Source organism: Paenibacillus sp. Z3-2, assembly GCF_054161325.1.
In genome coordinates this window covers 4324308-4381978 of record NZ_CP096397.1, presented here as the reverse complement: position 1 = coordinate 4381978, position 57671 = coordinate 4324308, and the positions used below count along the sequence as shown (strand labels likewise).

General features: G+C 47.6%; 52 protein-coding genes (2 of these 52 cut by a window edge). 39 read left to right on the top strand and 13 right to left on the bottom strand.

The features are described from left to right. On the top strand, positions 1-735 hold the 3' portion of the coding sequence (locus M1D71_RS19540) for an MFS transporter (protein WP_458123294.1). The gene continues 558 nt to the left of window position 1, outside the view; 735 of the gene's 1293 nt are visible here — the last part of the coding sequence; the start codon falls outside the window, past its left edge; its stop codon occupies positions 733-735. Positions 736-857: 122 nt separating this feature from the next. On the opposite strand, the gene M1D71_RS19535 is transcribed toward M1D71_RS19540, so the two are convergent. Then, positions 858-1013, bottom strand: coding sequence for a DUF1054 family protein (locus M1D71_RS19535; RefSeq protein WP_458123293.1), 156 nt, complete (start codon positions 1011-1013; stop codon positions 858-860). A 278-nt stretch (positions 1014-1291) separates the two neighbouring features. Between M1D71_RS19535 and M1D71_RS19530 the strand changes: the two genes are divergently transcribed. From M1D71_RS19530 to M1D71_RS19520, 3 genes are all read left to right on the top strand, one after another. Next, positions 1292-1891, top strand: a complete 600-nt coding sequence (locus tag M1D71_RS19530; RefSeq protein WP_145322902.1) for a hypothetical protein — start codon at positions 1292-1294, stop codon at positions 1889-1891. A gap of 173 nt (positions 1892-2064) precedes the next feature. Continuing rightward, complete coding sequence (gene gndA / locus M1D71_RS19525) at positions 2065-3495, top strand: NADP-dependent phosphogluconate dehydrogenase (RefSeq protein ID WP_458123292.1); 1431 nt, start codon at positions 2065-2067, stop codon at positions 3493-3495. Between the two features lie 301 nt (positions 3496-3796). Then, positions 3797-4306, top strand: coding sequence for a shikimate kinase (locus tag M1D71_RS19520; protein WP_260871033.1), 510 nt, complete (start codon positions 3797-3799; stop codon positions 4304-4306). Positions 4307-4429: 123 nt separating this feature from the next. Here the strand turns inward: M1D71_RS19520 and M1D71_RS19515 are convergent, their stop codons facing one another. Further along, positions 4430-4735, bottom strand: coding sequence for a rhodanese-like domain-containing protein (locus tag M1D71_RS19515; RefSeq protein WP_145322898.1), 306 nt, complete (start codon positions 4733-4735; stop codon positions 4430-4432). A gap of 106 nt (positions 4736-4841) precedes the next feature. Here M1D71_RS19515 and aroA point away from each other — a divergent pair, with 106 nt between their 5' ends. From aroA to ptsP, 4 genes are all read left to right on the top strand, one after another. Then, positions 4842-6137, top strand: coding sequence for a 3-phosphoshikimate 1-carboxyvinyltransferase (aroA, locus tag M1D71_RS19510; RefSeq protein ID WP_366348987.1), 1296 nt, complete (start codon positions 4842-4844; stop codon positions 6135-6137). A 61-nt stretch (positions 6138-6198) separates the two neighbouring features. Further along, positions 6199-6633 carry a CoA-binding protein gene (locus M1D71_RS19505; protein WP_017687409.1) on the top strand — a complete coding sequence of 145 codons (435 nt, stop codon included), beginning with the start codon at positions 6199-6201 and terminating at the stop codon, positions 6631-6633. A gap of 196 nt (positions 6634-6829) precedes the next feature. Continuing rightward, positions 6830-8710 (top strand): glucose PTS transporter subunit IIA, encoded by a 1881-nt coding sequence (locus M1D71_RS19500; protein ID WP_458123291.1) that lies wholly within the window; start codon positions 6830-6832, stop codon positions 8708-8710. Continuing rightward, entirely contained in the window at positions 8707-10467 is a 1761-nt protein-coding gene (gene ptsP / locus M1D71_RS19495) for a phosphoenolpyruvate--protein phosphotransferase (RefSeq protein WP_458123290.1), read from the top strand. Before M1D71_RS19500 ends, ptsP begins: the two co-directional genes overlap by 4 nt. 123 nt (positions 10468-10590) lie before the next feature. On the opposite strand, the gene M1D71_RS19490 is transcribed toward ptsP, so the two are convergent. Then, positions 10591-11115: a type 1 glutamine amidotransferase domain-containing protein gene (locus tag M1D71_RS19490; protein ID WP_336763528.1), complete on the bottom strand. Its 525-nt coding sequence runs from the start codon at positions 11113-11115 to the stop codon at positions 10591-10593. Between the two features lie 277 nt (positions 11116-11392). Between M1D71_RS19490 and M1D71_RS19485 the strand changes: the two genes are divergently transcribed. The 4 genes from M1D71_RS19485 to M1D71_RS19470 all read left to right on the top strand — a co-directional run bounded on the left by M1D71_RS19485 (position 11393) and on the right by M1D71_RS19470 (position 14196). After that, positions 11393-11806, top strand: a complete 414-nt coding sequence (locus M1D71_RS19485; protein ID WP_458123289.1) for a hypothetical protein — start codon at positions 11393-11395, stop codon at positions 11804-11806. Positions 11807-11928: 122 nt separating this feature from the next. Next, complete coding sequence (gene ytxJ / locus M1D71_RS19480; protein WP_458123288.1) at positions 11929-12276, top strand: bacillithiol system redox-active protein YtxJ; 348 nt, start codon at positions 11929-11931, stop codon at positions 12274-12276. Between the two features lie 92 nt (positions 12277-12368). Next, complete coding sequence (ccpA, locus tag M1D71_RS19475; protein WP_062835383.1) at positions 12369-13382, top strand: catabolite control protein A; 1014 nt, start codon at positions 12369-12371, stop codon at positions 13380-13382. A gap of 118 nt (positions 13383-13500) precedes the next feature. Then, the gene (locus M1D71_RS19470) at positions 13501-14196 is read left to right on the top strand and encodes a 5'-methylthioadenosine/adenosylhomocysteine nucleosidase (protein ID WP_458123287.1); all 696 of its coding nucleotides are present in this window, start codon (positions 13501-13503) and stop codon (positions 14194-14196) included. A 136-nt stretch (positions 14197-14332) separates the two neighbouring features. Here the strand turns inward: M1D71_RS19470 and M1D71_RS19465 are convergent, their stop codons facing one another. Continuing rightward, entirely contained in the window at positions 14333-14965 is a 633-nt protein-coding gene (locus M1D71_RS19465) for a GNAT family N-acetyltransferase (RefSeq protein WP_458123286.1), read from the bottom strand. A 455-nt stretch (positions 14966-15420) separates the two neighbouring features. On the opposite strand from M1D71_RS19465, the gene acsA reads away from it, so the two are divergent. Beyond that, positions 15421-17145 (top strand): acetate--CoA ligase, encoded by a 1725-nt coding sequence (acsA, locus tag M1D71_RS19460; RefSeq protein ID WP_458123285.1) that lies wholly within the window; start codon positions 15421-15423, stop codon positions 17143-17145. A 245-nt stretch (positions 17146-17390) separates the two neighbouring features. Here the strand turns inward: acsA and M1D71_RS19455 are convergent, their stop codons facing one another. The 3 genes from M1D71_RS19455 to rpsD form a co-directional block, all read right to left on the bottom strand. Further along, positions 17391-20489, bottom strand: a complete 3099-nt coding sequence (locus tag M1D71_RS19455) for a transglycosylase domain-containing protein (protein ID WP_458123284.1) — start codon at positions 20487-20489, stop codon at positions 17391-17393. A gap of 230 nt (positions 20490-20719) precedes the next feature. Beyond that, on the bottom strand, positions 20720-20884 hold the full coding sequence (locus M1D71_RS19450) for a hypothetical protein (protein ID WP_458123283.1): 165 nt from the start codon (positions 20882-20884) through the stop codon (positions 20720-20722). Positions 20885-21097: 213 nt separating this feature from the next. After that, positions 21098-21697 (bottom strand): 30S ribosomal protein S4, encoded by a 600-nt coding sequence (gene rpsD, locus M1D71_RS19445; RefSeq protein WP_307416792.1) that lies wholly within the window; start codon positions 21695-21697, stop codon positions 21098-21100. A 465-nt stretch (positions 21698-22162) separates the two neighbouring features. On the opposite strand from rpsD, the gene M1D71_RS19440 reads away from it, so the two are divergent. From M1D71_RS19440 to M1D71_RS19420, 5 genes are all read left to right on the top strand, one after another. Further along, complete coding sequence (locus tag M1D71_RS19440; protein ID WP_458123282.1) at positions 22163-24154, top strand: diguanylate cyclase; 1992 nt, start codon at positions 22163-22165, stop codon at positions 24152-24154. A 101-nt stretch (positions 24155-24255) separates the two neighbouring features. Further along, the gene (locus M1D71_RS19435) at positions 24256-25152 is read left to right on the top strand and encodes a hypothetical protein (protein WP_458123281.1); all 897 of its coding nucleotides are present in this window, start codon (positions 24256-24258) and stop codon (positions 25150-25152) included. Positions 25153-25262: 110 nt separating this feature from the next. Next, a complete protein-coding gene (locus M1D71_RS19430; RefSeq protein WP_458123280.1) occupies positions 25263-26378 on the top strand; it encodes an aminopeptidase in 1116 nt (371 codons plus the stop codon). 95 nt (positions 26379-26473) lie between these two features. Beyond that, positions 26474-26719 (top strand): HPr family phosphocarrier protein, encoded by a 246-nt coding sequence (locus tag M1D71_RS19425; protein ID WP_145322869.1) that lies wholly within the window; start codon positions 26474-26476, stop codon positions 26717-26719. Positions 26720-26943: 224 nt separating this feature from the next. Next, a complete protein-coding gene (locus M1D71_RS19420) occupies positions 26944-27237 on the top strand; it encodes a YlaN family protein (RefSeq protein WP_017687426.1) in 294 nt (97 codons plus the stop codon). A gap of 194 nt (positions 27238-27431) precedes the next feature. On the opposite strand, the gene cax is transcribed toward M1D71_RS19420, so the two are convergent. Then, complete coding sequence (gene cax, locus M1D71_RS19415) at positions 27432-28502, bottom strand: calcium/proton exchanger (protein WP_074095776.1); 1071 nt, start codon at positions 28500-28502, stop codon at positions 27432-27434. A 183-nt stretch (positions 28503-28685) separates the two neighbouring features. Between cax and M1D71_RS19410 the strand changes: the two genes are divergently transcribed. Then, complete coding sequence (locus tag M1D71_RS19410; RefSeq protein WP_017687428.1) at positions 28686-29048, top strand: Asp23/Gls24 family envelope stress response protein; 363 nt, start codon at positions 28686-28688, stop codon at positions 29046-29048. Between the two features lie 174 nt (positions 29049-29222). Here M1D71_RS19410 and ftsW read toward each other — a convergent pair whose 3' ends face one another. Together ftsW and M1D71_RS19400 are read right to left on the bottom strand one after the other, a co-directional pair. Beyond that, positions 29223-30512, bottom strand: a complete 1290-nt coding sequence (gene ftsW, locus M1D71_RS19405; protein ID WP_458123279.1) for a putative lipid II flippase FtsW — start codon at positions 30510-30512, stop codon at positions 29223-29225. A gap of 13 nt (positions 30513-30525) precedes the next feature. Beyond that, positions 30526-30873: a YugN family protein gene (locus M1D71_RS19400; RefSeq protein WP_145322865.1), complete on the bottom strand. Its 348-nt coding sequence runs from the start codon at positions 30871-30873 to the stop codon at positions 30526-30528. A gap of 210 nt (positions 30874-31083) precedes the next feature. On the opposite strand from M1D71_RS19400, the gene M1D71_RS19395 reads away from it, so the two are divergent. The 8 genes from M1D71_RS19395 (at position 31084) to M1D71_RS19360 (ending at position 39440) form a co-directional block, all read left to right on the top strand. After that, complete coding sequence (locus M1D71_RS19395; RefSeq protein WP_458123278.1) at positions 31084-32253, top strand: M20 family metallopeptidase; 1170 nt, start codon at positions 31084-31086, stop codon at positions 32251-32253. Positions 32254-32382: 129 nt separating this feature from the next. Further along, positions 32383-34077 carry a DNA repair helicase XPB gene (locus tag M1D71_RS19390; protein ID WP_458123277.1) on the top strand — a complete coding sequence of 565 codons (1695 nt, stop codon included), beginning with the start codon at positions 32383-32385 and terminating at the stop codon, positions 34075-34077. Between the two features lie 36 nt (positions 34078-34113). Then, positions 34114-35820 carry a helicase-associated domain-containing protein gene (locus tag M1D71_RS19385; protein ID WP_458123276.1) on the top strand — a complete coding sequence of 569 codons (1707 nt, stop codon included), beginning with the start codon at positions 34114-34116 and terminating at the stop codon, positions 35818-35820. A gap of 151 nt (positions 35821-35971) precedes the next feature. Beyond that, a complete protein-coding gene (locus M1D71_RS19380) occupies positions 35972-36409 on the top strand; it encodes a YlbF family regulator (protein WP_458123275.1) in 438 nt (145 codons plus the stop codon). A 178-nt stretch (positions 36410-36587) separates the two neighbouring features. After that, positions 36588-36851, top strand: a complete 264-nt coding sequence (locus M1D71_RS19375; protein ID WP_095290540.1) for a YlbG family protein — start codon at positions 36588-36590, stop codon at positions 36849-36851. 165 nt (positions 36852-37016) lie between these two features. Beyond that, positions 37017-37454 (top strand): hypothetical protein, encoded by a 438-nt coding sequence (locus M1D71_RS19370; protein ID WP_017687436.1) that lies wholly within the window; start codon positions 37017-37019, stop codon positions 37452-37454. A 131-nt stretch (positions 37455-37585) separates the two neighbouring features. Continuing rightward, positions 37586-38509 (top strand): selenium metabolism-associated LysR family transcriptional regulator, encoded by a 924-nt coding sequence (locus M1D71_RS19365; protein WP_458123274.1) that lies wholly within the window; start codon positions 37586-37588, stop codon positions 38507-38509. 67 nt (positions 38510-38576) lie between these two features. Beyond that, positions 38577-39440: a PHP domain-containing protein gene (locus M1D71_RS19360; RefSeq protein ID WP_458123273.1), complete on the top strand. Its 864-nt coding sequence runs from the start codon at positions 38577-38579 to the stop codon at positions 39438-39440. Between the two features lie 162 nt (positions 39441-39602). On the opposite strand, the gene M1D71_RS19355 is transcribed toward M1D71_RS19360, so the two are convergent. From M1D71_RS19355 to M1D71_RS19345, 3 genes are all read right to left on the bottom strand, one after another. Next, on the bottom strand, positions 39603-40445 hold the full coding sequence (locus M1D71_RS19355) for an IS3 family transposase (protein WP_458123272.1): 843 nt from the start codon (positions 40443-40445) through the stop codon (positions 39603-39605). Between the two features lie 74 nt (positions 40446-40519). Then, positions 40520-40756 (bottom strand): helix-turn-helix domain-containing protein, encoded by a 237-nt coding sequence (locus M1D71_RS19350; protein ID WP_458123271.1) that lies wholly within the window; start codon positions 40754-40756, stop codon positions 40520-40522. Positions 40757-40893: 137 nt separating this feature from the next. Beyond that, positions 40894-42666 carry an Rqc2 family fibronectin-binding protein gene (locus tag M1D71_RS19345; protein WP_458123270.1) on the bottom strand — a complete coding sequence of 591 codons (1773 nt, stop codon included), beginning with the start codon at positions 42664-42666 and terminating at the stop codon, positions 40894-40896. Positions 42667-43023: 357 nt separating this feature from the next. Here M1D71_RS19345 and M1D71_RS19340 point away from each other — a divergent pair, with 357 nt between their 5' ends. From M1D71_RS19340 to rsmB, 12 genes are all read left to right on the top strand, one after another. Then, a complete protein-coding gene (locus M1D71_RS19340; protein WP_458123269.1) occupies positions 43024-45882 on the top strand; it encodes a calcium-translocating P-type ATPase, SERCA-type in 2859 nt (952 codons plus the stop codon). 184 nt (positions 45883-46066) lie between these two features. Then, positions 46067-46900: a diaminopimelate epimerase gene (gene dapF / locus M1D71_RS19335; protein WP_458123268.1), complete on the top strand. Its 834-nt coding sequence runs from the start codon at positions 46067-46069 to the stop codon at positions 46898-46900. 139 nt (positions 46901-47039) lie between these two features. After that, positions 47040-48929 (top strand): bifunctional homocysteine S-methyltransferase/methylenetetrahydrofolate reductase, encoded by a 1890-nt coding sequence (locus tag M1D71_RS19330; RefSeq protein WP_458123267.1) that lies wholly within the window; start codon positions 47040-47042, stop codon positions 48927-48929. 19 nt (positions 48930-48948) lie between these two features. Next, positions 48949-49848 (top strand): YicC/YloC family endoribonuclease, encoded by a 900-nt coding sequence (locus tag M1D71_RS19325; protein ID WP_336763573.1) that lies wholly within the window; start codon positions 48949-48951, stop codon positions 49846-49848. A 51-nt stretch (positions 49849-49899) separates the two neighbouring features. After that, positions 49900-50160 (top strand): extracellular matrix/biofilm regulator RemA, encoded by a 261-nt coding sequence (gene remA, locus M1D71_RS19320; RefSeq protein WP_006209218.1) that lies wholly within the window; start codon positions 49900-49902, stop codon positions 50158-50160. Between the two features lie 13 nt (positions 50161-50173). Further along, positions 50174-50746: a guanylate kinase gene (gmk, locus tag M1D71_RS19315; protein ID WP_017687445.1), complete on the top strand. Its 573-nt coding sequence runs from the start codon at positions 50174-50176 to the stop codon at positions 50744-50746. A 157-nt stretch (positions 50747-50903) separates the two neighbouring features. Then, positions 50904-51116: a DNA-directed RNA polymerase subunit omega gene (gene rpoZ / locus M1D71_RS19310; RefSeq protein ID WP_458123266.1), complete on the top strand. Its 213-nt coding sequence runs from the start codon at positions 50904-50906 to the stop codon at positions 51114-51116. Positions 51117-51254: 138 nt separating this feature from the next. Beyond that, positions 51255-52490, top strand: a complete 1236-nt coding sequence (coaBC, locus tag M1D71_RS19305) for a bifunctional phosphopantothenoylcysteine decarboxylase/phosphopantothenate--cysteine ligase CoaBC (protein WP_458123265.1) — start codon at positions 51255-51257, stop codon at positions 52488-52490. Positions 52491-52493: 3 nt separating this feature from the next. Beyond that, entirely contained in the window at positions 52494-55043 is a 2550-nt protein-coding gene (gene priA / locus M1D71_RS19300) for a primosomal protein N' (protein WP_458123264.1), read from the top strand. A 117-nt stretch (positions 55044-55160) separates the two neighbouring features. After that, entirely contained in the window at positions 55161-55649 is a 489-nt protein-coding gene (gene def / locus M1D71_RS19295) for a peptide deformylase (protein ID WP_145322836.1), read from the top strand. Positions 55650-55661: 12 nt separating this feature from the next. Then, positions 55662-56615, top strand: a complete 954-nt coding sequence (fmt, locus tag M1D71_RS19290) for a methionyl-tRNA formyltransferase (RefSeq protein WP_458123263.1) — start codon at positions 55662-55664, stop codon at positions 56613-56615. Beyond that, positions 56612-57671, top strand: partial view of a 16S rRNA (cytosine(967)-C(5))-methyltransferase RsmB gene (rsmB, locus tag M1D71_RS19285; protein ID WP_458123262.1) — the 5' portion only. 443 nt of this gene lie beyond the right edge of the window; 1060 of the gene's 1503 nt are visible here — the first part of the coding sequence; its start codon is at positions 56612-56614; its stop codon lies off the right edge, out of view. The genes fmt and rsmB overlap by 4 nt, the downstream gene beginning before the upstream one ends.

Here is a 57671-nt window from a genome sequence, read left to right as displayed (position 1 = left end):
ATCCTGGTAGCGATGATTCTGCCCGGACGTGTCATTGTCGAAGGAGAGCATGCCGAGCAAGCGGCGAAGAATGGAAATGTGAAATATCCAGCCAAACCGAATCTGCTCACGCCGTTCATCCGGCTGCAAAAGAGTGTAAAGGGCACATTGCAACGAGTGCGCAGTACGCTTAATGTCAATCCGCTCGTGTATCCTGCCTTATTTATGCAGTCGTTTGTCATCGGGCTGCTCAGTCCTGTAATTACGCTATATACACGCACAGACCTGCAGATTTCACCGAACCTATACAGTTTGTTGCTGATTGCGGGTGGTGGAATAACGGTTATTGCCTTGCTGCCTGTAGGTAAAATGGTAGACAGGTTCGGCACGAAACCGTTCCTGAACGTTGGTTTTTTGATGGCGGCCGCGAGTCTGTTCGCGTTTTCCTCCATAACGTCTATTCCGGTGGTGTTTGGCGTTGTCATGCTGGTGGGGATCAGTTATGCCATGATTTTGCCAGCCTGGAATGCTTTTGTAGCTACGCTGATTCCCAAAGGGGAGCGGGGAGCGATCTGGGGATTCTTCCTTACATTGCAGGGATCAGGCATGGTTGTAGGCCCCATCGTATCCGGGCTGCTGTGGGACCATGTTAGCCATCCGGCTCCATTCATCGGGAGTGCCATTGTCATGGCAGGACTTGCCGTAGTGCACTTTGTATTATCCCGAAATCCGTTTCGTACCGCTCCAGCCAAATAAGAAAAAGAAAAGGGAGCTCCGTCAACCGTCGTGGTTACTGGAACTCCCTTTTGACTTGGCGGTTGTTGTTCCCGCCACGTCATTCAGTGCAAATATCCTTTGCACATATATAGCTGCTTAGCTTAAGACAAAGACATTTTATAAAGCGGCAGCAAGGTTTGGAACGTTGAACGGGCCGTTTCCAGGAACTTGTCCCCATCCGCGGCAAGCGGATCATCCCGATCAATACGCAGTCCGCACATCACCTCGGCTTTTTTCACTGTCTTCAGCTTGGTCATGATTGTTTCATAATCCTCATCCTTCATGTCCTTATGTAGTGTGCCAATCCGAGAAAGTCATCTGCATACCTCCATTTCGCGTCCATTATATCATGAAAATCGGGGGCTCGCCCCTGTGCGCCTGCGGAAAGCTGCAATCCAAAGGTCCTTTCGGTGAAAAATAGTCAAATAACCAAGTACCCTTACATAAAATGAAGTATAAAATAGGGTAAGCCGATTGAGTAGAAGCGATTGAAGACGAGGGCCGGAGCAAATCCGGTACAGATGGAGGGAGTGCCGTGAATAAGAGTTATGAAGTTGAATATTGCAATCTGGAGCTGCGGTTCAACCGTCGGCATATCCAAAATTTGATCAAAGACCTTATTCGTGAGGGGTATTCACTATATTGGAGCGAGGACGAATCCTTTTTTATCCTGTCTGTCCGTACCGGCCGCAAGCTGGTAAAGCTCCGTTTTCAACAGACACGCAGTGGGAACTATAAGATGACAGGCGATTATATTATCAAGGACGCCAAGCTTGCAGAGTGGTTGGAGAAGCTGATTGGAGATACACGTGGGCATGCGGTTGTGAAGAGGTTCAAGGATCAGCAGATGACTGTGGAGAACATTTTGTTCGGTGAAGTCATTCGTCTCGTTGAAGTGTCCGGGTTCAAACAGCGTGTCATTTTTCAAAAGGAACCTGCGCCAACGGCGGAAGAGATGGAAGAAATGTTCCTCTCCCGCGAAGGCGAGGAGCGACTGATGTTGTTGCGCATGGAAGTGGACGATGAGCTGGAGCGCCTGTACACGGCCATGCAGATGGATAATATCGAAAAAGCAAATGCTTGTCGTGAAGTCTTAAAACAGCTGTCTGGACATTTGTTAATGCTGGAAGGCTGATCAAGACAAGGCCGTATTTATGAAAATACGATGAACACCTCAGCAGATTGGGGTGTTTTCTCGTTGCGTAACTGTGCCACGGGGTTCACTTCTATACATAAAACCGTTAAAATGGGAGTATTGTTGAGAATTTATTTCAATAAAATTAATTGGAGCAAAGGATGGAGGACCAGATGACAAAACAACAAATCGGCGTAATTGGCCTGGCTGTCATGGGCAAAAATTTGGCCCTTAACATTGAAAGCAGAGGTTTCTCGGTATCGGTATATAACCGTTCCCCGGAGAAAACCAATGATCTTCTGAAAGAAGCTGAAGGTAAAAACCTGACAGGCTCATTCTCCATTGAAGAGTTCGTAGCATCCCTGGAATCCCCGCGCAAAATTTTGATCATGGTACAAGCCGGCAAAGCGACCGACGCAACCATTGAACAACTGCTTCCTCACCTGGATGAGGGCGACATCATCATTGATGGAGGGAACGCATACTTCCCTGACACGCAACGTCGCAGCAAAGAGTTGGAAGACAAAGGCATTCGATTCATCGGTACAGGTGTATCCGGTGGTGAAGAAGGCGCATTGAAAGGCCCTTCCATTATGCCGGGTGGACAGGAAAGTGCTTATAAACTGGTTGAACCGATCCTGACGGCGATCTCGGCCAAAGTCGGTGACGATCCGTGTTGTACATATATTGGACCTGACGGTGCCGGACACTATGTGAAAATGGTGCATAACGGTATCGAGTACGGAGACATGCAATTGATTGGTGAAGCGTACCACTTGCTCAAATCCGTATTGAATGTTTCCGTTGAAGAGCTTCATGCAATCTTTACGGAATGGAACCAAGGGGAGCTGGATAGTTACCTGATCGAAATCACAGCAGATATCTTCTCCAAATACGATCCTGAAACTGGAAAACCAATGGTTGACGTTATTCTGGACGCTGCTGGACAAAAAGGAACAGGTAAATGGACAAGCCAAAGCGCGCTGGATCTCGGCGTACCATTGTCCATGATTACAGAATCCGTATTCTCCCGGTTCTTGTCTGCGATGAAGGACGAGCGTGTAGCAGCTAGCAAAATCCTGAGTGGACCAGCGACGGAAGCATTCTCTGGCGACAAAAAGGCATTCATCGAGAACGTGCGTAAAGCGCTGTTTGCAAGTAAAATCGTATCCTACGCACAAGGATTTGCACAAATGCGTGCAGCTTCCGATGAGTACGGCTGGGATCTGAAATACGGCAACATTGCCATGATCTTCCGTGGTGGTTGCATCATCCGTTCGCAGTTCTTGCAAAACATCAAAGAAGCATATGACCAAGATGCAGAACTCAAAAACCTGCTGCTTGATCCTTACTTCCAAAACATCGTTGAATCTTATCAAGGCGCATGGCGTGAAGTTATAGCGGCTGCTGTAAAACAAGGTATTCCAGTACCTGGATTCTCCAGCGCATTGTCTTACTACGACAGCTATCGTACAGAGCGTCTGCCAGCAAACTTGCTGCAAGCGCAACGTGACTACTTCGGTGCTCACACGTTCAAACGTGTGGACAAAGAAGGCAGCTTCCACCACAATTGGATGAGTAGTACCACATATATGAGTCGATGAGATTGGTAAAGCGCCCTTACGCAGGAGCTTTGGCCCGTTGAGAGACTCGAAAGAGGCTTGGCGTTCCGGTTATTGCCGGTTAATGCCAGGTCTCTTTTCGTTTTATACAGCCGTGTTATTTGTGAAAGTACTTCAGTATGATCTGCGTCCTTAAGATGCGGAAGCTACTTGATCTGCCTTGGAAGTTATTCATGGATGTTCGAAATGAAGTCGTAAGGCGATGGTCTTTCCCAGTCCGCAGGGCTGTGTTATGATAGGACAAAAGTGCTCACGAATTGCTTGGATTAAAGGAGTGTACACCTTGAGCAAGTCTAACAATATTATTCTCATCGGCATGATGGGAACCGGCAAATCAACCGTCGCTGACATGCTTGCACGCGAGCTTGGTTACCGATTGATTGATGTGGACGCCGCGGTGGAGAAAGAGGAAGGCTGTACGATTCCAGAACTGTTCACTGGCAAGGGCGAGACGTATTTCCGTGATGCTGAGAGTCGCATGTTGTGCTCGGTACTGGAGAAAAAGTCACAGGTGATAGCGACCGGCGGTGGTGTAGTGCTGCGTTCGGATAATTGTGACGTAATGTCGAAGAATGGTTGGGTTGTTGCCCTGACTGCTGATCCGGCAGTGATTGTAGAGCGTGTTAGCGGTTGTGACAATCGCCCGCTTCTCGCAGGCAATGCAGAGGAACGCATTCAGACGATTATGGAAGAACGAAAAGATGCATATCGGTTCGCGCATTATACGGTGGATACAACCGAGTTATCCGCTGGTGAAGTGACTCGTTTAATTTTAGCACATTACCGCGTCTAAGCTTGTGATCGTCGAAGTTTGTTGCTTGATAGAGGGCGGCGGATATAAGAAAACGGGCCATATTGGCCCGTTTGCAGGAGTGGGCTAGATCACGAATTTATAGTGTCTTAGCTCCGATTCTTTCTAGTCTTCCTGTTGCCATTGAAGCATGCCGCCGACCATGTTCGTACAGCCTTCATATCCGAGTTGTTGCAGATATTCACAGGCACGTTCACTGCGGTAACCGCTACGACAGATGATGATAATCTCGCCTGACTTATCAATCTCAGACAGTCGGTCCGGAATTTGTCCAAGCGGGATATGCTTGGCTCCTTCGATCATGCCTTGCGCGACTTCATCGTCCTCGCGGACGTCTATCATCTGCAGCTTCTCTCCCGCCTGTAAACGGCGACGCAGCTCAGACGTTTCAATTTCAGCTATTTGTGTCATATTCAGGTCCTCTTTTCTGTATGGACTTAACGCCTATAATGATACCCAAGCGATGTACGGAATGTCAATTTGGCGACAATATAATCAATGAAGGAGAATTTCATCCATGGACGTTATTGTTAAACCAACCCCTACTCTGAACGGGGAAATTGGAGCTCTGTCCTCCAAAAACTATACTACCCGCTATTTGCTGGCTGCTGCGTTGGCAGAAGGCACAAGTACCATTCATTTCCCCGCACACAGTGAAGACAGTGACGCTATGCGCAGATGTATTCGCGATCTTGGGGCAGTGCTTGAAGAAGACGACAGCAAGATTGTGATTCAGGGCTTCGGCAGTCATCCCCGTGATGTGCGTGAATTGAATGTAGGGAATGCGGGTGCTGTACTTCGTTTCCTGATGGGCGTTACGGCGCTCTGTCCTGAAGTTACCTTTGTGAATACGTATCCGGATTCGCTCGGTAAACGCCCGCATGATGACCTGATTGATGCACTGGGTCAACTGGGTGTAGAAGTACAGCACGAACAAGGGCGCTTGCCGATTACGATCAAAGGCGGCAATGCCAAGGGTGGGCACATTCGAGTATCCGGCTCCGTTAGTTCCCAATATCTGAGCGCATTGTTGTTTGTTACGCCTTTGCTTGCAGAAGACAGCACCATTGAAGTGCTGAATGACCTGAAGTCCAAGGTCGTGATTGGACAGACCCTGGAAGTGTTGGAGCAGGCAGGCATCGTTATCCATGCAAGTGATGATTACATGTCTTTCCGTGTACCAGGTGGACAGGCTTACCAGCCAACGACCTACACGGTTCAAGGAGACTACCCGGGCTCAGCAGCGGTTCTTGCTGCAGCAGCGGTTACACAGTCTGATGTGAAGATTTTGCGCTTGATGGAGCAGAGCAAACAAGGTGAACGTGCTATCGTTGACGTGCTGCGCATGATGGAAGTACCACTCACACATGAGAACAATGTGGTTCATGTTCAGGGCAATGGCAGACTGAAAGCAATCGAATTCGACGGGGATGCCGCGACGGACGCCGTTTTGGCTATGGTAGCCGCAGCTGTGTTTGCGGAAGGCACCTCACGGTTCTATAATGTAGAGAACCTGCGCTACAAGGAATGTGACCGAATCACCGATTATTTGAACGAACTGCGGAAAGCAGGAGCGAACGTGGAAGAGCGTCAGGCTGAGATTATTGTACACGGACGTCCGGAAGGCGTTGAAGGCGGCGTTGAGATTAACGCTCACTACGATCATCGCGTAATTATGGCGCTCACTGTCGTTGGACTGCGTTCCAAAGAACCGCTTCGTATTCGGGATGCACACCATGTAGCCAAGTCTTATCCGCAATATTTCGATCATTTGCAGGCGCTTGGCGCTTCGGTTCAATGGGTAAAAGAGTAAAATAACTGAAAACCTGTCTTTTGAACACGCACTTTTAATCAGAAAAGGATGGTGCTTGAACATGGAATTTAACAACCCTACTCGTGAAGAAATTGGACAACTTTTGCGCAAGGCAGGCAACATCGCAGTCGTCGGCTTATCAGACAAATCGGATCGCACATCCTATATGGTAGCAGAAGCCATGCAGAGCAGAGGCTATCGCATCATCCCGGTTAACCCACAGGTACAGGGGGAAATTCTCGGAGAGACGGTATATGCCACGCTTGCGGATATTCCAGAGCCGGTAGACATTGTTAACGTGTTTCGCCGCGAGGAGTTTTGTGCGGATGTGGCTCGTGACGCTGCTGCCATCAAAGCGAATGTACTGTGGCTGCAGCTTGGCATCCATAGCGATGAAGCGGTCCAGATTGCTGCGGAGAACGGCATGACAGCGGTAACGAATCGTTGTATCAAGGTAGAGGATTCCATCGTTCTGCGCGGCGCTGGACGCGGCTAAGAAGCCCATTCACCTGTGATCTGATGATCTCCTGATCGCACCCAATTGAATGTATATAGGATGAATCCCGTTAACTTGAAGTTGACGGGATTTTTTCTGTGCTATTTTTGCCGTATTAATTACCAATTGGTTACTGTTTTGCTTTGACAAAACGTTGCGTAAAGCTTACCATCTAGGATAGAAAGGAGAGGTCGCCATGAATTGGCTCGGATCCTTGCAGCAGCTCGGACGAGCGGTAATGCTGCCTACAATGGTCCTTCCCGCCGCCGCAATTTTGCTCAGTGTGGGCAGTCTGCCCTGGAACGCCTGGGGATTGGAAGTTGTCGGTGAAGTGTCTACCGTGGCCGGACACGGTATTTTTTATTTTTTACCGTATCTGTTCGCTGTCGGTGTAGCCCTGGGACTCTCCAACCAGGCCGGGCAAGCGGGACTCGCTGCGCTGGCTGGTATCGTGATATATGATCAGGTGACTCGCAACTTCGGCGACGGCACCGTTCAGCCCGCTTCCTTAATTGGAATCATACTCGGCGCGCTTGCCGGGGGAATGCATAATCGGTTCAAAAGTATTAAACTACCCGAGATCTTACAATTTTTCGGGGGTTCAAGGTTTGTTTTGCTTATCGTTGGACTCTGTTCGGCTCTGTTCTCTTGTTTTATGCTATGGCTCGCTCCGATTTTACAACATGGATTGAATGCCGTTGCCACTTGGGAATACAGTCTCGGTGGGTTTGGACTGTTCATCTATGGAGTGTTATACAGGGTGCTGGTCGCTTTCGGACTTCATCACCTGCTTAACAATGTGTTTTGGTTCCAGTTGGGAACCTTTGAGACGCCTGATGGTAACATTGTGCAAGGGGATTTGCCCCGATTTTTTGCAGGTGATCCAACTGCAGGATTCTTTATGGCGGGTTTGTTTCCCATCATGATGTTTGCTATTCCGGCGATAGCCTTCGCTATTATTCAGGAAGCCAGAGAAGATCTGAAACCGAAGATCAAGAAAACTTTTCTGACATCAGCACTCGTTTGTTTTCTGACGGGGGTATCCGAGCAGATTGAGTTTGCTTTTTTGTTCGCTGCACCTTATCTGTTCATCGTGCATGCAGTCATGTCCGGTGTTGCCATGTGGATCAGCTACTGGCTCGATATCCGGCACGGCTTTTCGTACTCCGCAGGTATTATTGATTACATACTCAATTTCCATCTATCGGAGAATGCTTGGAAACTCATTCCGGTTGGCATACTATATGGGCTGGTTTACTACTTCCTGTTCCGATGGGCGATTCGTACATTCAAGATTCCAACACCGGGACGTGAAGAGGGATCGATGCTGGAAGATTGGGTAGGGAACATTCCTTATCAGGCCCCTTTGATCCTCGAAGCATTGGGTGGAAAAGGAAATATTGTACAGGTTGAGGCCTGTATTACACGCCTTCGCCTGACTGTGCATGATGACCGACTGATCGACACGGGGGCCATGAAGAGTATGGGGTCCGCCGGACTGATCAAGCTGGGCGGCGGTAACGTACAGGTGGTATTCGGTACCTACTCGGAATTGATCCGGGAAGAAATCGCGAAGCTGCTCGAAAGAGATCTGCAACAGGTTCTGTTCTGTGCTCCCGTTCAGGGTAAGATGCTACCGATTGAAGAGGTTCCAGATCAGATCTTTGCAGCCAAGCTTGTCGGGGATGGGGTAGCCTTTGTCCCGGAACGCGGAGAGCTGGTATCACCTGTGTATGGAACGATTATGCATCTGTACCCGACCATGCATGCCCTGGGGATTTCCACCCGTGAAGGGCTTGAGGTGTTACTGCATATCGGCATCGATACATCTCAGTTGAAAGGTCATTTTGAAGCTTTTGTTCAGGAGGGCGATACGGTGGAGCCAGGGCAGTTGTTGATCAAGTTTGATCTGGCGGTACTTCGCGAGCAAGCGGCGTCACTGACAACACCCATGGTAATTACGAATCCGGATCGTGTAAAATCATGGAGTTTTGCTCCATTTAAGCAAGTTAAGAAAGGTCAGGCATCCGTTATGTCCGTGGTGCTCTATGACAGGAACGTTGGAGGGGTAGAATGAAGATACAAGGCATCAACGGAGCTGCAGGCATAGCCATCGGCAAAGCATTTGTCCTGCCCAGTTGGGAATGGGATCTGCCGGATCAGAAGATGGATTCGGTAGATCTCGCCCAGGAGTTCGAACGGCTGTATGAGGGCATACGGACATCAAAGGATGAGATCGAATATATCAAGAATGAGTTCAAGGAAGTCGTTGGTCCCGAGGAGTCCAGTATTTTTGATGCACATCTGGCCATCCTCGAAGATCCGGTATTCATGAACGAAATCCGAGGCATTATCGAGCGTCAGTACAAGGCGGCAGAAGTGGCGGTGAAAGAAGCCATTGACCACTTTGTTACGATGTTTGACCTGCTGGAAGACGAATATATGAAGGAGCGGGCTATTGACATCAAGGATGTGGGTAACCGTCTGCTCAAGCATCTGCTCGGCGCACCGGAGATTACACTTCCTTCGGATACCCAACCTTATGTACTTGTTGCGAAAGAGCTGTCGCCGTCTCAACTGGCACACCTTAATCCCACTCATGTGCTTGGCATTGTAACCTTAATTGGCGGGAAAACATCACATTCAGCAATTATGGCTCGTGCACTTGGCATTCCTCTCGTTTCCGGTCTGGAAGCGAGTCTTGGCATGCCGGTAGAGACAGGTGATATGCTTGTGGTAGATGGTGACAATGGCTTGGTATTTACCGATCCGGACCGCAAGACGATAGAACGCTATACGATGCTTCGCAGCAAACAGTTGAAGAAAAAGGAACAGCTACAGGTGCTTGCAACGGTGGATGCTGTAACCAAAGACGGGGCTGTATTACATCTTGCTTCCAATATCAGTTCCGTGAAGGAACTGGACATGGCTTTGAAACATGGAGCGAAGGGTGTAGGCTTGTTCCGGACAGAGTTCCTGTATATGGACCGGGCTACATTCCCGGGAGAGCAAGAACAATATGAGGTATACCGCCTTGTGGCAGAGAAAACAGCAGGCCAATCCGTTGTCATTCGTACACTGGATATTGGTGGTGACAAGCAGCTTGATTATTTTGAGCTTCCAGAGGAAGACAATCCGTTTCTGGGATACCGTGCCATTCGGATTAGTCTGGACCGCAAGGATCTGTTCAAAACACAGCTTACAGCCATTCTGCGTGCCAGTGCCGCCGGTAATGTCAAAATCATGTATCCGATGATCTCTTCGGTGGAAGAGCTTCAGCAGGCCAATGAGATTCTTCGTGAGGCGATGTCCGATCTGGACGAGCGGGGACTGTCTTACGACCCTAATATTCAGGTGGGGATCATGATTGAAGTTCCAGCAGCAGTGATGATTGCAGATCTGCTCGCTGAGGAAGCGGACTTCTTCAGCATCGGTACGAATGATCTGGTTCAATATGTACTGGCAGTAGATCGAATGAACGAACAGATTGCCCATATGTATCATCCCTATCATCCGGCTGTTCTGCGGATGCTTCGTGCCACAGCAGATGCGGCTCACACAGCCGGCATTGATGTGAGTGTGTGCGGGGAGATGGCGGGGGACGAACGTGCCATTCCGCTATGGCTGGAGCTTGGCATTCGCCATTTGAGTATGTCTCCACAATCCCTGTTGCGTGTGAAGCACAGAGTGCTGAACACAACGGCATCAGCAGCCAAGGAAGAAGCTCGTAAGTGCTTCGCCCTACGGACCAGCGGGGATATTGAGGAACGTCTACAAGTTTTTAATGACTCTACGGGGAATTCGGACGAACAGAGTGGATCAAATGCATCGTGAAATGGATTATTGGATATAAATACCTTTAAGTTAATATATTTACATTTGTGATAATTATTTATCGGTAAACTTAGTTAACAAAATAACCCCACTGTGCATGAAATCAGCACAGTGGGGTTATTTTTATTTGTCAGCGAGTGCATCGCAAAATGCCTTACCGTAAGGCGGAAGATCGGGTGGACGACGTGCTGAGATGATATGTCCATCGACAACAACCGCTTCATCTTTCCAGATGGCACCTGCATTTTCCATGTCATCCCGAATACCTGGTGTAGAAGTTACCGTAACCCCGTCCAGAATTTTGGCGGAGATCAGGACCCAACCAGCATGACAGATCTGTCCGATCGGTTTCCGGTCTGCATTCATTTCCTTTACAAGCTCGAGTACTTTGGGATAACGACGCAGCTTGTCCGGTGCCCAGCCGCCTGGTACGAGAATTCCATCATAGTGTGAACTGTCGAGTTCATCAAAACTGTATTCAGCTTCAGCCGGGACGCCATATTTGCCAATATAGGTTTTCCCTTTTTTCTCTCCAGCCAGATGTACCTCTGCACCTTCTTCGCGTACACGATGCACAGGGTACCACAATTCCAGATCCTCGAATTCTTCATCGACCAGAGCGATGACTTTCTTACCCGTTAATCTCATATTCATCTCTCCTTTTGCGGTGATTAGGGATGTCGCGTCTTTAATTGTAACAGATTCTCCGCGGGACTTCATGGAAGTGCATATTCACTTTTGAGGAAGCGATTACAAGTCAGTGACTGCCTATATTTCGACAACCTTGATCTGGTGGGAGTGGTAATTTGTGCAACCTCTCGATTACAGCAGGATTTGAGCCGAAATAGGTCGAATGGTACTTATATAAGAGTATAGAACGAATGAGGTGATGGTTGTGCGCAAGTCGTGCAGATGTGGACATGTTATGGAATTGGAATTAAGAACAGTGGTATACGCCAAAAAGGTGGAGATTCGAAACGTACCTGTATTTGCGTGTACAGACTGTGTATCATACGAAGTGCTTCAGCCGGTCAAGCCGGATTTGACAGAATGCATAAGCACGCTGGGCGAACAACCCGTGAAGCAGGACGTATCTTTTGGTGAACGCAATGAACTGGCAGACTTGTTTCACGAGCAACTGCTGGCCTGGCCAGATGCGACCGATCGGGAGATGGAATATCGCATGCAGCAAGCGGTGGAGGGGCGTATTAATCTGCTGTTGGATATTATGGGTTACGCAACCAAGTCTGGAGATGCATCGTGGATTGAGAGCACGGAGCGCAGATTAAGTCAATTATCCGGATTTGTGTGGCAGGAGTACTTCTCGAATGTTGTCTAATTTTGACGTGTAAAATGCTTGTTTTCATGAAAATTGGCTTTTTCTCGCACTTTTTGTTAAGATATCGAAGAGTGAAAACGCTCAACATAGCGGTATTCCTGGTAAAGGGGGATGTATATCTAATGGCTGACATGACTAAAATGACAAGTATTGAACAGCTAAACTCCGCGGTGGAGGCTACCAAGGATCAACCCTTGCTTCTGTTTAAGCACAGCACACGCTGCCCGATCAGCTCGAACGCTTATCAGGAGATGAACGATTATTTGCATAACAATCCCAATGAACAAGTGAAATATGGCATTATTTATGTCGTGGAAGATCGCCCGGTATCCAATGAAGCAGCAGACAAGCTGGGTGTTAAGCACGAATCTCCACAGGCGATCCTGATCAAAAAGGGAATTCCTGTATGGCATACTTCCCATTCAGATATTACTAGCACTACACTTACAAATGTTTTGAGTGAGTCCTAAAGCCTATTTTAATTGATTAATGCAAAAAATTGTCGTAATATAAATCTTAATGAAAATGGTATGAAAATTTACTGGTAATGGAGAGAAGTACTGTGACGGTAACCATTTATGATGTGGCACGTGAAGCTGGAGTGTCTATGGCAACGGTATCACGGGTAGTTAATAATAACCCTAATGTCAAACCGCAAACGCGGAAAAAAGTATATGAAGCCATCGAACGGTTGGGATATCGTCCTAATGCGGTAGCCAGAGGTCTGGCGAGCAAGAAGACAACCACGGTCGGGGTCGTTATTCCGGATATTTCGAACTCAACCTTCGCGGAGATTGCCCGCGGAATTGAAGATATTGCGAATATGTATCACTACAATATTATTTTGTGTAATGCGGATAAGAAGAAAGAAAAAGAAATTCGTGTTATTAACACTTTGCTCGAAAAACAAGTAGATGGACTGCTCTTCATGGGCGGAACAGTAACGGACGAACACATTCAGGCGTTCCAGTCTGCGGCTGTGCCGATCGTACTTTGTGCAACGAGTGATGAGAAGGGAACATTCCCTTCTGTGGATATTGACCATGAGGCGGCTGCGTTTGACGCAGTAAATACCCTGATTCGTCATGGACACAAGGAAATCGCGATGATCAGTGGTACACTGCAAGATCCTGCGAATGGTTATGCGCGTTTCCAAGGTTACAAGAAAGCACTGGAAGCAGCAGGCATGGAATATCAGGAGGATCTGGTTCGTATCGGTAACTATCGTTATGAATCCGGTGTGGAAGCAATGAAATATTTCCTCGGACTGAAGAAAAAGCCTTCGGCAATCTTTGCTGCAACAGATGAAATGGCGATTGGTGCCATTCACAGTATTCAGGATGAAGGCCTGAAAGTACCGGATGATTTCTCCATTATTAGTGTGGATAACATTCGTATGGCTTCCATGGTGCGTCCTCAGTTGACGACAGTGGCTCAGCCGATGTACGATCTTGGCGCAGTAGCGATGCGTTTGCTGACGAAGCTGATGAAGAAGGAAAATGTAGAGAACCCACGGGTTATTTTGCCGCATGAAACGATTCTTCGTTTGTCAGTAAGTCACGCAGATGTAGTTTAATCGGGATGTTATATAGAAAGGGAGAAGCTATTCTCTCTACATAATGGATATGCGAAAGCTCCGGAGACGGAGCTTTTGTGCTGAATGAGATTAAAATGTAAACAGGGGGTATCCGAAGATGCGTGAAACGATCGGTATTATCGGAGCAATGGACGAGGAAGTAGAACTTTTGCTGGCAGGTATGAAGCAGCTTGAGACGGTCAAACAAACCGGTATTACTTACGTTGCAGGCGAGTGGCTTGGCAAGCAAATTGTCGTGTGTAAATCCGGTGTAGGTAAAGTAAACGCAGCAGTTACAACGCAGATCTTGATTGATCGGTTTCAGGTTGACCGTATTATCTTCACAGGTGTTGCGGGGGCGGTTAACCCGGAGCTGAACATTGGAGATATGGTTATTTCGTCCGTATGTGTACAGCACGACATGGATGTAACGCCACTGGGGTTTGAGCGCGGGGTTATTCCTTACCAGGAGACATCTGCATTCCCTGCCGAGGCTTCGCTTATTACACTGGCTGAAGAAGCGTGTAAAGCGCAGGGAGCCAATTATCTGATCGGTAAGGTGTTATCGGGAGACCAATTTATCGCAAATAAAGATACGGTTAACATGTTATATACTGAAATGGACGGTGCATGTGCGGAGATGGAAGGGGCTGCAGTTGCTCAGGTCTGTTACATGAATCGTGTACCATTTGTTGTCTTGCGTGGGATGTCAGATAAAGCGGATGGTTCGGCACATGTGAACTTTGCTGAATTCACCGTGGAATCTTCGCAACGTTCACACGGCATTGTGGAGCACATGCTCGAAAATATGTAACGGTATAGCATGGAATGTGATGCAATCCGTTATGAACGAAAAACCGCCCATCGGTCAGCTGTTCCAGGAAGTATGGAGCAACGCTGCGAGAAGCGGTTTTTTATGTATATTGGTTTTCAAAAGGTTCCTTGAATCATCAATACATGAACCGATGGCGGAAGCGAACACGATCAAACTGTTCTTCCGATGTTATGGGCACCTGACTTCCGATTCGCACCATCAAACAGTTTGCTGGGTGTGAACAGATTTCGGGATCATCCGTTGCATACCAGGTCATATCGATCGTCTGCATCAGCCTCTCCATCATTTTGCGATAATCCCATACGTTTAGTCCACTACCCTTCAGATCCCAATGCCAATAATACTCTGTGGTGAAAATAATATAATTCTCCATGTGTTTATCATCCAACGCTGTAAGCAACATTTCACGTCCAACGCCAAGCGAGCGGTAGTCGTCCGCAACCTCGATTGCCCCAAGCTCAATCAAATCAGTCATGTTGCCCTCGGACCAGCGTTCGCATTCATCCGCATAGTGAAAAGTTACGTAGCCGATAATCGTTTCATTTTCGTGTGCGATGATGATTCGTCCTTCTGGCAATGCTGCAATCTCGGCCAATGCTTCCTGCTGTTCGGCTGGGCGCCGAAAGGCATCCAGATCGGAATGAAAGGCAAAATTGGTTATCTCCTTGGCCTGCATGGGGCCTTCAATCGTAATTCGATGGCCGGACTTGAAGATGGAACGCATGTGATGTTCCTTGATATGTTCCATGGTTCATGCTCCTCTCTCCCCCTACTTATTGAGGTTGTTCAAAAAGAACGCTTTTGATTACGAAGGATGCCTAGTGGCATCATCAGCATCGAATATGTCATTCAGCCGAAATGTCCGTTGCTCACGTAGTTTTCCCTACGCTCCGCTACTCCATTTCTAGCTTCATCCCATCTTCTTGGTACTGAAAACCGATCTTTTTGAACACGTATTTATAGCAAAAACCCAAAAAATTGAAAAGCCATAGACGACGATTGAAAAGATTTGCTATAATTGCGTAGACAAAAAATGTTCACAATTCAACGCAGTATGGATAACATCTGTTTGGCCGAGCAAGTACATGATGAGATGTTCTCTCTACTAATGTAAGCGCTAACTGGAAGTTCAGTCAACACAAAGGCAATGAGAATTAACCCACAACGGGAATCGAAATGTCGAGTTGAAGGAGGCTGGCAAGCATGAGTCAAGCACATGGTGAGATGCTGCAAACGGTTGTGTCCGAATCTAACCTGGGCGATTACACGGAGGCGAGAAGCCGGTTCGATTGGGAATCGGTGGAAAGGCACTTTACGTGGCACGCCAGCGGAAAAGTGAATATGGCGCATGAAGCGATTGACCGTCATGTTCTGGAAGGAAGGGGCGGAAGAACCGCTTTATTGTATAGCGATGCTTCGCGCGAAGAGGCCTATACTTTTGCTGATCTGAGTGAACAGTCGAGTCGGTTCGGAAATGTTCTCCGCAAATATGGCATAGCCAAAGGGGAGCGTGTGTTTATTTTTATGCCACGCAGTCCGGAGCTGTATTTTAGTCTTCTGGGTATATTGAAGGCTGGAGCCATCGCGGGACCTTTGTTCGAAGCGTTTATGGAAACGGCAGTGAAGGATCGGTTGGAGGATAGCGGGGCTGTAGCACTCGTCACGACTCCGGAATTGTTGGGGCGAATCAAACGTTCCGAATTACCCGAACTCAAACATATATTTATTGTGGGTGGCGGCGCACAGACGGAAGAAGGACTCATTGATTTTGATGCAGAGATGTCTGCCGCTTCGGATGAGATGGAAGTGGAGTGGCTGAACCGTGAGGATGGTTTGCTTATTCACTATACCTCAGGCTCTACGGGTAAACCCAAAGGGGTGTACCATGTTCAGAATGCCATGATTCAACACTATTATACAGGTAAGGTTGTGCTGGATTTACGTGAGGATGACGTGTACTGGTGCACAGCTGACCCTGGTTGGGTGACAGGTACCTCTTATGGGATCTTTGCCCCTTGGCTCAATGGAGTAACCAATGTGATACGTGGCGGTCGTTTCAGTCCTCAAGATTGGTACAATACCATCCAGAAGAACAAAGTCACCATCTGGTACAGTGCACCAACGGCCTTCCGTATGCTGATGGGAGCGGGGGAAGAGACCATTGCCCAGCATGATCTGAGCAGTCTGCGCCATGTAATGTCTGTTGGTGAACCGCTCAATCCGGAGGTCGTTCGTTGGGGATGGAAAGCCTATGGTCAGCGAATTCATGATACATGGTGGATGACCGAAACAGGCGCACAGTTGATCTGTAACTATCCCGGAATGCCGATCAAGCCCGGCTCCATGGGACGTCCATTGCCTGGAATTGAGGCAGCTATTATTGATGATCACGGGCAGGAATTGCCGCCATACAGTATGGGCAATCTGGCCATACGCACACCTTGGCCATCGATGATGGTGAAGATCTGGAATAACCCTGCGAAATACGAGGAGTATTTCAGGCTTACAGGCTGGTATGTATCCGGGGACTCTGCTTATATGGATGAGGAAGGGTATTTCTGGTTCCAGGGACGGATTGATGATGTGATTAATTCGTCAGGAGAACGAATCGGGCCCTTTGAGGTGGAGAGTAAGCTCCTGGAGCATCCTGCGGTAGCGGAGGCGGGTGTAATCGGCAAGCCGGATGTGACACGTGGGGAGATCATCAAAGCCTTTGTAGCGCTTCGTGAAGGATATGAGGCGACCCCGGAGCTGAAAGAAGAGATTTATCGTTTTGTTAAAGAGGGCCTGTCTGCCCACGCTGCTCCGCGTGAGATTGAGTTCAAGGATAAACTGCCTAAGACTCGTTCCGGCAAGATCATGCGCCGTGTGCTGAAGGCCTGGGAGCTTGATCTGCCAGCAGGAGATCTATCTACCATTGAAGACTAACGAACCAGTGTCAGGATCGGATCATTAAAGTGTCAAAGGCGATGTCGATTTCGATACAAAACGATCCAGGAGAGAAGTCATTACTAAACGAAGCCCAACACGGCGATCCTCTCTATTAAAATCGGTTGTGGAAGCCCGCTTATGCCCACGGCATGAAGCGGGCTTTTAGCTGCACAAGCACATGAAAAAGCCGCACCCTCATATACGGTCTGAGGGTGCGGCTTTTTGTGGATCACTACGTTGAATCAGGGTTGAAAATGTACGGCTGCAGAAGGCTCGGATTCACCCGAGCTGTTGCTGGCAGATACTTTGAACCATCCACTGGTAGACGCAGGCACTCCATAATCCATGGTAGTTCCCGACGTTGTTCCAATTTTGGTGTAAGGAGCCGAGCCTGTTTCACTGTAATATACAGCGTAACTATCTGTGTTCGGATTGGACGCCCATTGAATGCGCAGTCCTTGAGTGAGAGCAGATACGCTGACTTGACCAGGTGTGCCTGGGGCTGTCGTTGTGGCATTATCGTTCTGCGTTTCTCCTGGAGTGATGACTGTACCCGGAACTTCAATCGGCTCATTGATCTCTTCTTCCACAGGAGGGACTACACTTCCCATGCTATTGACTGTAGCGCTTGGAGCAGACTCTCTGCCTGCAACATCCACTGCGGTCACATAGAAGGTGAAGCTGCCACCTTGCGCGGCATATGCCGAGAATGATCTGGATTCACCCGTGAGGACAACCTGACCCTGGTTCTGGAATCCTCCACCGTTTACAGACCGGTACAGACGATACCCCACGACATCATTTTCAGGTGTGGCATTGAATGTAATTACAGCTCGGTCGCCCGAGGTCGAGATTCTTACGTTACCTGGTGCATCAGGAGCTTTGCCGTTATCTGTTCTTGGATCGATCTGTGTCGGCATGTCTGCATCTGCATCTTCAGGGAGGTAATAAGCAAGTGACTCATGTCGACTCATACGTGAGAATGCATTTTGCAATTCTTTGATGAGATCCGAAATTGGTTTTTTACGCTTGATTACCGTTTTTTCTTTCAACATGTCCGAAGGTGTTCCATCACGCGGAATATAGTTTACACCATTGAAAGTAATGTATTTGGCTTTGGCAACACCGTCATCGCTATCCTTAGGAACGAATTTGCTGTTGAAGATATCCGTAACAAATTTGTCAGTCAGTGATGTTGGTAATTTGCCACTGTAGGCCGATACCGTCCGCGTTTCAATACCAGATGGTTTTTTGAACGAATCCGTGACGAACAGATCTTTTTGCGTATCGATCACTTCATTCAGGATTTTCGACCACAGTTGCTGCGCACGTTTTCTCTGTGATTTGCTTTCCAGCGTATTCACTGGCTGTTTGTATCCAACCCATACGCCAAGTGTGACATCTGGTGTGTATCCTTCAAACCAAACATCCGCATAGTTTTGAGTGGAACCCGTTTTACCTACGATCGGCACACTCTTGGAATATTTGTAATTCTCCCGTACTTTATCTGCCGTACCTTCCGTAATAACGGTCCGCAGCATATCGGTCATCAGGTATGCTGTTTGCTCCGAGAAGGCTTGCACAGGTTCAGTATCGTGTTTATAGACGATGTTTCCCTGGGAATCTACAATTTTGCTAATCATGTAAGAATCGTTATACACACCATTATTGGCGATGGCACCATAGGCACTGGTCAGTTCTTCAACGGTTACACCGTATTGGAGACCTCCGAGAACACCTGTCTGAGCCTGATAGTCTTCCTTCTGAATGGTGGTAATCCCCAGTTTCTTGGCGAAGGTCCAAGCCTTCTCGATCCCTACTTCTTCATTAAACAACTTCAGAGCCGGTATATTAAGAGAATAATTCATTGCTCTGCGGGCAGTAACCAGTCCCTGATACCGGTTGTTGGCATTCTTGGCAATGTGGTAGCCGCTCGGACCATTTTTGAGGATGATCGGTGAGTCATCAATAATAGAAGCAGGTTGGACAAGGCCTTCATCCAGAGCTGGCAGATAAGCTGCAATAGGTTTCATCGTTGAACCTGGCTGACGCACCATCTGTGTTGCATAGTTCATCTGTTCGTCCTGGAAATCCCGTCCCTCAATCATACCTAGAATAGCACCGGTTTTGTGATTAATCAGGATGGCAGCAGTTTGTTCTTTCCCTTTGACAGGATCATCTGTTGAGAAATTGCTGTCATCTTCGGCAATGGTACGCATCGTTTTGTATATGTTTTTGTTGATGGTTGTGTAGATGCGATATCCGCCTGTACGCAATTGCGTCTGGGCTTCTTCCAATAGTGCACTGCTTTCCTTCTGAGGTGTTTCGTCATCTGTAGCTTCGCTGCCGGATTCAGCTGTGTCTGAATTCAATTGTTTCATCAAAATCTGTGCAGCTTGTCGTTCCGTTTCCATCATAAGATATGGATAAGTATTGTAAGCCTTGATGGTCTTCGGAGCGAGTGAACTTTTGATATCAAATGCAAGTGCTTCATCGTACTGGGATTGATTGATTTTACCCAGTTCAAGCATACGGCGTAATACCAGATGCTGACGATTGATTGCGCGGTCAAAATTTTCCTCTACAAAATCGCCTTTACCGTTAAAGGCAGAGTAAGAGGAGGGTAGTTGTGGCAATCCAGCAAGATAGGCAGCTTGAGCAATATTGATTTTTTCAAGATCATTAATGTTGAACAGTCCTTTGGCAGCCGCCTTAATTCCGTAAACGTTGTATCCGCTGGAACCATTACCAAAAGGAACCTTGTTCAAATAGGCTGTCATGATCTCGTCTTTGGTCAGGAAACGTTCAAGTCGGAGTGAAAGCAAGATTTCTTTCACTTTCCGATCTTCCGTACGATCCAGATTTAGAAATACACGACGCGCTAATTGCTGAGTCAGTGTACTACCGCCGGTTTGTACTGATTCTTTCAGCACTTTTTGTTTCACGGCACGGAGCGTTCCGCTCATGTCTACACCTTTATGTTCGTAAAAATGATTGTCTTCAATCGAAATGACAGCATCAATAACCTTTTGTGGGATCTGGTCCGTAGTGACCGGACGCCTGTCTTCTTCCGTACGTAATTGACCGATCGGACTGCCGTCGGCAAAGTAAGCAAAGCCTGTGATGGAGTTTTCGCTGACTTTTTGTTCAATCAGGGCCCTTGAACGGACAGGCTCGTCTTTCACAATGGAACTGACGTATCCCATCAAAGCACCGCCTGCAAATAGTGCCCCCATAAATCCAAGGACAACCATCCATTTGACGAAAGTTCCCAGTCTGCGGGCAAAACTACGCTTGCGTGCAGGCTGTTCATCGGGCTTTTTCTTATTAACATCAACCATTCAGTGTCTTCCTCCTTTTAACAGCACTTATTATAGCATAAAAAGGCGGGTTTGCATGCCTGAGAAATACAAGTAATGGTCGAAATTTGCCATTCTGCCATGGATTATGCTATATATCATGCGATATTGAAGCACATTTCATGAGTTGTAAGCCAAAAATAAGCAGGCCACCTCCATGCTGAGGTGCATAGGGTGGCCTGAATGAAGTGTCGTATTTGAGTTCTTCTACATCAGGTTCTGAAGCGTTGAATCAGTTCTAAAAGTTCTTGGGTTAGACTAGTCAGCGATGCAGATGCAGCTGTAATCTCTTCCATAGATGCAAGTTGTTCCTCAGAAGCAGAGGCAACACGAGTCGGGTGATTTGCTGTCTCATGACCAATGTTTTTGAGTTGCACACAGGTGGCATCAACCTGCTGTGATCCTGCTGACATCTGCTGCGCAATGGCTGAGACATGCTCAATCTGCTCATTAGACTGCAGGCTTTTGTTGTAAATGGATTTCGTGTTAAATGCAATCAGGGCTCAAATGATAGAAAAATGCATAGAAAAACAGCTGCCGAGAAAATCTCGACAGCTGTTTGGATTGAAACTTTAATGTGATTGCAACGATTAACGGTTGTAGAACTCGACGATTTGTTTTTCATCGATGTCTTGGGACAATTCAGCGCGCTCAGGCAAGCGGATGAATTTACCTTCTACAGCTGCTTCGTTGTATTCAACGTATGCTGGAAGATGCGAACGGCCTTCCAAAGCTTCTTTAATGGAAGAAAGAGCGCGGCTCTTCTCACGCAAGCCGATTACATCGCCAGTGCTTACTTGGTAAGAAGCGATATCGACTTTTTTGCCGTTTACAGTTACGTGACCGTGTGATACCAACTGACGCGCTCCAGCGCGGGAGTTAGCAAACCCAAGGCGGTAAACGAGGTTGTCAAGGCGGCACTCAAGCAAGAACATGAAGTTTTCGCCGGCGATACCTTGCATTTTTTGAGCTTTAGAGAACAGTGTGCGGAATTGCTTCTCGCCCAAACCGTACATGTGGCGCAATTTTTGTTTTTCTTGCAATTGCATACCGTAGTTGCTCATTTTTCTGCGTTGGTTAGCTCCGTGCTGACCTGGAGGGAAAGGACGTTTCAATTCTTTGCCTGTTCCGCTCAGGGAAATGCCGAGGCGACGGCTCAATTTAAATTTAGGACCAGTGTAACGTGCCATGTTTAAAGTAGCTCCTTTTTAGTTAAAGTTCATATTAGGGCTCTGTTTGCGCTCCAATTTGTTGATGCGGGCTTGGCCTCGCATAGAACGATCAGGAAAGTTCAGCCGCTGTCCTGAAAGCAACAAAAAGAATGAGGGTGACACAACCGGTAATGCCCAAATTTAAAGACCCATTAGTAGTCTTCATCAACAATTTATATTACAGTTTAAGAGAACCAAAGTCAAGCGTAGAATAAAAGCAAAAAAACGTCTAAATTTGTCGATAGGTCATTGGGCCTAAAATAATGGGACAATTTTCTGAAATATGGATGCAAAAAAGCTTTAAACAGAGTAAAATAGATTGTATCTTAACTTTAAATCATCTTTATGTAACAAGGTTATCGCAACGAATTTGCAGGTTTGCGATAACGTCTGCAGATTAATGCATCCTGATGGATGCAAAAACGGTGCAAAGGAGCGCCTGACATGTTAGAACATCTAAGAAGTTTACCTGCCAGCTTGAATTCACGAAGTTCGGGCGATTCCGCATCTTTTGCCGCTCCTCATCCTCATGAAGAGCATGTGTTGTGGATGCAAAAAATGGATATCACACCTTTTGATTTTTCATATTTGGGTAGCTTGCTAGAGCAGGCTTACCGTGACTGGAACTCCAAAGTAGATTCAGGACGGACCAGGACATCAACATTTTACAGCGTATGGAACACGGATGGTAATTGTATAGGGTACGACAGCAATCGCGAAGTTGATTCGGGTGTGGATATACACAGTCTTGTATTGGAATGTATCGATAAAAGACAGGTCCTATCCTTCAGAGGAACAAGCGAACGCGGAGAATATCTTCTAATAACACATCCTTTATTCTCTAGAATGAACAAGGATATGTTTGCCGTATTCACTGCTGTAATCTATGAATCCAATCGATATGAAACGTCTGAAGCTGTGGTTCGATCTGAGGCATTGCATTACCGCACCTGCTTTTACCGAAGATTTGAATACATATTTATGACGGACCTGTTACATGCTCATGAACACACAGCGCGTGAAGAACACCGGAGGTCTATCCTCTTTCAGATTGTTCAGCGAATGCATGACAAAATGGATGTCGACGCTATATTGGATGAAGTATTTGACAGTATGGACTATTTGTACCCAGCTACGTATATCAAACTCTATATGTCTCAGGATCAGAGTAACTTTAATCCTCGGATTATACCGTTGCTGGTACACGAACGAGGGGAAGATATATGTGTGCGTTCGTTTATGGAAGGCAAGCTGATCATTTCTCGCTCAGATGTTGGAGAGAATCGCATCATAGAAGTGGGTCTTCCTCTGAAAGGAAAACAAGGCATATACGGTGTGTTCCATATTGAAATGAATGATGAGATCATGGAAGAATCAGATCTGCAATTGATTACGATGATGGTAGACACCGCGGGCACGGCCTTTGAAAACGCCAAGTTGCACGAACAATCCAATATGTTGATTCAGGAACTTCGTTTAATTAATGACCTTACCCAGCGCTTGAACAAAAGCCTGCATCTTTCGGAGATTTATCAACTATCCGAGCAAGAGTTGAAGGAAATATTTCAGGCTGAAACGTGCTGCATTCTTCAACTCAATGATAGTACGAATGACTTTGAAGTCATGTCATCAAATGTGAAAGATGTTTTTCACCAATCATTTTCTGTAGACTACGGTATCGCAGGCTTGCTGTATCGAACAGAGGAACCACTTATTATATCCAATTATGCGCAGTATGATAAAGTGTCGTCCTTTTTCATGGAAGATACCGGATCCATGTCACTAATTGCATCACCGATCAGAGTCAACGGTGAAGTGAAGGGTGCCATTTTGTTGGGACACAGTAGAGAGCAATATTTCTCATATGATAATTATCGGCTCTTGCAGATGCTGTCCATTCATATCGGACTTGCCTTGTCGAATGCCACGCTTCATGCCGAGGTTCGGCGTTTGGCTAATCTGGATATGCTGACAGGGTTGTACGTCAGGCATTACCTGGATAGTGTAATTCACGAGCGTCAGGCTCACGAATTCTGTGGCTCGCTCATTGTGGTGGATATTGATCAGTTCAAGCAGGTCAATGATACATTCGGACACCAGACGGGCGATCAAGTGCTGAAGCAAGTAAGTGAAATAGTTACCAGCTCTGTTCGCCCTGAAGACATCTGCGCTAGATGGGGTGGAGAAGAATTGGCCATCTATATGCCGCAAGTAAGTGTCCACCAGGCGTTAGAATACGCGGAAGTGATTCGAAGGAGAGTCGCGGAGGAAACCAGACCTCTTGTCACGGTATCCAGTGGCATTGCCGAGTGGAATTGGATGGATGAGAAGGTTAGTGTGGAGTCCTTGTTTTATCGGGCTGACATGGCTTTGTACAGCGCCAAGAATGGCGGTCGGAACAGAATCGTTGTAGAAGAACAGGAAGTAACACGTTAAGAGAGAACCATTCCGATTGCGGAGTCGTTCTCTCTTTTTTATGTATTGAAGATCAAGTTGTTTATAGAAGGAAGTATAAGCAAATACGGGCAGGGCAATCTATGGAGAAAGTTGACGGAAAGGTGAAGATGGACATGAACATGCTTAACCGCCGGTCGGTACGTACTTTATGGTTACTCGTGATTATCGTGATTATTGGCGTTCCGGGTTGTGGATTAATCCAGCGTGATCAAACGCCTGAAGAAGTTTTTTCCTTGGCTTTATCCGGGATAGCTGGTAAAGAAACATTAAGTTTTGAGGGAGAAGCTGGACTGCGACGGGAGAACAGTGGACTGTTCGAGAATCAGTTCAAATTTGAAGGGAAGCTGGAAAATCATGATCGTCTTACCCTGCAGACCCGATTGCCTGGAGAGGTAACCGCTGTGGGCACGGGCATTCATACGACTGCTGTAAACAATAACGGACAGCCCAGTGGGTTTAGCGCCTCTTTCGAGCGGAAACAGGGGCAATGGATGGCACTGTCTGCGCAGCATGAACCGCTGCGTGGTTCTCTTTCCCGCTTTAATCCAATCGCTCAATTGGAGAAGATTGATGGGTTAAATAAAACGATTCAATCCGAGTATGGGTCCGGTCGTCGAACCAGAACATTACGGATTGAACTTGCGCCGGAAGATGCCAAAGCATGGGCTGTAGCCCAACTAAACGACGAGATGAACGCCATTAGGTCAGAATATATGCATAAGGCAGCTACGGTGAAAGGAGCGCGTAAGGAGAAGCTTGAGAAGGATCTGGAGAAAGTATGGGAGCAGGGTGAAGCAACGATGCAACAGATGATGAAACAAGCGAGCGTGCAGACGGTATACCATCTCACAGTCGATCGAAAGAGCAGTCTGCCTCTTCGCTTATCCTCTGAAAGTCAGGTGAGTTACACGGACAATAAACACAAAAACAATAAAGAAGCCCTTGTCACGGATGTAAACTTCAAGTCATATCAATAATGAAGTGAAGGACTGCCTGCTGACGGGATGACTGTTCGCGTGCTACAATAGTATCGTAATTTACCGTTGTTCAATTCAAGTATGGCAGATGACAGGAGGATTTTACCAAGATGAAAGACCCTAGAATTCAAAAGCTTGCAGCAAGCCTGGTGGGCTATTCTGTAGATGTACAGCCTGGTGAAAATGTATTGGTTGAGATGATTGGATCGGAACGTGATCTGATTAACGCGATTATTGAAGAAGTAGGTAAAAAAGGCGGTAACGTCTTTGTACAGTTGACGGATAAAACCGTACAGCGCGCTATGCTGAAAAATGCGACAGAAGAAATGATGAAAACGTGGGCAGAGATTGATCTGAACCGTATGAAACAGATGGATTGTTATATCGGCATTCGTGCGGGAGAAAATGTGAATGATCTGTCCGATGTGCCGGAAGAAAAAATGAAAATGTACAATTCCTTGTACTCCCACCCGGTACATAGTGAACAGCGTGTCAAACATACGAAATGGGTTGTACTTCGTTACCCTAACGCAAGTATGGCACAACTCGCGAATACGAGTACAGAAGCGTTCGAAGATTTCTACTTCGACGTATGTAACCTGGATTATGCCAAAATGGACAAAGCACAGGACTCATTGGCTAACCTGATGAAACGGACGGACAAAGTTCGCATCACGGGACCAGGAACAGAACTTAGCTTCTCCATTAAAGATATCGGTGCAGAGAAATGCTCTGGCCAAAAAAATATTCCGGATGGCGAAGTGTACAGTGCCCCTGTACGCAACTCCGTGAACGGAACGATTAGCTATAACTCGCCAACCCTGTACAATGGAGTTACTTTTGAAAATATCAAGTTCACGTTCAAGGATGGCAAAATCATCGAGGCGACAAGCAACGAAACAGAGCGCTTGAATGAAATCCTGAATTCGGATGAGGGTGCCCGTCATATCGGTGAATTCGCGATTGGATTTAACCCGCATATCCTGCACCCAATGAAGGACATTCTGTTTGATGAGAAAATCGCAGGAAGCTTGCACTTTACGCCGGGTCAGGCTTATGAAGAAACGGATAATGGCAATCGCTCGTCCATCCACTGGGATCTGGTGTTGATCCAGCGTCCGGATTATGGTGGCGGAGAGATTTATTTTGATGATGTATTGATTCGTAAAGACGGTATCTTTGTTATTCCTGAGCTGGAATGCCTCAATCCGGACCGTTTGAAGTAAGAGCAGGATTTTGCTGTTGCTAGGAAAGCGGATTCACGGTATCATGTAGTGGTAATTAATAGATGATACCAAAGTAAAAAGACGGAGGGATTCCTATGTCGAGTAATAACGCAGCTGTAGTAGAAATTGCTCAAACAGCAGGCAAGTTTACTTCTTCAATCGTGCTTCATTCGGAGAACAAGTATATCGATGTGAAAAGCATTCTCGGATTGTTTACAACGCTGATCAGCACGCACAGCTATGAACTGCATGTTCATGGTCCCGATGCAGTTGAAGCGAAAGCAGCCATGTCAGAAGTGTTTGCCAAGCATGGACTGAATGTAAGCATGGCATCTGAGTAATAGCTCTCAAGAAGCACCTCTGCGTTTTTGGCAGGGGTGTTTTTTGGCATTGCATGACTTGAATACTCATCTGGACATCCCTGGAACAGCGGGAATAAGCTGAAATAGAAGGCTTCACTTTGTGGGCTTATTTTGGTCAGGTTCTTGTATTAGCTCTTCATTTCGTCTAATATTAGAGGTAGAACGTCTTTACGCGATTTTTGGGACATAGGGGGGAAAAATGCATGACTTCATCTGATCTGCAGGACCAGCTGAATTTGAAAGCGATCAGTCTTCTTCAAGAAGATGCAGATAAAATACAGAAGCTTATTGAAGTACAGATGGAGAATCTGGCTACCCGCTACTGCCCTCTCTATGAGGAAGTATTGGATACACAGATGTATGGGTTCTCCAAGGAAGTTGACTTTGCTGTTCGTGCAGGGCTCCTTCCAGAAGGTGCAGGTAAGCAGCTGGTTAGCGCGCTTGAGCGGAATTTGGCAATTTTATATGAAGCCTTGAACAAAAAGAATGAGCAATAGCCTGCAATCGTGCGGGTCAGAATAGAAGGCATGCAGGCGTTTATGCATGCTTTTTTTGTACGTCTGAACGGGATTGTGATGCAACTCACCCAGAAGACGTATATAAGCGAAGAGACAGCTCGACATGGATATTCGAGCTGCCTCTTGTGGCTTGTTTATTTTAAAAAGATGGCTTGGCGATGGACTTGAACAGGTTACACCAGGAAGAAGGATACACCGAGTATGATATATACCACGAGCAGGAGTAGCCCTTCATACCAATTCGTTGAACCATCTTGGGTGATGGACTTTGCAATAAATACGGATACGCCGATGGCGACCAGCTCAATCGTTGTAAATACGATATCCATGGTTCTACCTGTGAAGTAGCTGACAAAAATCAGCACAGGGGCAACAAAGAGCGCAATCTGCAAGCTGCTGCCGACAGCAATCTCGACGGCTGCTCCGATTTTATTTTTCATGGCAAGCATGATGGCTGCACTGTGTTCCGCTGCATTACCGATGATGGCGACAAGGAATGCACCGACAAACAGCTCACTAAGTCCAAATTCCGAAGTGAATACTTCGAGCGTCCCGACCAGCCATTCACTGACGAAGGCAACCATGACCGTTGCGAGCACCAGGTAGAGAATTGATTTTTTCTTGGACCATGCCGGAGCATGCTCATGCGGTAGCTCTTCATCACGATCCTCAGTGACGTCCGCAAGGTAGTTCTTGTGCGTCACCATGGAGAATAGTAACCAGGCGATATACGCGAGAATGAGCAAACCGGCCACGATGAGGCTAAGTGTATTGGTGTCTTTCTGTGTAATGGAATGTGTATTGAGAAAGACTGCCGGAATAAACAGGGCTATGATGGCAACAATCATCAGGGAACCATTCAGGCCTGCAAGTGATACATTATAATTCTGGATTTTGAACTTGAGTCCTCCAGCAAAAATACTTAACCCAAGCACTAACAGCAGGTTTCCGATGATGGAGCCTGTCAGACTTGCTTTGACCATGTCGAACAGTCCCTCTTTGACGAGGAAAATGGCGATGATCAATTCGGCTGCATTGCCGAAAGTCGCATTCAAGAATCCACCTAGCCGCTGTCCGGCATAGTGGGCCACATTTTCGGTGGCTTTACCTAGAAAACCGGCCACAAAAATAACCGAAATGGCTGATATCACGAACTGTAGAATCGAATCCCATTTCATGTAGTGGGCGATGGCACTGAGTGCAAAGAAAGCAATCAGCAAAATGGATGAAATCCGGTTTCTCACAACAAACACCTCGGTTATAAAATATTTTGTTTTGAATTGCCATGTAAAACGCTTATGAGATTATTTTCATATTTCAATATAACCAAATGGTGGTAGGTTGTAAACGCATCTTTTTGAGTTTAATTTGCTTTTTGGGGTGGAAAGGATTTAAAATACGAGTAACGAAGTGAAGGAGGATGTGGCATGGCAGAACAACTTCAACTGGAGAGCGGAAACATCCGGATTGCCGATGACGTGGTTGCGAAAATTGCCGGAATGGCTGCAATGGAAACGCCCGGAATTGCCGCAATGTCTGGAGGATTGTCAGAGGGCTGGGCGAAGCGACTCAGCGGTAAAAACGTACAGAAAGGCGTGAGCGTTGAGGTCGGCCAGCTGGAAGCAGCCATTGACCTGCGCATCATCGTCCTGTACGAAACCCCGATTCATGAAGTTTCCCGTATGCTTCAGCAGAATGTAAGAGAAGCGGTAGAGACCATGACCGGATTACGCGTGGTTGAAGTCAATGTAAAGGTAGAAGGCGTATCTTTCAAAGGCGACGATCTGTAAAATTTCGCAATCCGCAATGGAGTACAGAGGCATATTGGCCTTGTTCTTCATCTTGATAGACAGAGTGTACCCAGTACACACAAAAAGGCTGTGCATCCAATCGGGTGCACAGCCTTTTCTGTGTTGCTTTTCAATTGAATGGCTCAAGCTCCGTTTCTGTAGGAACAGTCCCGTTTATCGTATCCGACGGATGGACTCCCGTGAACGAAGAGCAGGAGAGGTGCGAGTCTGTGTCTGTACAGTCACGGACTTGGTTTTCTCTTCCTTGATCACGTCCAGATTATTGGTGCGCGAGATACTGAGCAGAATGCCCATGGCGACCATCATCACAAAGAGTGAGGTACCCCCATAACTGATAAACGGAAGCGTGACCCCCGTCACCGGAATGGTCTGAGTTACACCGCCGATGTTGATAAATGCCTGTATTGCGATCAATCCCATGATACCTATGCCGACAAGTGTTCCGAACGGATCAGGGCAACGCAGTGAGACAATAATACCTCGCCAGATAAAGTACAGATAAACCAGAAGGAATAAGGTACTTCCGAGGAATCCGAGTTCTTCTCCGATTACGGAAAAAATAAAGTCATTGTACGCATTTGGCAAATAGTGAAGCTTCATCGTACCTTGTCCAATCCCGGAACCCGTCATGCCGCCATCACCAATGGCAACAAGGGAACGGTAGAGGTTGAGACTTCCGCCATTAATATCAGATAATGGATTCAGGAAAGCCTGAATACGTCCGATCTTGTAGTTCTGCTCGGCAGTGACCGCTGTTGCAGCAGTCGTCGTGTCTGAAGGAGATATGGAAGAAAAAAGGGAATTTGCTCCGAAAGCCAGTGCTCCGCCGAGTACAACCAGGAGAATCGAACCCAGGATATGTTTCATACTGGCCCCACCGGCATAGATCAAGAGACCGCAGGTGGACACCAGGATGAAGGTAGTACCGAAGTCTGGTTGCAGCATGATCAGTCCTGCGATGAAACCAACGATGATCAAGACGGGAAAATACCCTGTCTTAAAAACCCTGAATTTCTCACCTTTTTTGGTGATCAGTGCAGAGAGATAGAGAATGATCGCAATTTTGGCGAACTCCGCAGGCTGAAGACTGAAGCCGACAATTTCAATCCAGCTTCGGGCACCGTTTACCTTCTTACCTGCGACCAACACAATGAGAAGCAGTACCGTAGTGAACAGAAAAAATGGTGCATAAAGCTTTTTATACTTGTTGAAACGGATATTCATGGCGAAAAACATGCCAAATAGACCGATAATCGCCCACATAAGTTGTTTTTTCGTGAAGTAAAGGGCATCATTGTTAAATCTTTCGCTTGCGATTGCAATGCTGGAACTGGAGCTGAATACCATCACCAGTCCGAAGCCCACCAACAATAAAGTGAGGATTAGCAGTTGAAAATCCGGCGTGCCTCTCTTCGTTTTCGTTTGGGCCGTTTGTTGTTTCATCGTTTGGCCCAGCCTATGCTTCCAGCAGTTCTTTGAGCTGCTGTAATTTTTCGGCTGCCAGCTTCACGACTGGCTGCGGAACGGAAGAGTCATAATCCAGACCGTGAGGGAAGGTGGCTTTGCCGAGATAAACGGCTTCAACAGCAAGAATCGTATCCGGTTTTTCCAATTTGCCTTCCACTGCGCGGGTATTAATGCGTACAAAGTATTCTGATTTGGTTTGTTCATCTTCAATTTTGTAGTCATATGTAGCACGGTAATATTCCCATTGCCACCGGACAAATCCGACTTTCTCGGCGCTCTCATCCAGGTATGCCAAGTCGCTCTTCAAGCCATCCAAGCCTGTATTCTCAAAAATCATAAGCGTTTGATCCTCCTCATCAGCTTCCGAGTGTAATTTCTCGTGCATTTCTCTAGTTCATGATAGTATGTTTCCCCTTCCCGTGCAAGCTTTCCAGGGGTGTTTCGTATCGGTTTTCTTCCAATTCTGCTACAATATACAGCAATAGGTTTGAAGAGGAAGGTTCGGGCTTGATCCAAGTCCCGTTCAAGATTGAAAGGGTGGAGAGATATGACTAATAATATATGGTGGGAAGATCTGCAGATCCACATGGTGGAATGGCGGCGTCACCTTCATCGCAATCCTGAGGTTTCCTTTCATGAGGAGAAGACATCCTCTTTTGTAGCGGATATGTTGGAGAGCTTTGGCGTTGAAGTGAGACGTCATGTTGGCGGTCACGGGGTCATCGGTACACTTCGTGGGGACAAGCCAGGGCCTGTCGTCATGCTGCGGGCCGATATGGATGCACTGCCGATTCAGGATGAAAAGGATATAGAATATGCGTCACAACAAGCAGGAGCGATGCATGCATGCGGCCACGATGGTCATATCTCGATCTTGCTGGGTACGGCATTGTATTTCAGCCGTCACAAGCAGGAGATCCGGGGAGAAATTCGGTTTTTGTTCCAGCCAGCAGAAGAACTGCTTCCTGGAGGTGCAGTCCAGGTCATTGCGGATGGGGCGCTTGAAGGCGTGGATGTCATATACGGGATTCATCTGTGGACCCCACTGCCTGTAGGTGTTGTTGCCAGTAAAGCAGGGCCGATGATGGCGGCTGCGGACGACTTTTACATTGAGATCAAAGGCAAAGGCGGACATGGTGGGATGCCGCAATCCACCATAGACAGTCTTATCGCGGGTTCTGCGCTTGTGATGCAGCTTCAGACGGTTGTCAGCCGTTCGGTTGATCCATTGCAACCAGCAGTGCTGACCATTGGTACAATGCAGGCTGGCTCCGCTCAAAACGTGATTGCAGAGCAGTGCAAAATGAGCGGCACAGTGCGGACGTTTGATGAAGAGACGCGAAATGGAATGAAAGAGCGAGTACTTACCATGGTAGCCCAGACAGGAGCAGCGTATGGTGCGGAGACTCAAGTGAAATATATTATGGGATACCCACCTGTGGTAAACGATGAACAGGAAACAGCGCGTTTCTTCAGGGAAGCTACCGAAGTATTTGGGGCAGACCGTGTACAAGCGTCCCCGATGCTGATGCCGGCGGAAGATTTCGCGTATTACCTTCAGCAGGTTCCAGGGTGCTTTATGTTCGTTGGAGCAGGCAACCCGGATAAAAATGCGATCTATCCGCATCATCATCCGATGTTTGATTTTGATGAAGACGCCATGCAGACAGCCGTGAGATTGTTTATCGCCATGGCCAAGGGTTACACAGCCGAATGACTTTATAGCCAGTTGGGCATCCTGTTCATACCGAGGTATGGGCAGAATGCTTTTTTTTGTGGATTTTTATAGAGGTTCATTTTCGGAACTTACCGGAACTGGACTTTTTTTGATAGGAGGAAGGTTCGCATGGGAGGAACAGAACATACGGAAAGAACGGATGCATGTATCGTTCAACGGGATTTTACGGTTTTGCTGGAAGTCGGCCACCCCGGATTCGAGAGAGCAAGAGAGCAGCTTGGAAAGTATTCAGAACTGGTCAAGACACCGGCGACGTTTCATACCTATCGAATCACTCCGTTGTCGCTCTGGAATGCGGCGGCACTGGGATGGAATGCAGATCAGGTCATCGCAAGTCTGGAGTTGGTATCCCGTTGGAACGTGCCTGCTGCACTCATACAGGATGTTTGCAGGATCATGGATCAGTACGGCAAATTAAAGCTGCATTCTCAAGCAGATCACGCCAGAATGCGTCTTTACAGTGAGGATGAACGGTTGCTGGATGAGTTAAGTGGATTGAAAACGATAGCCGCCTTTCGCATGGAACGCACGGACGCCCATGAGCTTCTGCTCTCAGGGGAACAGCGAGGGTTATTAAAAAGGGAATTAACTCGGCTGGGTTACCCGGTGCTTGATTACGTGGGATATCGGGAGGGCACCAAGCTTACATTTGGATGGCGAACCAATGATTCGGAGGACAACTCAGAGCACTTCGCGTTGCGTTCCTATCAAAAAGAGGCCGTGGATGCATTTGAAGGCAGTGAAGGCATGGGAGGAAGTGGCTTGCTTGTGCTACCCTGTGGGGCAGGCAAAACGGTCATTGGTATGGCCGTTCTGGAAAGGCTTCAATGTGAATGCCTTATTTTGACGTCCAATACGACGTCTGTGCGACAGTGGATTCAGGAGATTCAAGACAAAACAACGATTACCAGTGAACAGATTGGTGAGTATTCAGGTCAGAAGAAACAAGTGAAACCTGTGACTGTAGCTACATATCAGATTCTTACACACCGGAAATCAAAGGATGCTGATTTTACCCACATCAAATTGCTCAGCGAGAGACAATGGGGGCTGATCATTTATGATGAAGTGCATTTACTGCCAGCGCCGGTGTTTCGTGCAACTGCAGATATTCAAGCTACTCGAAGGCTGGGATTAACGGCAACGTTGGTTCGAGAGGATGGCTGTGAAGAGGATGTATTTTCGCTGATTGGTCCGAAGCTCTATGATATGCCATGGAAACAACTGGAGCAGCAAGGGTGGATTGCCAATGTACAATGTCAGGAGATACGCATCCCGTTCTCCTCGGAACTAAGATCGAATTATCTTCAAGCCGAGGTGAAGCACCAATTTCGATTGGCTGCCGAGAATCCGGCAAAGGTACGTGTAGTCAAGCGTTTGCTGGAACGTCATCGGGATTTGCCTGCGCTAGTGATTGGACAATATTTGGACCAACTAGAGTTGATTGCCCGGGAAATTGAAGCACCTCTGATCTCTGGGACAATGTCACAGCAAGAGCGAATCAAATGGTTTGAAGCATTTCGGCGTGGAGAGATTAAAACGATTGTTGTGTCCAAGGTGGCCAATTTTGCCGTGGATCTGCCGGATGCTGCTGTTGCGCTTGAAATATCCGGTAGCTTCGGTTCAAGGCAGGAAGAAGCACAGCGGTTGGGACGAATCCTGAGACCGAAAACAGGAGAAAACAAAGCTTACTTCTATGCGCTGGTTTCAGAAGATAGTAAGGAACAGGATTTTGCATTAAACCGTCAGATGTTCTTGGTAGAGCAGGGATATGAGTATGACATCGTTCATGAAACGGACTAGGTCATTTATACTCGCGAAAAGAGGAGGGAAAAGGAAATGTCTTCATTTGAACCATTAGATGAACCTGAGGTAGTGGATTTTGATTCTTGGTCAAAGCTCACTTCAATGGAGCAAAAAGTACTGGGTGCAATTTTTCACAAACATGCTGGGCAGCCTTTTACCTCTCTCCCCCCAAGACAACAGTGGGCCATCGAAGGATTAAGTGGTGCAGAGGCCAAGTCTTCATTTGCCAGCCTCAGGCAGCAAAGATGGATTGAATCTGTTCATAAAAGTTGGGGGGAACGTTTATTCTATATTCCTGCTTCCCGATTGGAGACATTGACGATTGCGTGTGTGCAAAAAGTGGGCCTTGCCGTTGAACAAATGACGATGCGTGCTCATGTCGTACAGGAGGGAAAGCCGGATATCGCAGCAGAGCTGATTCATCTGATCGCTTGGATCGGAAGAGAAGGGCTTCCCTTGACAGGTAAAGGGACGATACATAAGAGAACGGTTCAAAAATTAAGTGCAATAACAGTACTATCCGCTACAGACTTTGAAGGTTTGGGGATTCGATATGAACATTCAGATCTATATCCGGTTCACGTTGCAATCCTTCTCGACCTATTGCTCAGTCTGAAACTGGTTCAGAAGGCGGAGGGGCGGATTCGGATCGTAGATCGTCAATTACAAGAGTGGTTGAAGCTCTCGTGGCAACAGATGTACCGGGAAGTGTATCAAGCTTGTGTAGAAAGATACGCGGCTGCTGAACCAGCATTGCAGCACTTTCGTTATCAATTGGCAGTGCTAACTCCGGAGAAGAACGTATGGTGCCGTATAGTAAATGCGAATTCGGAACCAAAGATTAGGGACTGGCTATACGCATTGGCTGGCTGGGGTTATGGTGAGGTTGGAGAAGATCCGTCAGGAGAAATGGCATTCCGCTGGCTGATCGACCCGCAGAGCTTGCTATATCGAGGGCATGAGGCGGTGAGCGAGATGGAGCCGTGTGGATTTTACGTGCAGCCTGATTTTGAAATGTTGGTACCACCGGAAGCAGGGCCTGGTGTGATCTGGTTGCTGGAGCAATGCGCCGAACGGGTTACGCGTGATCGGATGTCCATTTATCGAATGACAAGAGAGCGAGTCGTATTGGCTATAGCCAGAGGATTTGAATTACACGAATTGATGGAGTTTCTGGATCAATATGCTCTGACAGGCGTGCCGGAGAATGTAAGTATTGCGTTAAAGGATTGGGGAAAGGAAGCGGATACTGCATCATTGACTATAGATCGAAACATGGAGTTATGTACAGGCTCTACAGAGGATCAGGAGTCATTAGAAAAAGATGTCTTGAGCGGTGTATATTCTTTCCACACACCCGATAATCAAGGTCTGGTTATTATCCCTGCATTTTTGCATGGGATGGAGCGTGATCATTCTGTAATTGAGAAGACGTTCTCTCTGTTAGGGATTGAGGAGATACCTGAGACCTGGTACAGGGAGTGGCGTCGATATCACAGTTCAACAGCACGACAGATTGCTGCCAAAGCCATTGAGTGGCAGACCAAGCTGGGGATACAACAGAATCATTGTACACAATACCTCATTCCACATCAGGTAGAGGGGCATGAAAAATGGACATTAAGCGGATGGTGTATTCTGGATTCAAGTGAATGCTCATTAGAGACAGAATGGCGTACATTCTCCCCGTCGGAGTGGGATACAATGCGTCTTATCCTGCCAGATGATGTCATAACCTAACTATTTGAGTGAGTATCAGGTTGAAAGACGAATTTCCAAGTTTCCCTTATTTCTAATTGCAGGAAAAACTCTTCTTAACTATTCATGGATATGCTATGATGAGGTAGTCTACGTTAAGTAGAACTTTATATATAGATAGGATGAATATTTCATGAGCGTAGCGGAAATGAACACGGTCGATATGGCACAAGTGTTAACGGGCGCATATGAACTGGGCGACATGATTAACCAATCTGCCGAAGTATCGGATTATTTATATTGGAAGCAGCAAGTCGAGACTACCCCTGAGATTCAGATGGGGATTCGGAAGCTGAATGCCAAGAAGGAATTGTTTGAAGAAACACAGCGTTTTGGTCATTTTCACCCGGATTACCATGCAGCGAAAGACCAAGTGGAAGCGCTGGAACAGGAGTTAGAAAATTTTGAGGCGGTAGCCCGCTTCAAACAGGCAGAGAAGTCCCTGGATGATATGTTATTCCAGATGTCAGAGACTATTGCATTCGCAGTGTCAACGACCATCAAGGTACCAAGCAATGATCCGAATCCGAAGGGCGGCTGCGGTAGTGGCGGCAAGTGTGGTTGCAGTTAAGCAATCGGATAGAGTAATTAATTCAGACTCATGACAGACCGGACCTTTAGGGATGAATGCTTGCTCGGTTAAGTAACCGATCAACAATCATCCGGGGATGAATGCTTGCTCGGTTAAGTGACCGATCAACAATCATCCTCTAGGCGCCGGTCTCCATTATAGAAGGGCGGGGACGATGATGTTTGCGGAAAGGACAGGATTCATTATTTGGGTCAGTGATTTGAAGGCTGCCCGTAATCTCGAAAAATATGGCACCGTGCATTATATCTCCCGCCGTATGCATTATGTGGTCATGTATGTTAATGCAGAACGGGCAGAAGATACGATGAAAAATGTGAAGCGACTTTCCTATGTGCGCAAGATCGAACGTTCGTATCGAAACGAGATCAAAACCGAGTATGCCAGTAAAACCATGGACAAAACGAGCTTTTACGGAATATAGACGAGAAACTGGAGGGACCCTGTGGGGTCGCTCTTTTCTTGAATTATGCACAAACGGACTTTTATGAAAAAAAGTTAAACTTACGCCTTGAGGTTACGGGACTTATGTTGTAATATATTTGGTAATAAATAGATAGAAAGTCCTATCTGGTGGAGAGTGATTCCCATGCGTGATAAGGTGATGCAACGTTGGAGCACCTACGAGCCGTTTTTCGTGGCTCTTGGAGACAAGAAAGTGGCCGACATCGTCATTACCCATCATGCCAAGATGCGGTATGCAGACCGTATTGAGCCTGCACGTAGTGATGATGATCATATTGCAGCGTGGTTATGGGAGTGTCTGAAGCAGGACCGTATAACACCATACTACCGTAATGAACAGGACGTCTACCTGATTGATGAGGATCTGGTCGTGGTCGCCGAATTTTCCGAACTTGAAGGAGAATATGATATTGCAGGCAACCCGCTGCACAAAATGATTGTAGTTACGTTTCTGGGACGTATGTCAGAGACCATTGAGTTGAGAGACCTGAAATCATATTACTCATGGTTAAGACATTCAAGAAGAATGACACTGGTCAAAAATAGTCGCAAGCATAAGTAAGTTGAGTAGATTTAATATGTTGAAATCATAGATTCAAGTATCATCGCATGCAGACAAGCTGCATGCTTTTTTTGTTGCCAAGCGAGAAATCGGCTACAATGTAGAGAGTGTAATCGAAGAGGGGCGAAGATATGAATTTTCACCAATTGCATATTTTTTATACGGTAGCAGAGAAAGGCAGCTTCTCGGCTGCTGCACAAGCATTACATATGACTCAACCTGCAGTAACAATGCAGATTCAATCACTGGAGGATTATTTTGGAACCAAGCTATTACATCGTTCCACCAAAAAAATAGAATTATCCGAGGCTGGCCGGACGTTATTGCCTCATGCGAAACGGAGTGTGGAGCTGGTCAGACAGACGGATGAGGCGATGTCTGCGTTTACCCAGATGTTACAAGGCCGACTCCAGCTTGGAGCCAGTTTAACGATCGGAGAATATGTACTCCCACGCATGCTCGGACCGTTTGCACTTCAATATCCCGATATTTCCATCGTCATGAAAGTGATGAATACAACGCAAATTATGGATGATATATTGAAGCACCAGCTTAATTTTGGTCTGATTGAAGCGCCAGTGCACCACCCGGACATGATTGTAGAGCCTGTTATGCAGGACGAGTTGAAACTGATTGTACCTGCCGGACATGATCTGGCTAAGCGTAGCAAAGTGAATCTTGAAGATGTAATGAATTATCCCTTTGTGCTTCGTGAGAAGGGTTCGGGAACCCGTCAGGTGATGGAAGATCAATTGCAAAAGAAAAAGATTGATCCACAGGACATGAATGTTGTGATGGAACTCGGGAGTACTGGAGCGGTAAAATCGGCTGTTGAGGCAGGGGTAGGAATTACGATGTTATCCCCCTCTTCCGTGCAGCATGAGCTGGCCCTGGGACTCGTTCATATTGTGGATATCCGTGGACTTGAATTCAAACGGCAGTTCTATGCCATCCATCTAAAATCGTCCTTGTTGCCCCTGTCAGCCGTCGCTTTCCTGAACTATCTGCGTCAACAGGAGCAACATAAGCCCGAACGCAAAACAGGTAAGGCATAATAGCAGGCAATATCAATAATAGATAAGTTAATCACAATCCACTTTTGAAGGAAAGGAGCTATTATGCATGAATCAAAGCCTAGGACGCTGTGATCTTCATACCCATAGTCAGGCCTCCGATGGAATGCAGCCACCGGCTGATAATGTGAAGCTTGCCAAGCAAAAAGGACTATCTGCGGTTGCCCTAACGGACCATGATACAGTAGCCGGTATAGCAGAAGCGCAGCGAGCGGGGAAAGAGTATGATATTGATGTCGTAGCAGGTGTTGAGATCAGCACTCGGGCTGGCGGCAAAGATATTCATGTGCTGGGTTATTACGTGAATACGGAGGATGAGCAGTTCCTGCAACGGTTGCGCGGATTAAGAGAAGCGCGAGATGAGCGCAATCATCTGATTATTGGCAAGCTCCAGGAACTTGGGCTTGATATAAGCTGGCAGGAGGTACTGGATGAGCTGGGACGCCCGTTAGAGCCGGATGAGAGTATCGGCAGACCACATATGGCTGATGTGTTGGTGAAGAAGGGGTATGCTGTCGACATGCGGGATGCATTCGACCGATATCTTGCTGAAGGCAAGCCTGGTTTCGTATCTGTCCCCCGAGTTGCACCAGAGGATGCATGCGAGTGGATCAGAGCCGCAGGGGGAGCTGCTGTTATTGCCCATCCGGGTCTCTATAATGATGATGAATTGGTACGTCGAATTATCGCAGACTCCCGTCCGGACGGTATCGAAGTATTTCATTCGGACCATGGCCCGGAAGAGGAACACAGGTATGCGGAGATGGCTAGGGAATATGATCTTATTGAAACAGGTGGATCGGATTACCATGGGGAACGACAAGGTGTTGTTTTCCACGGGGATCTCGGTAGCAAGACGGTAGCGGTTGATGTCTTGAAGAGACTGCAGGCGGCTGCACACAGCAAGAGGTAGTCTAATCTAGACAGGTTTGTATTCATTATGAATGAATTAATATTTGATTAAAATGATAAATAAGCTGAATTTCACGTATCATTCAAACAAGTAATGCAACCAGAAAAATCCCCTGAACCGTTATGGTCAAGACCCCATTTAACAGACATTGAAAAAAACACCCTAGGCTATAAACTGCTTCCGGAACCCTACCGGAGGCAGTTTATTTAGTTTTCGTTGTGGTCGATGTTGGTTGTAAAAATGGATATAGGCTTCAATTCGCCTTTGTGCCTCGTCCATATTTCGGATATCATAAGGATAGAGCCCTTCCGTTTTGAGATGCGAGAGGAAGCTCTCCATCGAGGCATTGTCATAACAATTTCCTCGGCGTGACATGCTGATTCGGGCGCCAACCTTTGGCAGCATGTCGTGGTAAGCATAGGACGTGTACTGGAATCCCTGATCGCTGTGAACGATCAGTCCCGTCACGTCTTTTGTCTTGTTAAAGACATTCTCAAAGGTCTGCAGCACCAGCTGATTGTCGTTTCTCTGACTCATGTGATAGGCTACAATCTCATTATTAAATAAGTCTTTCACGGCAGAGAGATAGATCCACGACTCACCCACACGGAATTGAGTGACGTCCGTGACCCATTTTTGGTTCGCTCTATCTGCTTTAAAGTCACGCTTCAGCAGGTTTTTAGCAACACGTCCTTCAGTTGAAGAAGCGTAATTACAGCGATGCTTCCGCCGAATTCGTGAGCGGATTCCAAGCGTCTGCATCAGCCGTAGTACTTTCTTATGATTCATCCAGACCCCGTGGTCCTGTAGCAAAAACAACTGAATCTGGCGGTAGCCATACACTCCGTTATATTGGTCGTAAACTTTCTGTACAAGTGCCTTGTCTGTTTGATCCCGATCTTGACTTTTGCGTTTGAGGTAAGCATAGTAGCCACTTCTAGAGACTCCAAAAACCTGACAAAGTGCGCTCACTGGATACTCTTTTGCGGCTTTCTCGACACTCATATATCTTTGTTTTTCATCTCCTGCATCCAGTTTTCCAAGCACTTTTTTAACATTTCATTTTCACGTATCAACCGCTACATCTGTCTGTCTTGGTCAACGTATGTCTCGCGTCTTCCGCGATGATCGATGAGTCCAAACTCACCGGATTCTTTGTACTTTTTCATCCAGGCTTTGAGTAGATGTCTGTCTGTCATCCCAAACTTCTCCATGATTCTGTGGTAAGTCCAGCCTTCCACCAAGTGAAGATGTATTGCCTCCATCTTTATCTCGAAAGAATACTGTTTAAACTTTTGACCTTTAACTGCTGGCATAAAAAAATGCCCCCCTAGAATTTCATCGGATAAACCAGGGGTTTATTCCAATGTCTATTCTAAGGGGGGCACTTCATTTAATGGTCAGGGGATTTTTCTAATGTTACTGTTACATCTCAACTTACGAAATAAGTCTCTTATCCATTTTTAATGGTGGATGGCAGACTCTTGATCAATTCATCATTTGGCGTGACAAACAAGGTCTTCTGGTGATCATAGATGACAAAACCAGGCTTCGCACCACTTGGTTTGCGTACATGACGGATAAACGTGTAATCCACAGGCACACTGCTTGATTCCTTGGCTTGGCTGAAATAGGCAGCAAGCTGTGCCGCTTCTTCCAATGTAGCTTCACCAAAGTCAGTACTGCGAATGACCACATGTGAACCTGGAATGTCTTTGGTATGCAGCCAAGTGTCGTTGGAAGAAGCGAGACGGTTGGTCACATACTCATTTTGCAGGTTGTTTTTGCCCACAAGAATATCAATCCCCTCGGAGGAGGTGAATTGGTGTACGGTCGGACGGTCGCTTTTCTTCTTCTTTTTACCCTTTTTGTTACGGTCACGAAGGTATCCCTGTTGCACAAGCTCATCCCGTATTTCCTCAATATCGTTCATGGATGCAATGGACAGCTGCTGCAACAGGTTATCGAGATAGTCAATCTCGTCTTTGGTTTTGCCAAGCTGCTCATGAATGACAGCCAGACTGTTCTTGTACTTGTTATACCGCTTGAAATAGCGTTGTGCGTTGTCAGACGGTGTAAGCAGCGGATCAAGTTGAATGGTAATGTTGGCTTGGTCTTCATCATAGAAGTTCACAAGCTCCACGCTCTTATCCCCTTTGCGCACCTGATGCAGGGAGGCGAACAGCAACTCACCCCATAGTCTGAACTTGTCCGCATCGTCGGCTTCCAGCAGATCCTTGTTCAGGTTATCCAGTTTTTTGATGTTCTTGCTTCGCTCGTTCTGCAGAAAACGGAGCAGATCACTTACTCTCTGTTTAACCGTGTCCCGTTCAGCCTTGTCTCCGTAATAATCTTCCATGCACTTGCTCATCGTGTCATAGGTTTTCTCCAAATCCTGAATGCTCTGAAGATGAACGGCCGAGAAAATCATTTTGCCTTTGACGTTCATTCCGGTTACAGGCGTGTAGAGATGATCTCTGACAGGACCCATCACGGCTTCAAAAGCGTTCCAGAGTGCCCCGGCCTCAATTCGACTCTCACCCTCAACCACAGCCTGAGTGTTAACTGTGCCTTCAGCAGCAATCCCACGGGCAGCGATTTCTCCCGCAATTAACGGGCTAAGACCGCTAAAGGAGTTCACGAGCCAACGTGAAGCTTCTTCTTCAGCGCCATGATAGCTTTCCTCGAATGCTGTACGGTTCACTTCGAGCGGATTACTTTTATGTTGTTCAGGTGGGGTGGTATACGAGAATCCGGGCATGATTACCCGGTAGCTGCTGATGGACGGAGTCACATGATGAATGCCATCCAGAATCGTTCCTGTTACAGGATCAAGTAAAATAATATTACTGTGACGCCCCATCAATTCAATGATAATCCGTTTAACCGAAATATCCCCCAGTTCGTCGCGCTGGCGCACATTGATGTGGATAATACGTTCCATGCCAATCTGACGGATCTCCTCAATGATTGCACCTTCACAGTGCTTGCGGAGCAGCATGCAGAACATGGGTGCTTCCGTCGGATTAAGGAATGTCTTTTCCGTAAAATGCACACGGGGATATGTCGGGCTTGCCGAAACAAGCAATTTACTATTTCCGCGCTGAGCACGCAGGGTGAGAACTACATCATGGCCATTCGGCTGATGGATTTTGCTGATACGTCCACCAATGCAGCCTTGCAATTCATGAACAATGGCCCGTGTTACAATGCCGTCTAATGCCATTTTTCCACTTCCTCTCTCTATCGAGCATCTGCATTTTATCATGCCAAATGCTTCATCTATATAACTGAAACGAGCAACCAGGTTATGTAAAAAAAACAGGACTGGCTGCAGATTCTTCGTTGCTTGCCTGTTGAACGCTGGAATCAGTACTGCGCAGAACATCGCAGACTTTTATTTTAGCCTATTCTGTCCATCAGGGAAAGGATTCACCTCGGGGGTGCTAATCACAGACCTGTCCGAATACATATAGAGCAGGTAGTTTGTCCGGCATAGTGTACAGCCTGTCGACCAGCGCGCCGGTGAAGCATGTGAGCTTATTTTGCAGATGAAATACAGACTGGGAGGGAACCTTGAAGCATGGAACATACCAAGTGGCATCAACTAAGTGATGAAGAGCTTCGCAACACTCTTGGCGTCAGCCCGCAGGAAGGATTGACGGATGAAGCTGCAGCAGAGAAGAGGAAAGCTATCGGTTCGAATGAGCTGAGCGAGGGGAAACGTATTTCTCCAATTACATTGCTCTTGAATCAATTCAAAGATTTTATGGTGCTGGTATTGATGGGAGCAACGTTGGTATCCGGATTGCTGGGTGAGTATCTGGATGCGGTAACGATCGTGGCCATTATTGTGCTGAATGCCATTCTGGGGTTTGTGCAGGAATTCCGGGCAGAACGATCTCTTCGTGCATTGAAACAGTTGTCCGCACCTCTCGCCAAAGTGCTTCGATCGGGCCAGGAAGTACATCTTGCCGCCAAACAACTTGTACCCGGGGATATTGTCATGGTGGAAAGTGGTGACCGAATACCTGCTGATGTACGCTGGCTGGAAACGAACAGTCTGGATGTCGAGGAGTCGGCGCTTACCGGGGAATCGGTGCCCGTAAGCAAACATTGCCTTCCGATTGCCGACGAGGATGTTCCACTTGGCGATCAGAAGAATATTGGTTTTATGGGGACCATGGTCACTCGTGGCACGGCCAAAGGTGTGGTTATCCGTACAGGAATGGAGACCGAGATGGGCAAGATTGCCGATCTGATCCAGAATACGGAGGAGCAAGAAACACCACTACAGCACAGGCTGGAACAACTGGGCAAAATTCTGATTTTTGTCGCGTTGGGATTAACCGTCATGGTCGTCGTGGCAGGTATATTGCACGGACAACCAGCTGTCGGCATGTTTCTGGCAGGGGTTAGCCTCGCGGTGGCTGCCATACCGGAGGGTCTGCCGGCCATTGTAACCATTGCACTTGCCCTTGGCGTGCAGCGGATGATCAAACGTAAAGCTATTGTACGTAAGCTGCCTTCTGTCGAAACTCTGGGCTGCGCGTCCGTAATCTGCTCGGATAAGACAGGCACGCTCACCCAGAACAAGATGACGGTAACGAATGTGTGGCTGGAGGGACGCGACATCAAGGTTACCGGGGATGGTTATGCACCCGAAGGACAGATGCTGGAGAACGGTCGCATGGTGGAACTGAAGAGTGACCAGTCCCTGCGCAGAATGCTCCAGATCAGTGCGCTTTGCAACAATGCCAGTATTGTGGAGAGCGTTGCAAGCCAGATGGGGAACAAGAAAAAGGGCAAGGATACGAAAAAGGAAAGCAAGAAAAACACGAAAAAAGATGATCTCCAAGAAGAAACGGTCAAGGGAGAAAATGTGTTCTGGGAGCTGAAGGGCGACCCGACGGAAGGGGCACTCGTCACACTGGCCTCCAAAATGGGACTTACCCCCGCTGGCCTCAAAGAATTGTATGCCCGCGAGCAGGAGTTTCCGTTTGATTCGGAGCGGAAGCGCATGTCTGTCCTGGTTCATCACCAGGGGGGCCGAATGATCTATACCAAAGGTGCACCCGATGTGTTGATCGGACACTGCAGTTATATTTTATGGGAAGGCAAGGTGGTACCTTTCACTGGAACGCTGCGGCAGAAAGTGATGGCAGCAAATGAGAGCATGGCCGGAGCGGCACTGCGTGTTCTCGGAATGGCCTATCGTGAAGTTCGGCCGGAAGAAAAAGTGGCTGACGAACACGCCGCCGAAAGTCAACTTGTCTTCGTAGGGCTTGCAGGTATGATTGATCCACCGCGTCGTGAAGTGAGAGATGCGATTGCCACATGCCGCAAAGCGGGTATTCGCACCGTCATGATCACAGGTGATCATGGAACAACGGCAGAAGCCATTGCTCATCAGCTGGGTATTCTTCCACGCGGAGGCGCTTCGTTAAGTGGTCAGCAACTGGCAGGCATGACGGATGAGCAACTGGATAAACAGGTAGAAGGCATCTATGTGTTCTCCAGAGTGTCTCCTGAACATAAGCTTCGCATCGTAAAATCGTTGCAGCGCAAAGGGCATGTCGTCGCGATGACGGGGGATGGGGTAAATGATGCTCCAGCGATCAAAGCGGCAGATATCGGCATAGCGATGGGCATTACAGGCACAGATGTGACGAAGGAAGCTTCGGCGCTCATTCTGAGTGATGATAACTTCTCGACCATTGTGGCTGCCATTGAAGAAGGCCGTAATATCTATGAGAACATTCGCAAGTTTATCCGTTATTTGCTGGCATCAAACGTGGGCGAGATTCTAACGATGTTCTTTGCGATGATGATGGGCCTGCCGCTACCACTCGTGCCTATTCAGATTCTGTGGGTTAACCTGGTGACGGATGGTTTGCCTGCAATGGCGCTGGGGGTAGATCAGCCTGAGAAAGATTTGATGGAGCACAAACCCCGGGGAGCCAAAGAAAATATATTTGCCCGCAGACTGGGGTGGAAAATTGTCAGTCGGGGTGTACTGATTGGATTATGTACACTCGGAGCGTTCTGGCTCACCCTTCAGGCTGCACCGGATAACCCGGGTCAACTGATCAAAGCACAGTCTGTAGCTTTCGCTACACTCGTTTTGGCGCAGCTCATTCATGTCTTTGATTGCCGTAGTTCACGATCCATCTTCCACCGGAATCCACTACAGAACAAATATCTGGTTCTTGCCGTTATTTCATCGGTTGTACTGATGTTAATTGTCATGTACGTTGAGCCACTTCAACCGATCTTCAAAACCGTACCTCTAGGTTTGCGTGAATGGGCGATCTGTATTGTTGCTGCAGGCATTCCAACGTTCCTTATGGGCGCAGGCAGCGTGTGGGGTGGTCGTCGTAACCGCCGTCGCATGGGGGGTTCTGGCCGCTTCGTACCGAAAAGTACAAAGTTTTCGGCATAAAATCAATACCTTTTCCTTACCCATTTCGTTATGCTATCCTCAAAATGATTCGAAGCGGCAGCTTTGGCATTTTGCAGGATAGCATTTTTTGGTGTAACTGTTGAATATGAATTTCTATGGTGATCCTGTAGAAGAGCAAGAATATAGCTTTGGCAGCAGACTGCCAAAAGGAGTGGGCAAGGTTATGGAATTTACGAAAATGCATGGACTTGGTAATGATTTTATCGTTGTATATGGTGAAAAGGAGCTTCCGGCAGATGCTGCAGAATTGGCTGTGAAATGGTGTAACCGTTTCTTCGGCATCGGTGCGGACGGCCTGGTTTATATACTGCCTTCGGAGAAGGCGGACTTTCAGATGCGCATCATGAATTCGGACGGTTCCGAAGCAGAGCAGTGCGGTAATGCCATTCGCTGTGTGTCCAAATATGTATACGATCATGGTCACGTTAGCCAGGAGCAGATCACCATTGAAACGATTGGTGCAGGCGTACAACCGGTAAGTCTCAACATTCGTGATGGTAAAGTGGAAACGGTTCGTGTGGATATGGGTGAGCCTATCCTGAATGGCCTACAGGTACCTACAACGGTGGATGCGAATCCCGTGGTCGATTATCACATTGAAGCGAATGGACATGCGTTCAAATTCACTGCCGTATCCATGGGTAACCCGCATGCGGTCATCTATGTAGATGATGCTGTGAATTTTGACCTCACAACTTGGGGACCACTTCTTGAAGTGCATCCGCTGTTCCCGAAAAAAATCAATGTGGAATTCGCCACAGTTCGTGACCGTGGATATGTGGACATGCGTGTATGGGAACGTGGAGCTGGCCCAACACTTGCTTGCGGAACCGGGGCATGTGCAACACTGGTATCCTCTGTCCTGAATGGGCATACAGATCGTACGGCAATCATCAGTCTCAAGGGTGGGGATCTTCACATTGAGTGGAATGAAGCTGACAATCATGTGTACATGACCGGACCTGCTGAAGTTGTTTTTAAGGGAATCACTTCATAAAAAGTGGAATGTTTAACCAAAGGGGCCTGTGGGCCTCTTTTTTTAATCTGCATCAAAAACCTGTGTTTTTCTTCGTTTTTTAGCGTTTTTTGTGTTACATTAGTATGAAAATGATCACAGCTAGGCGGGGGGAAAAGGGATGAAGGCGGATTTGCGCAAAGTTATGCAGGAACGGGTTCTCGTTGGAGATGGGGCCATGGGAACATTTCTGTACCAAATGGGGTTTCCGGTAGGGATTTCATATGAAGAATTGAACTTGATTTCACCTGAAGTGGTGGCGGATGTACATCGCCGTTATCGGGATGCAGGTACAGAAATATTTGAAACGAATACGTATTCTGCCAATTACGACAAGTTGTCTAAGTTCGGTCTGGAGTCCAAGGTGGAGGATGTGAACCGTGCCGGTGTACGTATTGCCAAAGAGGTGGCTGGAGCTGACGGTTACGTTCTTGGTGCAGTAGGCTCTATTCGTGGCGGCAAGCGGACGAACGTGTCCACAAGTGAACTCAAACGCTTCTATCAACAACAGATCTCTGCTCTGCTCGATGAAGGTGTAGATGGCATTTTGCTTGAGACCTTCTATGATATAGAAGAGATGGATATTGCCCTTTTGCAAGCACGCAAGCTGAGTGATCTGCCTGTAATTGGACAGTTCGCGGTAGAGGATGTAGGGCATACGCTGGACGGATATACGATGCCTGAAGCCTTCCGGATCATGCGGGAGCAGGGCGCGGATGTGATCGGTTTTAACTGTCGCTCCGGTCCAAACGGGATAATGCGTGCCATGGAAACCGTCTCTGGTCGTATTGGTATTCCGATGTCCGTCTATCCGAACGCGGGTGCCGCGGATTATGTAGATGGTCAGTTCCGTTATGGTGCAACTCCGGAGTACTTTGGTCAGACGGCAGTGCAGTTTGCCGAACTGGGCGCTCGTATTATCGGCGGGTGCTGCGGGACTACACCTGATCATATTACCGCAATGAAAGAGGCGCTCGCCGAATATGTACCTTCGCCTATTTTGGAGCCCGATCCGTCCGAATCCAAAGCTCGTATCGTGTTGCATGAACATGTGGATGAGCGTTCCGGACGTGGAGGACAGCCTACAATCGTTGATCTGGTCAAGCAGCGTCACACGGTCATTGTTGAACTTGACCCGCCTCGTGACTTGGACATTGCCAAGTTCATGAAGGGTGCCGAGACACTGAAAGCGGCAGGAGCAGATGCCCTGACCCTGGCGGATAATTCACTAGCGGTTACACGGATGAGCAACATGGCGCTGGGTCACCTCGTTCAGGATCGTACGGGCCTTCGTCCACTTGTGCATATTGCCTGCCGTGACCGGAATCTGATTGGAACACAGTCACACATGATGGGTTTTGATGCTTTGGGGATTAATCATGTACTGGCTGTAACAGGAGATCCTGCAAGGTTTGGTGATCTGCCGGGTTCAAGCTCAGTATACGATCTGACTTCTTTTGAAATCATACGCATGATCAAGCAGTTGAACGACGGAGTGGCTTTCTCAGGTAAACCGCTGAAGCAGAAAGCCGGTTTTGTCATCGGAGCGGCATTTAATCCCAATGTGAAATATTTGGATAAAGCTGTACAACGTCTGGAGAAGAAAATTGCCTCTGGCGCAGATTACATCATGACACAACCGATCTATGACCCTGAGTTGATTGTAGCAATGCACGAAGCGACCAAACATCTGGATGTGCCCATTTTTGTAGGTGTAATGCCGTTGGCGAGTGGACGGAATGCAGAGTATCTGCACAACGAGGTTCCGGGGATTCAGCTCTCGGATGAAGTGCGTTCCCGGATGGCGGGTCTGGAAGGGGAAGAAGGCCGTGCTATGGGTGTAAAAATTGCCAAAGAACTGCTGGATGTAGCAACAGTCCATTTCAAAGGCATCTATCTCATGACACCGTTTATGTTCTATGGCATGACGGCCGAACTGACTCAATATGTATGGGAGAAGTCGGAGCATCAATGTCCTACTTGTTTCAACCCTAATAATCAATTACAATAGTAAAACGGATGTGATGCCGATGTCATTCAGTATGACCGGATACGGTCAATCCGCCTTTCATTTTGGCGGCTATAAGGTACAATTAGAGATCAAATCTGTTAATCATCGTTATTGCGAAGTGATGATGCGTCTGCCAAGAGAGTGGACGTATTATGAAGACGGTTTGAGGAAGATCGTACAGGGTCGTTTGAAACGTGGGCGGATTGATGTTTATGTAATGAAAGAAAAAGAGGAAGACCAGGCTCTTCCCGCTGTTCTGAATGAACAGACGGTCAGGGCCTATCTGCAGGCTGCAGAGCAACTGGAGACTCAGTATGGAATGCAGGGCAAACCAAGTATTGTGGATATGCTTGGGCTGCCAGACGTCATGGTTCATTCGGATGGGACAAGTTCCATTCCGGAAGAGCAGAAGGACGAATGGGAGCGAGTGCTGCAGGAAGGATTGAAAGAGGCTTTGTCCAGCCTTGAGCAGATGCGCGCTCGCGAGGGTCTTCATCTGGCCAGTGATCTGGAACGGCGGATTACCCGTCTGGAGTCGCTGCATACCGAGATGCTTGATCTTGCTCCGACTGTGGTAAGTGATTACCGTAACAAGTTAAGGCAACGGCTTACGGAAATGCAGGAAGAAGGCTCTTTCCCTTTTGATGAGCATAAATTGGGTATGGAAATTGCAATGTTTGCCGATCGTTCTAACATAGAAGAGGAGCTTACACGTCTACTCAGTCACTTTGGACAGAGCAGGGAACTGCTGAAGAGTGATGAGCCGGTAGGGCGTAAGTTGGACTTTCTAATTCAAGAGATGAATCGGGAAGTCAATACGATTGGATCAAAAGCCAACCATTTGGCTCTGGTGAATCGTGTTGTCGAGATGAAGGCGGAGCTGGAGAAGATTCGTGAGCAAGCGGCGAATATCGAATGAACGGCCATATTTCGGCATAAGAGTCGCATGTATAGGGGGAAGAACCTGATTATGGCAATCAAACTCATTAACATTGGATTCGGTAACATCGTATCGGCGAACCGGATTATATCCATCGTGAGTCCGGAATCGGCGCCGATCAAGAGAATTATACAAGAGGCAAGAGATCGTCACATGCTGATTGATGCAACGTACGGAAGACGTACTCGTGCCGTAATTATTACGGATAGCGATCATGTCATTCTGTCTGCAGTTCAGCCTGAGACGGTCGCCCATCGTCTTTCTTCGAAAGATGATGACAACGACGAATAAAATGGAGTGTAATATGTCTAAGGGATTACTGGTAGTGTTGTCCGGCCCATCAGGGGTCGGGAAGGGTACTGTATGCAGCGCATTGCGCAAACGGGTGCCGGAATTGATCTATTCCGTATCGGCGACAACCCGTCAGCCTCGTCTGGGTGAAGAACATGGTGTGAACTATTTCTTCAGAAGTCATGAAGAATTCCAGAACATGATTGCTGAAGATCAATTGTTGGAACATGCGGAGTATGTTGGTAATTATTACGGAACACCGCGTGATTTTGTAGAGAAAACGATTAACGAAGGCCGCGACATCATTCTGGAGATTGAGGTTCAAGGCGCGTTAAAAGTGAAAGAGAAATTCCCGGAAGGGATCTTTGTTTTCCTGCTTCCTCCTTCATTGGACGAGCTGAAAGATCGCATTCAGGGGCGTGGTACCGAAAGCCAAGCGACCATTGATCACCGGATGTCTGTGGCGGTCGATGAGATCAGTCTGCTGGAGCAGTATGATTACGCTGTTGTTAATGATGAAATTGATTTGGCGTGCAAGAGAATAGAAAGCATCATAATCGCCGAACATTGTAAGATCAATAAATAATCCCTTTTGCCGCTGCAGAATGCGATATAAGTGGGGCAGTTGTCATATCATGTATTGAAGCAGTCCATCTTGGACTGTCCAAATGTGAAGACATGCCACATCAGTTCTGTCAGGCGGCAACTTGTGATTATACTAATGCGAAGAGGTGTTTGTTAATATGCTGTATCCTTCTATTGATGAAATGATGAACAAAGTCGACAGCAAGTATTCCCTTGTTGTTGCTGCTTCCCGCCGGGCTAGACAGCTACGTGAAGGTGAAAAAACGGATTTAAAAGGTGCGAGATCCCATAAACAAGTTGGCGTTGCACTGGAAGAAATCTATGGAGACCTGCTCGTTGTCATCAAAGGACAGGACGAAGAAGAAGAGTAAGCCGCCTGCGGCTGCTCTTCAACTGCATACGGCGCAAGCCGGATTAATTGACAACCGCGAGGTTGTTATTTTTTTACGAATAAGCATATTTTAACGGAATCTTAATTAGACGTCGTATAAATATCGGGGGAAATAAACATGTTGAACGGTAAAAAAATCGTGCTTGGTGTGACAGGCGGCATAGCCGCTTACAAAGCGGCAACATTATGCAGCAGACTGGTGCAAAAGGGGGCGGATGTTCATGTAATTATGACAGCTTCCGCTACACAGTTTATTACCGAATTAACGCTGCAAACGTTGACCCGAAATACCGTATATACCAATACATTTGATGAGCGTGAACCAGCGGTTGTATCTCATATTCATCTGGCTGATCTGGCTGATCTTGTTCTGGTTGCCCCGGCTACTGCGAATGTGATTGCCAAGATGGCGCATGGTATGGCAGACGATATGCTCTCAACAACTCTTCTTGCCACGACTGCTCCTGTAATGATTGCCCCAGCCATGAATGTACATATGTATGATCATCCGGCTGTACAGCATAATATGAATCTGCTTGCTGAACGGGGAACCTTGATGATTGAACCAGGTGAAGGACAGCTTGCATGTGGTTATGTCGGCAAGGGACGTCTGGAAGAACCGGAGACCATTGTTGATGTGGTAGAGCGTTTCTTCGAACAGCGTGAATCTGAAGATCGAGCTCAAAAGGGACAAGATTTACTGTTACAAAGCAAGAAGGTTGTGGTTACGGCTGGGGGCACGATTGAGCGTATTGACCCCGTACGATACATTACGAATGATTCGTCTGGCAAAATGGGATTTGCCATAGCCGCAGCTGCGCGTGATCTGGGGGCAGATGTGAAATTGGTTATGGGTAATACCCAAGCGAAGCCACCGGAGAACGTTGAGTTGATCCCTGTACAGTCTGCACAGGATATGTATGAAGCTGTAACACGCGAGTGGGATGATGCAGATATCGTGGTTAAGGCGGCGGCAGTTGCCGATTATCGTCTAAAGGAAGTTTACACCGAGAAGATCAAGAAGAAAGGCGACACGCTGTCGCTCGAACTTGTTAAAAATATAGATATTCTTGAAACGCTGGGCAAACAGAAAACCCATCAGTTTTTAATTGGTTTTGCTGCGGAGACTCAGTCGGTTGAGATGTATGCACGTGAGAAATTGGAACGGAAAAACTGTGATCTGATCGTAGCCAATGACGTAACCCGCACGGGTGCAGGATTTGGAACAGACACCAACGCGGTACATATCTATGACCGGGAGGGTTTGGTGGAGGAGCTTCAAGTGATGGCCAAGCACGATGTGGCTCATCGGTTGCTCCGGATTGCGGCGGAGCGCATTGCCGGGAGGAATTAGGATATGGAGATTGCCAAGGTCATTGTCGATGTTCCTGTGAAGGAAACAGACCGGCCGTTTGATTACTTGGTACCTGAATCGATGAGGGAATGGATCGAGATTGGCAGCCGGGTGGGTGTACCTTTTGGCCATCGGACGGTACAGGGATTCGTGATTGATCTTGTGCCACGTACCGGGGAGGAATCATTCAAGCTGAAGCAGATTCAGGAGTTGCTGGATATTGTTCCCCCACTGTCAAAAGATTTGGTTGAACTGGCCGAATGGATGAGTGGGCGTTATGCCAGTAACCGGATTTTGTCATTGCAGGTGATGGTACCAACGGCATTGAAAGGGAAAGCAGAACGATACATCTCGCTGGGAGATGCACTGGACGGAGAGGTCGCCAGTACACAACCGGGCGATGAGGTGTTATTTGTTTGGGGACAAGAGTCTACGACCGAGAAGGTGCAGCAGGATATCATCCGTTTTGTCAAAGGTCGGGGTCAGGTACCCCTGCAACAGCTCAGTCGGAAATATCCGAATCATGCTGCGCTGATCAAGAAATTATTGCTTGGTGGTGTACTGCTGGAAAGTCAGGCCATCAAGGACAAGCTGAATAAGAAAACAATGAAGTCTGTTGATCTGGCCGTAGATATCGCTGCTGCTCAGGAAGCACTTGCTTCGTTCCCGGCGAAAGCACAGCGGCAGAAGGAGATTCTGGCTTTTTTGCTGGAAATGAAAGAGCTTCTGCCCATGCCGATGAAAGAAGTGTTATCTACACTGCAGGTATCGGCAGCAACGATCAAGGGTCTTGAGGAAAAGGGACTGATAGTAACCGAGGACGTCGAGGTTTTTCGTGACCCTTATCAAGGCAGGAAGTTCAAAGCGACTGAACCGTTGGTTCTGACCGATGAGCAAAAACATGTTTATGACAATATCAATGGCCGATTGCAGGAACAGCGCCATGGGGTATTTTTGCTGCATGGTGTCACGGGTAGTGGCAAGACGGAAGTCTATCTTCAAACCATTCAACAATGCATCGAGCAGGATCGGCAGGCCATCGTACTGGTGCCCGAGATTGCATTGACACCACAGATGGTAGAGCGCTTCAAGGGGCGCTTCGGCGACCAGGTTGCGGTCATGCACAGTCGTCTGTCTGGCGGTGAACGTTATGATGAATGGCGCAAGATTCGTGAGGGTCAGGTGAAGGTTGCGATTGGGGCACGTTCAGCCGTATTTGCTCCGTTCAGTCGGCTTGGGCTGATTATTATGGATGAAGAACACGAGACTTCCTACAAACAGGAGGAAACTCCGAAATATCATGCCCGTGATGTAGCGGTAAAAAGAGCACAGCAGCACCAGGCCGTGGTCGTTCTGGGTTCAGCGACACCTTCGCTGGAAAGTTATTACGCTGCACGATCGCAGAGTAATGATGACTTTGCACCGCTCTTGCTCGAAATGCCAACTCGGGCACTGGGGAACAAGCTGCCTGAAGTGCGGATCGTTGACATGCGTGAAGAGTTAAAGGACGGCAACCGCTCCATGTTTAGCAGGTCTTTGCATAAAGGGCTGGAGGAGCGTTTGGAACGTGGTGAACAGACGGTACTTCTGCTAAATCGCCGTGGATATTCGACCTTTGTCATGTGCCGAAGTTGTGGATATGTGGCAGGCTGTCCCGAATGTGATATTTCATTAACGTACCATCAGCGCTCCAATAATCTCCGTTGTCACTACTGCGGATATGCGGAAGCGGCTCCTGAAGTGTGCCCGGACTGTGGAAGTGAGCATATTCGATATTTTGGTACAGGTACGCAGCGGGTCGAGGAAGAGCTCGCGAAGCTCTTTCCAGGTATTCGGGTCATTCGAATGGATGTGGATACGACAACAGAAAAAGGGGCGCACGAGAAGCTGTTGAAACAATTTCGTGAGAAAAAGGCGGATGTATTACTGGGCACCCAGATGGTTGCGAAGGGACTCGATTTCCCGGATGTAACCCTGGTTGGCGTGATAACAGCGGATTCAGCACTGAATTTACCTGATTTTCGTGCTGCTGAAAAAACGTTTCAGTTGCTAACACAGGTAGCTGGCCGAGCGGGTCGGCACCAATTGCCTGGTGAAGTGTTTGTCCAGTCCTATACGCCGGAGCATTACTCCATTGGGCATGCGAGCCAGCATGACTATGTATCGTTTGTACGTGAGGAACTACTGCATCGTCGCAATTTGCAATATCCGCCTTACTGTCGCCTGATTCTGGTGACCTTTTCGCATGAGCAGCTTCCGGTATTGATACGCCTTGCCGAGAACTACACGCGAATCTTAAAGGAGAAGGCTAATGCAGCCGGATGGCTGGGCAGTCTGGATCGTTTCAGTAATGATGCCTTTGATGTGCTGGGGCCGGTAGCGTCCCCGATTCCACGGATCAAGAATAGATACAGATTCCAATGTATGATAAAATGGCGGGGGGATGTAGACGCCATAGGACTTGCTCTGGCAACGGCCCGGCGCATGGACGATGATGTTCAGGCGCAAAAACTACTCATTAGTCTGGATGTAGACCCGCAAATGTTAATGTAAGCATTTTGCAGCAGTGCGGATGTAAACAAGCGGTATAAACATAGATTAAAAATGAATACCCCAAAAATACAGATATCGTCCTGAAATTATGATGAGGATTAGGAAGGTGCTTACAACATGTCGATTCGCATTATCGTTCAAGAACCAGATGAGGTGCTCCACAAGAGAGCCAAAGAAGTAACCAAAATTACACCAAACGTACAAAAATTGCTGGATGATATGGCTGACACCATGTACGATGCGGAAGGTGTGGGTCTTGCGGCACCACAGGTCGGCATTTTGAAACGTCTGATCGTAATTGACGCAGGTGATGAGCAAGGGCTGATCAAGATGATTAACCCGGAGATCATTGCAAGTGAGGGAGAACAATTCGGACCAGAAGGTTGTCTGAGTATCCCTGGAATTAATGGTGACGTTCGTCGTTTTGAGACCGTGACGGTCAAAGGTCTGGATCGTGAAGGTAAAGAGTTGATTATTACGGGTAGCGGCCTGTTGTCCCGTGCATTCCAGCATGAAATTGATCATCTGGATGGCGTACTCTTTACGGATATCGCCGAGAAAGTGTACGAAATTGCAGCAGATCAAACGGGACCGCGTCGTAATTAAGGAGTGATCGATTTGAATATTGTTTTTATGGGAACACCTGAATTTGCAGTTCCTTCTCTCGATATGCTGATTGCAGAGGGATACAATGTGGTGGGTGTGGTGACTCAGCCTGATAAACCACAGGGGCGCAAAAAAGTACTTACGCCAACACCGGTTAAGGCCGCGGCAGAACGCCACGGTCTGCCGGTGTTTCAACCTGTTAAATTGCGTGATCCGGAAGCCGTAGCCCGCTTGGCTGAATGGAAGCCGGATCTGATCGTTACCGCGGCCTTTGGACAGATTCTGCCCAAAGCCGTGCTGGATATGCCTGTTCGCGGTTGTGTGAACGTGCATGGCTCTCTTTTGCCGAAATATCGTGGAGGAGCCCCGATCCAACGTTCCATTATTAACGGAGAATCCGTGACAGGAGTCACATTGATGTATATGGCTGAAGGCCTGGATACCGGAGATATGATCTCGCGTGTGGAACTGCCAATTACGGATGAAGATACATCAGGATCGATGTTTGATAAATTAAGTGAGGCTGGTTCCAAACTGCTTCAGGCAGAAATGCCACGATTGATTGCAGGCGAGACAACGGCGGTCCCTCAGGATGATGCCGAAGCTTCGTATGCCCGCAATTTGACTCGGGAAGACGAGAAAATGGACTGGAGTCGTACTTCACGCGAATTGTTCAATCAGATCCGCGGCCTTGTGCCATTTTCGGGTGCATTTACGATGTGGGATGATCAGGTCTTCAAGATCTGGGCTGCGGCTAACCCCGATCAGGTGGATCTGGCAACTTCTTCGGATGCTGGACAAGCAGAGCCGGGAACGGTGTTGCAATTGAACAAAGCAGGGATTGAAGTTCGTACAGGTAATGGCTCGCTCTGGTTAACTGAGGTGCAGCCTGCAGGCAAAAAGGTGATGCAAGCCGCTGACTTTGCTCGCGGTGGTACACTGAAACCGGGAACGGTGCTGCGATGAGCGGTAATACATCGGGGCGTTCGTCAGGCAAAGGCCATAAAGCCACAGGAAATACATCCGGGCGTGAAGGAAACCGTCGTCCGAATTCAGGTAAATCGGGTGGCGTAGGAAATGCTTCCGCTAATGGTGCATCTCGCTCCCAGAAACCCAAAACATCTGCTCGTGCCTTGGCAGTGAAGGTGCTTAGTGCAGTTGAGCAAGATGGGGCATACAGTAATCTGGAGTTGAACCGTCGTCTGAAAGAGGCGGATTTAAGCCCCGCGGATGCCGGACTAGCTACTGAATTAGTGTACGGAACAATCGCTAGATTGAATACACTTGATTACTTTTTGGAACGTTACGTTGCCAAAGGGGTATCCAAACTGCAACCTTGGGTTCGCAGCCTGCTGCGGATTAGTGTATATCAGATGATATACCTGGATCGTATTCCGGAACATGCCGTGGTGAGCGAAGCGGTCAATCTGGCCAAGAAACTGGGCCATCAGGGAATCTCGGGCATGGTGAATGGTGTGCTCCGCAATATGATCCGCAATCGGGATGAACTTCGTATTCCAGAACATCTGCCCGTTGCCGAACGTATTTCACTTGAGCATTCCCACCCGTTATGGATGGTTGAACGCTGGATTGCCCAGTACGGCGAGGAGACGGCGGAAGCTATCTGTCGTGCGAATAACGAGCCGCCAGCGGTGAGTGTTCGGGTCAACACTACGATGACCACACGGGAGAAACTGATGCATGAGATGAGCAGCACAGGTGCAGTTGTTGAAGCTTCTCAGCTGAGTTCCGATGGTATTCTTGTACGTAGTGGCGGAAACATGGCTCTAACGTCCTGGTACCGGGACGGATTGTTCTCTGTACAGGACGAAAGTTCCATGCTCGTGGCTGAAGCGGTTGCGCCTGAAGAAGACCAACTCGTATTGGATTGCTGCGCAGCGCCAGGTGGTAAAACAGCTCACATGGCGGAGAAAATGCACGATCGCGGTCGTATTGTCGCTAACGATGTACATGCTCACAAGCGCCAGCTGATCCTGGATCAGGCGGAGCGTCTCGGTCTGA

Excerpts from the sequence above, each read along its gene's own strand:
- M1D71_RS19380 (WP_458123275.1), top strand. The coding sequence starts at position 35,972 with ATGAGCGTAGCGGAAATGAACACGGTCGATATGGCACAAGTGTTAACG.
- M1D71_RS19455 (WP_458123284.1), bottom strand. The coding sequence starts at position 20,489 with ATGGTTGATGTTAATAAGAAAAAGCCCGATGAACAGCCTGCACGCAAG.
- aroA (WP_366348987.1), top strand. The coding sequence starts at position 4,842 with ATGGACGTTATTGTTAAACCAACCCCTACTCTGAACGGGGAAATTGGA.
- M1D71_RS19385 (WP_458123276.1), top strand. The coding sequence starts at position 34,114 with ATGTCTTCATTTGAACCATTAGATGAACCTGAGGTAGTGGATTTTGAT.
- remA (WP_006209218.1), top strand. The coding sequence starts at position 49,900 with ATGGCAATCAAACTCATTAACATTGGATTCGGTAACATCGTATCGGCG.
- gmk (WP_017687445.1), top strand. The coding sequence starts at position 50,174 with ATGTCTAAGGGATTACTGGTAGTGTTGTCCGGCCCATCAGGGGTCGGG.
- M1D71_RS19365 (WP_458123274.1), top strand. The coding sequence starts at position 37,586 with ATGAATTTTCACCAATTGCATATTTTTTATACGGTAGCAGAGAAAGGC.
- M1D71_RS19395 (WP_458123278.1), top strand. The coding sequence starts at position 31,084 with ATGACTAATAATATATGGTGGGAAGATCTGCAGATCCACATGGTGGAA.
- gndA (WP_458123292.1), top strand. The coding sequence starts at position 2,065 with ATGACAAAACAACAAATCGGCGTAATTGGCCTGGCTGTCATGGGCAAA.
- M1D71_RS19435 (WP_458123281.1), top strand. The coding sequence starts at position 24,256 with ATGGAGAAAGTTGACGGAAAGGTGAAGATGGACATGAACATGCTTAAC.
- M1D71_RS19505 (WP_017687409.1), top strand. The coding sequence starts at position 6,199 with ATGGAATTTAACAACCCTACTCGTGAAGAAATTGGACAACTTTTGCGC.
- coaBC (WP_458123265.1), top strand. The coding sequence starts at position 51,255 with ATGTTGAACGGTAAAAAAATCGTGCTTGGTGTGACAGGCGGCATAGCC.
- M1D71_RS19375 (WP_095290540.1), top strand. The coding sequence starts at position 36,588 with ATGTTTGCGGAAAGGACAGGATTCATTATTTGGGTCAGTGATTTGAAG.
- M1D71_RS19465 (WP_458123286.1), bottom strand. The coding sequence starts at position 14,965 with ATGGAACATATCAAGGAACATCACATGCGTTCCATCTTCAAGTCCGGC.
- M1D71_RS19370 (WP_017687436.1), top strand. The coding sequence starts at position 37,017 with ATGCGTGATAAGGTGATGCAACGTTGGAGCACCTACGAGCCGTTTTTC.
- M1D71_RS19425 (WP_145322869.1), top strand. The coding sequence starts at position 26,474 with ATGTCGAGTAATAACGCAGCTGTAGTAGAAATTGCTCAAACAGCAGGC.
- M1D71_RS19345 (WP_458123270.1), bottom strand. The coding sequence starts at position 42,666 with ATGGCATTAGACGGCATTGTAACACGGGCCATTGTTCATGAATTGCAA.
- M1D71_RS19430 (WP_458123280.1), top strand. The coding sequence starts at position 25,263 with ATGAAAGACCCTAGAATTCAAAAGCTTGCAGCAAGCCTGGTGGGCTAT.
- M1D71_RS19470 (WP_458123287.1), top strand. The coding sequence starts at position 13,501 with ATGCGTGAAACGATCGGTATTATCGGAGCAATGGACGAGGAAGTAGAA.
- acsA (WP_458123285.1), top strand. The coding sequence starts at position 15,421 with ATGAGTCAAGCACATGGTGAGATGCTGCAAACGGTTGTGTCCGAATCT.
- dapF (WP_458123268.1), top strand. The coding sequence starts at position 46,067 with ATGGAATTTACGAAAATGCATGGACTTGGTAATGATTTTATCGTTGTA.
- def (WP_145322836.1), top strand. The coding sequence starts at position 55,161 with ATGTCGATTCGCATTATCGTTCAAGAACCAGATGAGGTGCTCCACAAG.
- M1D71_RS19440 (WP_458123282.1), top strand. The coding sequence starts at position 22,163 with ATGTTAGAACATCTAAGAAGTTTACCTGCCAGCTTGAATTCACGAAGT.
- M1D71_RS19515 (WP_145322898.1), bottom strand. The coding sequence starts at position 4,735 with ATGACACAAATAGCTGAAATTGAAACGTCTGAGCTGCGTCGCCGTTTA.
- M1D71_RS19330 (WP_458123267.1), top strand. The coding sequence starts at position 47,040 with ATGAAGGCGGATTTGCGCAAAGTTATGCAGGAACGGGTTCTCGTTGGA.
- priA (WP_458123264.1), top strand. The coding sequence starts at position 52,494 with ATGGAGATTGCCAAGGTCATTGTCGATGTTCCTGTGAAGGAAACAGAC.
- M1D71_RS19340 (WP_458123269.1), top strand. The coding sequence starts at position 43,024 with ATGGAACATACCAAGTGGCATCAACTAAGTGATGAAGAGCTTCGCAAC.
- ftsW (WP_458123279.1), bottom strand. The coding sequence starts at position 30,512 with ATGAAACAACAAACGGCCCAAACGAAAACGAAGAGAGGCACGCCGGAT.
- M1D71_RS19400 (WP_145322865.1), bottom strand. The coding sequence starts at position 30,873 with ATGATTTTTGAGAATACAGGCTTGGATGGCTTGAAGAGCGACTTGGCA.
- M1D71_RS19325 (WP_336763573.1), top strand. The coding sequence starts at position 48,949 with ATGTCATTCAGTATGACCGGATACGGTCAATCCGCCTTTCATTTTGGC.
- M1D71_RS19490 (WP_336763528.1), bottom strand. The coding sequence starts at position 11,115 with ATGAGATTAACGGGTAAGAAAGTCATCGCTCTGGTCGATGAAGAATTC.
- M1D71_RS19485 (WP_458123289.1), top strand. The coding sequence starts at position 11,393 with ATGGAATTGGAATTAAGAACAGTGGTATACGCCAAAAAGGTGGAGATT.
- ptsP (WP_458123290.1), top strand. The coding sequence starts at position 8,707 with ATGAAGATACAAGGCATCAACGGAGCTGCAGGCATAGCCATCGGCAAA.
- rpoZ (WP_458123266.1), top strand. The coding sequence starts at position 50,904 with ATGCTGTATCCTTCTATTGATGAAATGATGAACAAAGTCGACAGCAAG.
- M1D71_RS19535 (WP_458123293.1), bottom strand. The coding sequence starts at position 1,013 with ATGACCAAGCTGAAGACAGTGAAAAAAGCCGAGGTGATGTGCGGACTG.
- M1D71_RS19500 (WP_458123291.1), top strand. The coding sequence starts at position 6,830 with ATGAATTGGCTCGGATCCTTGCAGCAGCTCGGACGAGCGGTAATGCTG.
- M1D71_RS19360 (WP_458123273.1), top strand. The coding sequence starts at position 38,577 with ATGAATCAAAGCCTAGGACGCTGTGATCTTCATACCCATAGTCAGGCC.
- M1D71_RS19390 (WP_458123277.1), top strand. The coding sequence starts at position 32,383 with ATGGGAGGAACAGAACATACGGAAAGAACGGATGCATGTATCGTTCAA.
- M1D71_RS19420 (WP_017687426.1), top strand. The coding sequence starts at position 26,944 with ATGACTTCATCTGATCTGCAGGACCAGCTGAATTTGAAAGCGATCAGT.
- ytxJ (WP_458123288.1), top strand. The coding sequence starts at position 11,929 with ATGGCTGACATGACTAAAATGACAAGTATTGAACAGCTAAACTCCGCG.
- M1D71_RS19355 (WP_458123272.1), bottom strand. The coding sequence starts at position 40,445 with ATGAGTGTCGAGAAAGCCGCAAAAGAGTATCCAGTGAGCGCACTTTGT.
- rpsD (WP_307416792.1), bottom strand. The coding sequence starts at position 21,697 with ATGGCACGTTACACTGGTCCTAAATTTAAATTGAGCCGTCGCCTCGGC.
- M1D71_RS19350 (WP_458123271.1), bottom strand. The coding sequence starts at position 40,756 with ATGCCAGCAGTTAAAGGTCAAAAGTTTAAACAGTATTCTTTCGAGATA.
- M1D71_RS19410 (WP_017687428.1), top strand. The coding sequence starts at position 28,686 with ATGGCAGAACAACTTCAACTGGAGAGCGGAAACATCCGGATTGCCGAT.